This window comes from Megasphaera stantonii, from assembly GCF_025567065.1.
In the GTDB taxonomy this organism is placed as follows: Bacteria; Bacillota; Negativicutes; order Veillonellales; family Megasphaeraceae; genus Megasphaera; species Megasphaera stantonii.
In genome coordinates this window covers 66,376-124,046 of record NZ_JAOQKD010000003.1, presented here as the reverse complement: position 1 = coordinate 124,046, position 57,671 = coordinate 66,376, and the positions used below count along the sequence as shown (strand labels likewise).

Here is a 57,671-nt window from a genome sequence, read left to right as displayed (position 1 = left end):
GGAAGAAGATCTGATGCGGAGCGCCGCTGGAAGGGAAGGACGATAAGGTGCGGTATATTCATGAATTGCCCGGCGAGGCGGCGGTGACGTCGCCCTTGCCGCTGACGGGCAGCCCCTTAGGGAAACAAACGTATAGAGTTCATATTTTAGCCTTGGGAGACGTGGGCATGACCATGCTCATCGGCCTGCGCCTTCTGGGAGCCGGCGTCGTCGAATCCATCGGCATCTGCGATATTAATGAACAAAATATCAGGCGGCTGAAAATGGAAATCAATCAGATTCGATATCCCTTCGCCGATTGGGAGGGAAGCGGCATGCCGTCGCTGCCTCCCGTGTACGCCGTCGGGGAAGAAGCGCTGTTTGACTGCGACGTATTCGTCTTCTGCGCCAGCAAGGGCGTGCCGCCTGTCGGCGCCCAGGGCGACGTGCGCATGGCCCAGCTGGCGGCGAATACAGAATTGGTACGCCATTTTGCCGGGCTGGCCAAGGCGGCGAAATTTGCCGGCCTGGCCTGCATCGTGTCCGACCCGGTAGACCCGTTGTGCAAGGCCTTTTGGATGGCGTCGGGGCTCAGGCCGGCGCAGGTACAGGGCTACGGCTTAGGCGTCATGAACGCCCGGGCCTGCTACTATGCGGAACGCCGCGAAGAATTCCGCTCCTACCTGACCGAAGGGCGGGCCTTCGGGCCTCACGGCGGGGACTTGGTGCTGGCCGACAGCCTGACAGACTACGACGACGGGCGCTCCCGCGCCCTGACCGACTTGGTCATCGGGGCCAACATGGCTGTCCGCGAATTGGGATATAAGCCGTACATTGCTCCGGCCTTGTCGTCGGCGGCCTTATCGATCCTCCTGACGCTGCGGGAGCAGTGGCATTACGGCTCCGTGTATTTGGGCGACGAAGGGGCCGGCGCGTTTTTCGGCATCCGGAATCAGATGACCCGGGACGGCATCGTATATGAAGACGCAGCCGTCTGCGACGCCCTGTACGAGCGGCTGAAAACGGCGTATATCAATCTGTGCCGCCTGGTGTAAAGGGGGAATGAAGCATGTTGACAGTCGTGAAGATCGGCTGGCGCGAATGCGCCGATACGAGCCGGTTAGAAAGCGTACTGACCTATGCTTTGCATGGATTGGAATACCGTGCCGTCGACGGCGCGGCCTTTGCCGAGGTCTGCCGTTCCGCTGCCGCCCTGCCGGCGGGCCGGGCCGTGCTGTTTGCCGTGGCCCTGCCTGCCGGCGGCTTCAGCTGCGAACACGCGCAGCTGATTTCGGCGTTGGCCCTTCAGGCCGACTGTCTGGACGGCTGGGCCGGCGCGGTTCTCGTCGACGGGCCGGGCGAATTATTTACAAAAAAAATAGGCCGCGAGCTGATTTTCATGGCAAATCAGGCTGGCTGTGCCTTTCCGGGGAAGCCCCTCGTCGAAGCGACGGGCTCTCTGTATAATTTTAATACGCAGGCCATGCTGCTGGACGCGACGAACCTGCAGGCCTATAAAGAAAGCGCGGCCTGTCTGGTACGCAAGACGACGGCCTTTGCCGCAGAGCTTTCTCGGGGACGCCGTCCGGCGCGCCGCGTCGTCGTGCTCCACGCCAGCAGCCGCAAGACGTCGAATACGCTGCTGCTGTGGGAAATGATACGGAAGAAGCTGCCTGCAGACGTAGACGTAGAAGAAATTTCCCTGCGCAACGGAGCCGTCGTCGACTGCCGGGGCTGCAGCTACGAGGCGTGCCGCCATTTCGGTGAAAAGGGCGAATGCTTTTACGGCGGCGTCATCGTCGAACGGGTCTATCCGGCCATTCGCGCCGGCGATGTCGTCGTCCTGATTTGCCCCAATTACAACGACGCCGTGAGCGCCAATATTACGGCTTTCTTCAACCGACTTACGGCCTTGTTCCGCAAGGACTTCGCATCCTTTTCACAGAAGAGGGTCTATGCTCTCGTCGTTTCCGGATACAGCGGCGGCGACATCGTAGCCGAGCAGGTCATCGACGCGATGAACTGCAATAAGAATTTTGCCCTGCCGCCGCGCTTTGCCCAGATCGAAACGGCAAACGACCCGAACAGCATTCTGCAGTGTCCCGGCGTGGAAGAACGGGCGGCTGCCATGGCCAGGCGCATTGCCGGCGTATAACTGAAAAATGGCAATAAAAAAAGATGATTCGATAGGGAATCATCTTTTTTTATATGAAATTAAGCATTGCGCTGTACTTTGCCGGAACGAAGGCAGCGAGTGCAGACGTTGATACGTTTTACTTCGCCGTCTACGATAGCGCGTACTCTCTGGATGTTCGGTTTCCAGGTTCTTTTTGTTTTCAAATGGGAATGGCTGACGTTCATGCCGGTCATCATTCCTTTGCCGCAAATTTCGCAATAGTTTGCCATTGGTTACACCTCCCTGCACCATCACAGTACAACATATAAATCCTATCATAAAACATAAGGTAAATCAAGTTTTATTTATAAAAAGTCTACAAGATATGATACAATAAATATGAGAAAAAGACAAGGAGTTTTTTTATGGATGGGACACTTCGTCAGCTGAAGGGCATCGGCGCGCGGAAAGAAGCGCTGTTTGCCCGGCTGGGAATTCAGACGATCAGCGATTTGCTGCAGTATTTTCCGAGGGAGTACGAGGACCGCAGCCGCATATGGCCTATTGTCAGCGCGCCGGCGCCGTCATCGGAGCCCGTGCTGGTCTGCGGCACAGTCCGGAGCGTGCAGGAGCTGCGGCCGCGGCGGGGCATGACTATATTGAAGGTGCTTATCGCCGACGACAGCGGCGCCGTCGAGCTGACCTGGTTCAACCAGCCTTTTAAAAAGAAATTGTTTCACGTCGGTATGGACGTGGCGGCCTTTGGCAAGATCGAATGGGCCTACGGACGGCGGCAGATGAATTCTCCCGACACGGAGCAGGGCGGCCTGTCGCAGGAACAGGGCTTCGTTCCCGTGTACGGCCTGACGGACGGCCTGCGGCAGAACGACGTGCGCAGGGCCGTGCGGGAAGCCCTGGAGGAAGCGGCGCGCTGTCCGTCCCTGCTGCCGGGATGGGACGGCGGCAGAAGTGTCTGCGGCGGCTTTATGCCGGAGCTGCAGGCCTATGAGGCCATGCATTTTCCGCCGTCTATGGAAATGCGCCGCAAGGCACGGGAGCAGCTGGCCTTCGAGGAACTCTTCGACATGCAGCTGGGCCTTCTGCTGCGACGCCGTCAGGAAGGGAAACGGCGGGGAATTAAATGCGGGCCGAACGGCAGCCTGCTGAAGCAGTTTTTAGCCCAGCTTCCCTTTTCCTTGACCAGAGGGCAGACGCAGGCTTTTTTAGACATACAGGCCGATATGGAAAGCGAAGTGCCTATGCAGCGGCTGGTACAGGGCGACGTGGGCTCGGGGAAAACCGTCGTGGCGGCCATGGCCCTGACGAAAATCGTCGAAAACGGATATCAGGGTGCTTTGATGGCACCGACGGAAATTTTGGCAATTCAGCATTACGAGGAATTTCTCAAGCTGTTTCGCGGCCTTCCCGTGCGCGTCGCCGTGTTGACCGGCCGTACGACGGCCAAGGAGCGGGAGACCCTGCTGGAAGACCTGCGCCAGGGAAGCGTCCAGATTCTTATCGGCACGCACGCGCTGATTCAGAAGGACGTCGCGTTCTGTGACTTAGGCCTCGTCGTGACGGACGAGCAGCATCGCTTCGGCGTGCGTGAGCGTGCCGCCCTGCAGGGGAAGGGCCGGGCTCCCCACGCGCTGTTTATGACGGCGACGCCCATTCCGCGGACGCTGGCCCTGTCTGTATACGGCGACTTGGACGTATCGTCCATACGGGAAATGCCTCCAGGCCGCAAGGTCGTCAAAACCTACGCCGTCGGCGAGGCCATGCGCCGCCGCGTATACGCTTTTATGGAAAAGCTCATGGCCCAGGGGCAGCAGTGCTACGTAGTGTGCCCTCTTGTAGAAGAGTCGGAAACGGTAGATTTGCAGGCGGCGACGGCTTTGTATGAAGAGCTGCGTGCGACGGTCTTTAAAAACAGGTCATGCGGCCTCGTCCACGGCCGCATGACCGGTAAGGAAAAGGCCGCCGTCATGGAAGCCTTTCAGGATGGCCGTATATCCCTGCTCGTGGCGACGAGCGTCATCGAGGTCGGCGTCAACGTGCCCAACGCGACGGTCATGCTGATCGACGGGGCCGAGCGGTTCGGCCTGGCCCAGCTCCATCAGCTGCGGGGCCGCGTCGGCCGCGGCAGCCAGCAGGCGTACTGCATCCTGCTGTCCAGGGGCGGAAGCGAAGAGACGCGGCAGCGCCTGCAGTGGATGGAGAAAATACACGACGGCTTCGAGCTGGCGGAAAAGGACTTGCTCCTGCGCGGCGCAGGACGGCTGTTCGGGTATGCCCAGCACGGGCTGCCCGATTTGAAGGCCGCCGATATCGTCCGCGATATTTCGCTGCTGACGGCCGCCAGGGACAAGGCGGCAGACTATTTGAAGGGCCCCGTCGACGAAGAGACGATTTACGCGGCTCTGGAGCGGCGGTTCGGAACGCGTTTTCAAGGTTTGCTAAATAACTAAGAAAATGTCATGAAAATATGTACAGATGACATCTTATCGGCTATAATAAAGGATAAGCTATTTAGGGGTATTTCCCTAGGTTTTTATATTTTTCAAAACAGAGGTGCAAAGATGAGATCTGATAAATTTGGTATGAAAGGTTTAACTTTTGATGATGTTTTGCTGGTACCGGCGAAATCCGACGTGCTGCCGTACCAGGTAGACGTATCGACGAATCTGACGAAAGATATCAAACTGAATATCCCTATGATGAGCGCTGGCATGGATACGGTTACGGAAGCCCCCATGGCGATTGCCATCGCCCGTGAAGGCGGCATCGGCGTTATCCATAAAAATATGTCTATTGCCGCTCAGGCGCGCGAAGTCGACAAGGTAAAGCGCTCCGAACACGGCATTATTATCGACCCCATTTTCCTGCATCCCGATAATTTGCTGGCCGACGCCAATGAATTGATGGGCAAGTACAAAATTTCCGGCGTGCCTATTACGGTTGACGGCAAATTAGTCGGCATTATCACCAACCGCGACATGCGTTTTGAAGAAGACATGAGCCGCCGCATCGGCGATATCATGACGAAGGAAAACCTGGTCACGGCTCCTGTCGGCACGTCCTTGGCTGATGCGAAGGCCATCCTGCGCCAGCATCGCATTGAAAAGCTGCCTTTAGTCGATAAGGACGGCAATCTGCAGGGCCTGATCACGATTAAAGATATTGAAAAAGCTACGAAATACCCGAATTCGGCGAAGGATTCCAACGGCCGCCTGCTGGCCGCCGCAGCTGTCGGCGTTTCCCACGACATGATAGACCGCCTGGACGCCCTCGTAGCCGCGAAGGTCGACGTCGTCGTCATCGATACGGCTCACGGCCATTCGGAAGGCGTATTGAAGACCTTGAAGGAAATTAAAAAAGCCTATCCCCATCTCCCGGTCATTGCCGGCAACGTCGCTACGGGCGCCGCTACGGAAGCCCTCATCGAATGCGGCGTAGACGCCGTTAAGGTAGGCATCGGGCCCGGCTCCATCTGCACGACCCGCATCATCGCCGGCATCGGCGTTCCCCAGATTTCCGCCGTATACGAATGCGCCAAAGTTGCACAGCGCTACGGCATTCCCATCATCGCCGACGGCGGCATCAAATACTCCGGCGACATGGCCAAAGCGATTGCAGCCGGCGGCAACGTCGTCATGCTGGGCAACCTCCTGGCCGGCACGGAAGAAAGCCCGGGCGAAACGGTTATCTATCAGGGCAGAAGCTATAAGGAATACCGCGGCATGGGCTCCCTGGCCGCTATGGAACACGGCAGCAAGGACCGCTACTTCCAGGAAGACGCCAAGAAGCTCGTTCCCGAAGGCATCGAAGGCCGCGTACCCTACAAAGGCGCCGTCGCCGATACGATTTTCCAGATGGTCGGCGGCTTGAGAGCTTCCATGGGCTACTGCGGATGCCACAACATCAAGGAAATGATCGAAAACACGCAGTTCATTCAGATTACCAGCGCCGGTCTCCGCGAAAGCCATCCCCACGACGTCAATATTACGAAGGAAGCGCCGAACTACAGCGTAAACTAAGGGCAAGGTGGAGGATATACGTTGACTAGCACGATACATATCCTGTCCGTCCCCATTGGAAACGTCACGAAGGAAGAAGCCTGCGCCTTTGCCTTTAAATGCATCGAAGAAGGCAGGGCGGCTTCTATCGCGACGGCCAATGCGGAGATGGTCATGAGAGCGCAGTCAGATGAAGAACTGGCAGACATCCTGCGGCACGCGGACTTAGTCGTTCCCGACGGGGCCGGCGTGCTGTGGGCTGCCGAGCAGATAGGAAAGCAGTTTAAAGAGCGTGTCGCCGGCATCGATCTGGCCTGCCGTCTCGTCGGCGAAGCGGCGCTGCGGCAGACGCCGGTATACTTTTTCGGCGGAGCCGAAGGCGTCGCCAGGGATGCGGCGGCCAATCTGGAAAAGCAGGTAGGCAAGCTGCATATCGTAGGCACCCATTCGGGATTTTTTACCGACGAGGAGGAACGGCAGATCATTGAGGAAATCCGTTCAGGCGGCACGCAGCTCCTGTTTGTCGCCCTGGGCGTCCCCAAGCAGGAAAAATGGATACGCGACCACCTGTATGAGCTGGGACCCTGCGTCTGCATGGGCGTCGGCGGTTCCCTGGACGTGCTGTCTGGCCGTCTCGACCGGGCTCCGAAGTGGATGCAGGAGCACCGCCTGGAATGGCTTTACCGGCTGCTGAAGGAGCCGACCAGAATCAAACGCATGATGGCTTTGCCTCAGTTTGTCGCCGCCGTAAAACGGGACAAAGGTGCAAAGTGATTTGAGGTGATGTCTTGAATAAACCGCTTATAATTGAAGATGGCTATATATTCATCGCAGTTCCGGCGCTGCTGGCCGTGTTGGCAGGGTATTTCGTCAACGCCTACGCGGCGGCGGTTCCGGCGCTGCTCGCCTTGTATTTCGCCTATTTTTTCAGGAATCCTCATCGTACGATTCCGGAAGACGATACGGCGCTGTTGTCGCCTGCCGACGGCAAGGTCATGAGCGTCGAAGAAGTATACGAGGATTTGTACCTCGATAAGAAGTGCAGAAAAATCGTCATCTTCTTGTCTGTTTTCGACGTCCACGTCAACCGGGCTCCCTTAGCCGGGACGATCGACTTTCAGCAGTATACGTGCGGCGGCTTCCGGCCGGCCTATAAGGACGGCGTCGGGTATGAAAACGAACGGTATTCCGTAGGGATTGAAAACAATCGGACGCGGATATTAGTAACAGTTATCGCCGGCATATTGGCCCGGCGAATCGTATCCTGGGTAACGCTGGGCGACACCTTGTCTCACGGTCAGCTGTACGGAATGATCAAGTTTGGCTCCTGCGCAGAAGTATACGTCGGCGACGACGTGGAAATTCTGGTCCAAAAGGGCGATCGCGTGCGCGGCGGAGAAACTATCATTGGGAGGATTGTCAAATGAAAAATATAATTCCATGTCTTTTTACGTCGGGAAACCTCGGGTTCGGCGTATTAAGTATGATTATGACGCTGCATGGCATGTTTACCGCCGCCGGCATATGCATCCTGCTGGCCATGGCCTGCGATGCCTGCGACGGCCGTTCGGCCCGCGCCCTGGGCGTTGCCGGCGAGTTCGGCAAAGAATTGGACTCCTTGTCCGACGTAGTTTCCTTCGGCGCGGCGTCGGCGTTTTTGATTTACACCTATTCCTTGCAGGAATTGGGCTGGATCGGCGTCGTGCCGGCTATTATTTACGCGGCCTTGGGCGGTATCCGTCTGGCCCGCTTCAACTTGAATACCGGCGTCATTCACGGCTATTTCCAGGGCATGCCGATTCCTAACGGCGGCTGCCTCATCGCCACGTACGTCATTTCCGGCGTCCATCTGCCGGCGTGGCTGATCGGCATTTTTGTCGTCGCCCTGGGGTATCATCTGGTAAGCAAGATCCATAATCCTGATTTCAAAGGGGCCAGCCCGGATGTCCTCCATAAATCGGCATTGGCGATTTCTCTGATTTTCGGCGCCGTCGTGCTGGTTTTCGTCGACTGGCACCTCGTCTTTACGATGCCCTTCTTGTTGTATATCGTATTTGGATTAGTCAATACGGCCATGAACGCCGCTTCTGCGCGTTGATATATTAGGGAGATCGCGTATGGAACATATATTGGATATCATTATGATACCCATACAAGTTATCATTGTATTTTATACGCTGTATTATGTTACCTTGGCTGTTTTCGGCCTGATGAAGCGAAGAGAGCACGTTACGGCAGCACCTAAGAATACCTTTGCTGCCGTAATTTGCGCGCATAATGAGGAACGCGTCGTCGGGCAGCTGATCGATAACCTGAAAGACCTGAATTATCCGAAGGACATGTACGACGTATACGTCGTGGCCGATAACTGTACGGACAATACGGAAAAGATCTGCCGGGAACACGGCGCGATCGTCAAGGTGCGGACGAACAAGGACGAAGTCGGCAAGGGCTACGCTTTGGACTGGATGTTTGCGCAGATGCTGGCTCAGGAAAAGCAGTACGACGCCTTCGTCGTCTTCGATGCCGACAACCTCGTCCACCCGGAATTTTTGCGGGAAATGAACAACCACTTGTGCAAGGGTGAGCAGGTCATACAAGGGTATATGGACGCTAAAAATCCGACCGATACCTGGGTGGCCGGGACCTTTGCCATCGCCTTCTGGCTCATCAACCACATGTGGCACCTGGCGAAATATAATATTGGTTTGTCTACGGCTCTCGGCGGCACGGGCATGTGCATCGCAACGGATATCGTGCGGAAATACGGCTGGGGATGCGACTGCCTGACGGAAGACATGGAATTTTCCATGAAGGTGCTGCTGGAAGGCGTGCGGACCTGCTGGGCCCACGACGCGATCATTTACGATGAAAAGGCTCTGGGGTTCATGCAGTCGTGCCGGCAGCGCAAGCGGTGGGCTCAGGGGCAGTGCGACTGCGGCGAGCGCTTTATTCCCAAGCTGTTTGTCCGCGGCATCAAGACGGGGAATATCCGCATGCTCGACGGCATCATTACCTTGTCCCAGCCCTTTTTCATGATGATGTCGACGATATACGCCCTGATGGCGTATATCAATTCGTACATTCCCTTGTACACCAACATCTTGTACCAAATCGTGCCGGTACAGATGTGGACGGTCATCGGCGTCGTCCAGTACCTTATTCCGGTTATCGTGCTGCTGCAGATTAAGGTGCCCTTAAAATCATGGGCCTATCTCGTCGTATATCCCCTGTTTATGTACAGCTGGATTCCCGTCAATTTTCTCGGCTTTAAGGACCGCCATAAGATGAAATGGAGCCATACGGAACATACGAGGGCTGTATCCTATGACAGCGCCGTGCTGCTGCGAAAGGAGAATAAAAAATAGATGCATATTCTGTTGACCAATGACGACGGCCTCCGCGCGCCGGGACTGCAGATCCTGAAGCGCGAGCTGGCGGCCTGCGGGTACAGGCTGACTGTCGTTGCGCCTAACGGCCAGCGCAGCGCCGCGTCCCATTCCATGACGATCAATAAGGCCTTGTACTGCCGGGAAGAGACCGACGAAGCGGGGATTCGCGAAATCGCCGTGTCCGGTACGCCTGTAGACTGCGTAAAAATGGCTATGGAATACTTCTTGGCTGAGGACAAGCCGCAGCTCATCATATCGGGCATCAACAACGGCTATAATCTGGGCAGCGACGTCTTGTATTCCGGGACGGTGTCGGCAGCTATGGAAGGGCCGTACTACCAGGTTCCAGCTCTGGCCGTATCGATGTATCCCCTGGAGGAAGAACGGTGCGCCCAGACGGCCCGTCTCGTCCATGGATTAGTGGAAAAGGTCGTCGTAAGGGGCCGTTTCCCCGGCATATTGAACGTCAACGTACCGCCAGCTGGCGATATCAGCCTCGATAACGTCTGCGTCGTGCCGCAGACCGTACAGATTTATCACAACGTCGTAGCAGAAAAACGCGATTTGGACGGCAGCCTGTGCTATCATATCGTAGGCGATATCGACATGGAAGGCGCGCCGGAAAACAGCGACGTGGCCTGCATACGGAGCGGCCGCATCGCCGTGACGCCGCTGCGGTGGCAGCAGACGGCCATGGCGGCTATTGACGACGTAAAGAGCTGTTTATAAAAAAACATAAAAAGTCAAGAATTCTATTGCAGATTCTTGGCTTTTTTTGATAACTTGGAAACACATAATTATACTTTTAAATATTGTGTGGCGTATATTTAAAATATTAAATTTGATACATTGGCGGCAGACAGGTGTATTTTCCTATTTTATCAAATTAGTACTTGCAAAATACATTTGTATGCCGTATAATGACAAGCAAGTCACATAGTGAGTGGATGAAGTTTACGGGAGAAGGTCGCAGACCTACCGAAGGAGTTAAACTCTCAGGTGCCGGGAGGCAGGACCGTGAATGGACACGACTCTGGAGAGTCCCGTATGGGCGCCGAAGGTGCAGGGTATCTTGACGATATCTAATCTCTCAGGCAAAAGGACAGAGAATAGCGCAATTATTTCATTATTTCTTTATGCTGTTTTTGACCTGTCTTCAGAGGTATGCTGACGACAGGTTTTTTGTATTTATTCCTAAAATAACAGTGTAAAGGAGTATGGTATTATGGTAGACATTTTGAACCAAATTGACAGCTTTGTGTGGGGACCGCCTTTATTGGTGCTGCTGATCGGCACGGGCATCATGCTGACGATCCGCCTGCGCCTGCTGCAGATTTTCCGCCTTCCTCATGCGCTGAAGCTGATCTTTACGGCAAAGAATCAGGGCGAAGGCGATATCGACAGCTTTAAGGCGCTGTGCACGGCCTTGGCTGCGACTGTCGGCACCGGCAACATCGTCGGCGTCGCTACGGCCGTCCATGCCGGCGGCCCGGGCGCCGTTTTCTGGATGTGGATGGCAGCGCTCGTCGGCATGGCGACGAAATACGCCGAATGCCTGCTGGCCGTCAAATACCGCACCGTCGATAAAAACGGCGAAATTTCCGGCGGCCCGATGTACTATATCGAAAAGGGCTTGGGACCTAAATTCAAGCCGCTGGCCTGCATTTTCGCCTTCTTCGGCGTTCTCGTCGCCTTCTTTGGCATCGGCACCTTCGCCCAGGTCAATTCGATTGTAGAAATTACGCGCCTTACGGCCGACGTTCCTGTAGAATATACGGCGATTGTCCTGACCATCGTCGTCGCGGCTGTCACCATCGGCGGCCTCCAGTCCATCGCCCGGGCGGCGTCGAAAATCGTTCCGGCTATGGCTGTTATCTACGTCGTTTCGGCGGCTGGCTTCCTCATCATGTTCTACGAACAGATTCCGGCGGCTATCGAACAGATTCTCGTCTGCGCCTTTACGCCGACGGCTGCTTCCGGCGGCTTCCTCGGCGCGACGGTCATGATGGCAATGCGCAACGGGATTGCCCGCGGCGTCTTCTCTAACGAATCGGGCCTCGGCAGCGCGCCTATCGTAGCGGCGGCGGCTAAGACGAAATGGCCTGCCGAACAGGGCTTCGTATCCATGACGGGTACCTTTATCGATACGATTATCATCTGCACGATGACGGGCTTAGTCCTCGTCGTCAGCGGCTTGTGGACGAGCGACCTGAACGGCACGGCTCTGACGAACGCCGCCTTCCTGCAGGCTTATCCGACCTGGGGCAGCTTCATCCTCTGCATCGGCTTGACGCTCTTTGCCTTTACGACGATCCTGGGCTGGAATTATTACGGCGAACGGTGCGTGGAATACTTAGTCGGCGTCAAGGGGATCATGCCGTACCGCATCATCTTCATCGCCCTCGTAGCCTGCGGCGCCTTCATCAAATTGGAAGTTATCTGGATTTTAGCCGATATCGTCAACGGTCTGATGGCTGTGCCGAACCTGATCGCCCTCATCGGCCTCAGCGGCGTCGTCGTAGCCGAAACGAAACGGTACTACGCGCATTTAGCTGCTGAAAAGGAAGCAGAAAAGGCGGCTCTCGTAGACCAGAAGGTAACGGCGGGACACTAAATATAAGATAGGGCTTTTATCATAGGGGTATGATACAACTGCATTAGGAAGTTACGCGCCTCACGGGGAAAGGGGTCCCTGTGGGGCGCTGTTTGTTTGCCTTTCCTTTATCGTAATAGTATGCATATATTTTGTAAGTTTTCTGTAAGTACCGTTTTAGTCATGATGACGATTACTTATATATATGGTATAATACTTTTTATGAAGCAATATTTTCGAAAGGCAGTGAGTACGTATGGCAAAGATTACTTTAAAATCTGGTTTTGTATTTGACGTAGAAAATTTATACGGCCCGGGCAAGGTGACGGAAGAAGACGTCAAGGCCATGGAGCCGGCCTATACGAAAGCCCATGAAGCGGTTATGGAAATGCGCAAGACCGGCATCATGGCAGGTCATTTATCTAAAGACGGCGAACCGGAAGCCGTACTGTTCCCGCAGCTTCCCTACATCGTGGAAGGCAATATCAACAATCCGGAACGGATCATGGCAATGGAAGAATTGGCCCGTCAGGTGCGCAACCGCGTCGACGCAGTCGTATTCTTCGGTATCGGCGGCTCCTATTTAGGCGGCAAGGTCCTCTTCGACGTGCAGTGCGGCGAATTTTGGAACCTCAAGAGCACGGAAGCCCGCAAAGGCTATCCGAAGGCCTTCTTTGCCGGCAACAACGTCGATTCCCATAAAGTCAGCGGCCTCATCGAATTCCTCAAGGCGGACAGCGCTGCGAAGTCCGGGTATACCGTCATGGGCGTCGTCATTTCCAAATCGGGCTCGACTATCGAACCGATGTCCAATTACATGGTCGTCCGCCAGGCGATGGAAGCCGCAGGCATCAAATTTGAAACCGTCGCCGTGACAGATCCCCATGAAGGCGAAAAAGAAACGCTCCTGCACGGATTGGCGAGAAAATCAGGCTGGCCTATTTTCTACGTTCCCGATGGAGTCGGCGGCCGGTTCAGCGTGTTCTCCGAAGTGGGCCTCCTCGTCGGCGCTCTGGTCGGCTTTGATATCCGTCAGTTCTTAGCCGGTGCAAGGGATATGGACAAGGCCTGCCAGAATCCCGATATTTGGCAGAATCCGGCCTTGCTGAACAGCGTGCTGAAATATATTTCCGGCGCAAAATACGGCCGCGACCTGGAAGTTCTCATGCCCTATGCGGACAGCCTGAAATCCCTGTCGGAATGGTATATTCAGCTCCTGGCCGAATCTTTGGGCAAACGCCTCGACAAACAGGGCCACGTCGTCAACTACGGTCGCACGCCTATCGTCGCCGTCGGCACGACGGATATGCACGCCCAGACACAGGAACACCAGGAAGGCCCGAAGGATAAGGTCGTCCAGTTCGTTTCCATCGCCAACTGGAAGGACGACGTCGTCGTTCCCCACATGTACGACGAATATCCGAAGCTGGCCGCCTTCAGCGGCTTGCCCCTGAGCAGTATCCTGGAAGCGGCCCGCAGCTCGAATGCAGAAGCCCTGATCGGCGACGGCCGTCCCAACGCCAACTACATTTTGCCCGAATTGACGCCCTATCATTTGGGCGAAGTCATGTTTATGCTTTGCTTGTCCATTGCGTACGAAGGCGAATTCGCCAACGTCGACGCCTTCAATCAGCCCGGCGTGGAAGTGTACAAGAAATTCCTCGGCGGCCGTTTGAAGAAACTGCAGGAAGGTTAATTATGAACGTATTAGTTACAGGCGGCGCCGGGTATATCGGCAGCCATACCGTACGGGCCTTGCTCGAACGGGGCTGCCGCGTCGTCGTCCTCGATAATTTATCGCGGGGCCATCGCGGCGCCGTGCCCGACGGCGTACGCCTCGTCGTCGAAGATATTCATCACGTCGACGCCGTGAGCGCTCTTTTGACAGAAGAAGGCATTGACGCGGTCATGCATTTCGCCGCTCACAGCCAGGTCGGCGAATCGATGGAAAAACCGACGATTTACTATGACAATAACGTCGTCGGTTCGTACTGCCTGCTGGAAGCCGTACGCCGGGCCGGAGTGAAATATTTTGTATTTTCCTCGACGGCAGCTGTGTACGGCGAGCCGGAGCAGACGCCGATTACGGAAGATATGCCCTATTGCCCGACGAACGTATACGGCCAGACGAAGCTCATGATCGAGCAGATGCTGGCGCAGTTCAGCCGGGCCTACGGCCTGCGGTATGCGGCGCTGCGGTATTTCAACGCCGCCGGCGCGTCCCGCGACGGCAGCATCGGCGAGGACCATACGCCGGAAACGCACCTCATTCCGCTTATTTTGCAGACGGTCCAGGGGATACGGGATCATATCACTATTTTCGGTACGGACTATCCTACGGAAGACGGCACCTGTATCCGCGACTACATTCACGTCGTCGATTTGGCCGACGCCCATTGCCGCGTCCTCCAGTACCTGGCGGAAGGCGGGCAGCCCCAGGCCTTCAACCTGGGCTCGCAGCACGGGTTCAGCGTGCGCGATATGATAAGGGCGGCGAAGGCCGTGACAGGACGAGATTTTGCCGTCGAAGAAGGCCCGCGCCGTGCCGGCGATCCGGCGGCCCTCGTCGCGTCGTCGGAAAAAATCCGCCGACTGACGGGCTGGCAGCCCCAGTACAGCCAAATTGAAACGATTATTGCCGACGCCTGGAAATGGCACAGCGGCCATCCGAACGGATACGATGATAAAGCGTAATCTGTCGGCCCTTCGGCATCTGGTAAGGAACGCAGCAGCTCATCACAGAAACACATGGCTCCCGTATGGAGTCATCCTGCTTTGCTTGGCAGGTATCTGGTGGGGCTGGGATGGCGTTCCGTCAGGGCGGCAGGAAATCATACGGGAGACGAAGAACGATATCAGTTCTTCGCCTCCCGTTTTTTCTTCCTCTGACAGGGATGAAGAAGAGGAGCGTCCTGAAGGCAGGCTGGTCGAAGGTACTGCGCCGTCTCTGCGGCGCAGGCCCCTGCCCGATATATTTGCCGGCAGCGCGCCGAAGAGCGCTGCCGATTCTGCAGAGAAGGCGCGGCCCGTCGCGGCGGCTCCGGCTGCGGAGCTTCCCGTCCTTTGCGGCACGATGGAGCATAACGGAGCCTATCTGGCTTTGTTCCGCCATCGCGGGGAAACGCTGGTCTGCGCCGCAGGGGACAGCTTCGATGGATATACCGTCGTCAGCGTATATCAAGACGGCGCGCAGCTGGAAAAAGACGGAATCTGCGCGGCCGTAAGCATGTAAAGGAGATGACTATGAAAGTTTGCCGATATATCCTCATTATGATGGCTATCGCATGGTACGGGCCGGTTTGGGCCGGCAGTTCCTTGTCCGTTCACGTCCGCGAGGCTCCTATCCGCTCCGTGCTGGAAGGGCTGGCCCGCAGCGGCAATATAAACCTCATCGTCGACGATACGGTGCAGGGGACGATGACCATGCATATAAACGGCGTTACCGTTGAGGACGCGCTGGACGCTATCGCTGCAAGTCAAAACCTGTATTACGAAAAAGAGGGGCCTGTGCGGACCATGACGGCCGGGAAGAAACGGGATGGAGCGAAATCCCTGCGGACGTGGAGGCTCCGCTACGCCGTCCCGACAGACGTGCAGGAGGCCGTCCGGGCTATGGTGCCCGACGGAGACGTCCGCTGCTACGACGATACGAATACGCTCGTCGTCGGGGCGACGCCGCGGGAGCATCGCGCCGTGCAGGACCTGGTCGCGGCGCTGGATACGAAGCCGCGGCAGGTCGACGTCGAGGTGGAGATCGCCTCTATTGATCGGAGTGCCCTGCGCCATGCCGGCGTCGAATGGAATTGGTCCAGCGTGAACGGCGGCGCCGGACATGAGGGATTTTCCTTCGCCGCTCAGATACAGGCGCTGGAAGAAAAGGGCCAGGCCTCCGTACTGGCCAGGCCTCGCATGGCTGCCCTGAACGGCAGGGAGGCGAGCGTCCTTATCGGCGATAAAATTCCCGTCGTGACGGAATACATGAGCGGCGGTGAAAAAACGGCGACGACGGAGTACAAGGACGTCGGCGTGAAGCTCCGCTATGTGCCGCGCATTCACGACGACGGGACGGTGACGGCGGCTATCGAGGCTGAAGTCAGCACGCCTGTATTTGTCAATGAAATGAAGGCCTACCGCATCGCCACGCGTCAGGCCAAGACGGTCGTTCGCATGATGCCCGGAAGGACGCTGGTATTGGGCGGACTCATCCGCAAGGAAGACGTGGAGAGCCTGCGCAAGGTGCCGATATTGGGAGATATTCCGCTGCTGGGGAAATTATTCCGCAGCCATTATACGTCGTCCAAGGAGACGGAAGTGGTCATCCTGCTGCGTTCCTTCGTCCGGGAGGAGATTCCTTGACAGCCGGCGGCGGGGAGGAATATGATAAAGGCAGAAAAACGGCCTGTCTTGCTATGGACAGCAGCAGGCGGACGGAGAAAAGAGTGAAAGAGCATATGCGTGATGGAAAGCGGAGAGACCAAGTTCTTTTGTTGGCGGCGGGATTCTTTTATTTTTCCAGCCCCATGGCAGTTACGCCGATCATTACCGGATTTTCCGGCTCGTTGGGGGCGAGCGCGGCCCTGATGGGCCTTATCGGCGGCCTGATGAATCTTTGCTCCCTGTGCTGCCGGCCCTTTGTAGGAGCTTTTTCCGACAGGGTGAGGAAATACATATTATCCTGTATCGGCGCAGTGTGCCTGATCGCGTCCTGCCTTGGATACGTCTTCGCCTGGAGCCCGCAGGTCGTCATGGCGGCCCGCGTTATCAACGGCTTTGGCTTTGCCCTGTGCTCTATCAGCCTGTCGACATGGTTTTCCCTGCTGCTGCCGAAAGAGCATATGGGCGCCGGCATGGGCGTGTACGGCACGATGAACGCCCTGGCCATGGCCCTGGCGCCGGCCATTGGGATTTACTGCTATCATCATCTCGGTTACCGGGCGGCGTTCTGCGTCGCCACGGCCTTTGCCGCAGCGATCATCGTCCTTATCCAGTTCGTATCGTATAAAAACGAACCGTTGCCGTCGGCCGGCAAGGGCTTCCTGCCCGATCAGTTTGTCGATACAGGCGTCCTGCCCGTATCGTTCCTCATCATGGTATTTACCATTCCGTACTGCGCTACCCAGTCCTTTCTGGTACAGTACGTGCAGGCGAAGGGGCTGCCCTTTTCTGCCGGCATGTTTTTTCCGGCCTATGCCGTAGCCCTATTGCTGCTGCGGACGGCGATGCGCGACCTGTTCGACCGCTTATCCTTTCAGTTTTTCTTCATTATGGCCTGCCTCTGCACGGCGGGCAGCATCCTCCTGCTGGCTGTCATGGACAGCTTTTGGGAAATGATCGCGGCGGCGGTGCTCATGGCCGGCAGCTACGGCGTAATGTGTTCCGTGTGCCAGGCCTTGGCTATCGTCGTGGCCGTCGGAGGGAAGCGGGGTTTGGCGAACAGCACCTATTATATCGGCATCGATTTGGGCATGGCCTTAGGGCCCTTGTTCGGCGGTCTGCTGTTCGGCACGCTGCCGATTTCCTTCTTTTATCCCGTCCTCCTGGCGTCGCTGCCGGCGGCAGCGGCCATTTATTGGTATGGCCGGCGGCGCGTATTTTCCGCCCGGTCTTCCGCTCATGCAAAGTAAAACCTTTAACGTTTGAGAGATAAGAAAAATTACAGAAAAGCATATTGACAATTCTCTTATTTTTCGTATAATGAAATCACGACACAATATACGTTCCCGATAAAGGTATAGACGGAAAAAAGTAGGGCTGCAAATACCCTCGCAGAGAGCCGGTGGGCGGTGTAAACCGGCAGGTGATGCAGCGTGAAGTTCTTTCCTGAACTGTGAGGCTGAACAGAAATCAGTAGGCCGATCCGGTATGGCGACCGTTACATTGCTATGAGTTGATCTGATTCGAGATTATTAGGGTGGTACCGCGGAGATGTTCGTCCCTTGGGTATCACCCTTTTTGTATTCTGGAATGCAGGTAAGCAGGGTGGTACCGCGAGTTCATCGTCCCTCATGGAGGGGCGATTTTTTTATATCAAACGGGAATCTAGCTATTATATTTCTTCATATCATCCATTAGGAGGCAACCCAAATGAACAGTTCAGTTATTGTCGTAGGTTTGTACATTTGTACGATTTTCTTAATCAGCTGGTACACGAAGCACCGCGCTGCCGGGAAGGCGGAAAACTATATCCTGGCCGGCCGTCAGCTCACGACGCCGCTCATCATGGTTTCTATCGTCGGCCTGGCCGTCGGCGGCGCGTCGACTATCGGCGTTGCCGAACAGGCCTATAAAGCCGGTCTTTCCGCCGGCTGGTACACGACGGCCTGGGGCATCGGTGCGATCGTCATGGGCATGACCGTCGCTAAAAAATACCGCAGCCTCAACATCACGACGATTCCCGAAATGCTGGAACGGTATTACGATAAGAAGAGCATGATTATCGGCATCATTTGCCAGATCATCGTACAGCTCGTCGTCATGAGCATGCAGTACGTTGCCGGCGGCATGATTCTCGCAGCCCTTATGCCGGAAATCTTCACGCCGACGACAGGGATGCTCATGAGCGCTGTCGTCTTCATCGGTGTAACCCTGATCGGCGGCATGTGGTCGGCCAGCATTACGAACCTCATGAACGTGTCCCTGAAATACGCCGGCATCCTCATGGCCGTCGTACTGGCAGTGCGCATGGCCGGCGGCATGGATCAAATCCAGATGAACCTGCCCATGCCTCACGGCCTCGATTTCATCGACGGCGTAGGCCCCATGACCATCGTTACGTGGATTATCGTCCTCATTACGGTCAACCTGTCCCTTCAGAGCATCATCCAGATTTCCCTCGGTGCAAAAGACGTGCACACGGCCCGCAAAGGCTTCATCATCGGCGGACTGCTCATGCTGCCGATTGGTTTCGTCAGCGCCCTCCTCGGCGTCATCGCTTCGGAATTATATCCCAACATTTCGGCTACGGCTGCATTGCCCCAGGTCATCATGTCCCTCGACCCGTGGCTGGCCGGCATTACCTTGGCGGCTCTTTGGGCAGCCGACGTCAGCTGCGCCTGCAACCTCCTTCTCAGCTCGGCGACGCTGTATTCCCATGACATTCACAAACGCTTCGTCGACCCGAATATGTCCGACAGCAAGTATCTCAACGTCACCCGTATTTCCGTATTCCTCCTCGGCCTGCTTACGCTGAGCTTTGCCTTGACCATCAGCGGCATCATCTCCACGCTCATGGCCGGCCTCAGCCTCATGACGGCGTTCAGCGTCATCGTTCTCATGACGATGTATGCGCCGAAATACTGCTCCCGCGCAGCCGCCTTCTATACGATTCTGGCTTCGGTCGTCGTTCTCGTAGCCTGGATGTTCGTACCGGCCGTCCGCGTTCTGCCGCATGTCATTTATGCCGAATGGATTGTCTGCGGCGTCCTCTTCGTCGGCATCAGCGCCGTGACGCGCAGCAACGCCATCCACATGGAAGGCGTCGAACCGGCTGCCGTACAGGAAGGCAAGACGAAGGCCGTACCGGCTCAGCATTGACGGTAGGCTTCGCGAGTTTCCCTGCGGCAGATCCTATGGTATAATTAAATAACCTGCATATGAAAAATCCCTGTAAAGTAAATTTCTTTACAGGGATTTTGTGCAGCTGATTGTATGCTGGTTCCGGCAGGATAAAGCTGCCGGGCGCAGCGGAGATAAAGAGGTGACGGCGATGGAGAAAGGAACGGCGATTTCGCTGTACGAAGGGGAACGGATTTTGTGGCAGGGCAAGCCGGGCTGCTCGTGGCGCAAACTGGTTAAACCATCGGATATACTGAAGGTTCCCATAGGGCTATTGCTTTTTCTGTTTGCCCTGGGTTGGGAAGGCGCAGCCTTGTCTGTTCCGGGCCTGTGGGGTCTCGTCGCGCCCTTATTCGGCCTGCCTTTTATAGCAGCAGGAGCGTATTGCAGCGTCGGCCGCTTTGTCCATCGCCGCTGGCAGCGGCGGCAGATTGCCTACGTGCTGACGAGCGAGCGGATTCTTACGGTGTACCGCAGCTGCCTGGTCTGCCGGTTTTATCACACCCTGCGGTATTTGGAGAAGAGGGAGAATGGCGACGGGTCGGGGACGATTCTTTTCGACAAGAGGCCTGTGGATTGGCATGATTTTCATTTTGCTTTTTTTAATGAACTCATACGGGAACGGGAATATGAATACGCCGCTATCGACGATGTCGACGCCGTTTGGGCCCTCATTGAAGCGCAGCGGCGCCGATGGATGAAGCCCGGCGCCAAATAATAAAACGCGCCGGCAGACAGTCGTTTTCTGTCTGCCGGCGCGTCTTCTATTTCAGGCTTTGATATATCTGTTCGATGTTGCTGCGCATGCGGTCTATATAGGTTGCCTTTCCTTCGGCGCTTTCAATGGTGTGGATCGTTTTGACCGACGCGCCTACTTCCTTGGCCAGGGTTTCCGAAATCTTGGGGCTGACCATGGTTTCGGAGAAAATCGTTTTCACCTTATGCTGCTTGCAGAAATCAGCCAGGCTGGCCAGCTGCTGAGGACTCGGCTCGCCGCTGGCAAAGACCGACTCGACGCTGCGCTGCGTCAGGCCGAAATCGCGGCACAAGTAGGCGAAGGCGGCGTGGCCTGTGACGAACTGCCGGTTCGGGACGGATTGGAATTTTTCCTGATATTCCGCCAGCACCTGCTGGAGCTGTTCGTTATAAGCGGCGGCGTTTTCGTGGTAAAATTCGGCGTTGGCCGGGTCGGCTTCGGCCAGGGCGGCGGCGATGTTCTGCACTTCCGTCTGAGCGGCCTGCAGGCTGAGCCAGCAGTGGGGGTCGTCGCGGCCGTGTTCGTGTATGTCGTGCTTGTCTGTGTTGGCGATTACCTGGACGCCTTTCGAAGCGTCGACGGCGACGAGGTTTTTATTGTCTACGACTTCCAGCGTTTTATCCGCCCAGGGCTCCATGCCCAGGCCGTTGTACACGAATAAACGGGCATGGCTCAATTCCTTGAGATTTTTCGTCGTCGGCTGAAAATCGTGGGGCTCCGTGCCGTCGGGAATCAAGGTGACGACGTCGACCTTATCCTTGCCGACGGCCTGGGTAAATTCTTTCATCGCGTTGAAAGAGGCGACGATTTTCAGTTTGCCGTCGGACTGGACGGAGCCGTCGGATTGGGCGCCGCAGCTCGCAAGGAGCACGGCTGCTGCTATCATTGTGATACATGCTGTAAGCCATGATTTCATAACATATCCTCCTCTGAAATAGGAATATATACGTATAGTATAAACTGTATCATAGCACTAACCGTTGTCCCTTGTCAATAAATGCAAATGCCTTGCATTTTCCTTTTCGCGACTATATAATAGAGCAGGTATTTTATATGATAAGAAGGAGCTGCTATGATTTCATTAGAAAAGGTGTCCTTTGCCTATGAGCACGGGCCCTATTTACTGCAGGACGTTACGATGACCGTGCAGGACGGCGATTATATTTCCGTCGTCGGGGAAAACGGCAGCGGCAAGAGCACCCTCATCAAGCTGATATTGGGGCTGCTGTCGCCGAGCCGCGGCACGATTTCCAATACCTTCCGCCGCTGCGCCTACGTGCCCCAGCGGTTTGAAACGCTGAACAGCCAGTTTCCCATTACGGTCTACGAAGTGCTGAACTGCCAGCGCAGGATATTGGGATATAAGGATAAGGATATTATCCGCCGCTCGCTGGAGCAAATGAACGTATATGAGTTAAAGGACCAGCTCATAGGTAACTTGTCGGGCGGCCAATGCCAGAAGGTGCTCATTGCCCGGGCCCTCATGGGCGAGCCTGATCTGCTCATTTTTGACGAGCCGTCGACGGGCATCGACGTCAAGAGCCAGATGGAGCTGTATCCTTTTATCCGCCATTTGAATCAGGATCGGGGCGTAACGGTCCTGACGGTAGAGCATAACCTGAAATTCGCCGCTAAGAATTCGACGAAGATGTTTCACGTCGTCAACGGCGGCGGCCATTTCTGCTCGCCTGAAGACTATATCCGCGAATACGTATCGGACAACATGGGGAGGGACGGCAATGTTTGAGTACGCTTTTATGCAGAACGCCTTTATCGTGGCCGTGCTGATTTCCATCGTATGCCCTCTCATCGGCATATTCCTCGTGCTGCGCCGCTATTCCATGATCGGCGACGCCTTATCCCATGCGTCTCTGGCCGGCGTAGCTATCGGCCTTTTGCTGGACGCCAATCCCATCCTCAGCGCCTTCGGCCTTACGTCGGTCTTCGGCATTCTCATCGAAGTGCTGCGCCAGCGGTTCCGCCAGTACGCCGAGCTGATACTGGTGATTATCCTGTCCTTATCCGTCGGCATCGCTATTACGATTATCAGTTCCGGCATGGTGCATACCAACGTGGAATCCTTTTTATTCGGCAGTATCCTGACGGTGACGCGGGAAGACGTATGGTCAGTCCTGCTGCTCAGCATCGTGTCGATTTTGACGATTATTAAGCTGTACCCCCAGCTGGTCATGCTGACCTTTGACGAAGACGGGGCGAAGATCGCCGGCGTAAAGAGCCGTCTGATCAACTACGTCTTTGCCGTCCTCGTCGCGGCGACGATTTCCGTGTCCATCCGCATCGTCGGCATCCTGGTCATCAGTTCGCTCATTGCACTGCCGGTAGCTACGGCGCTGCAGCTGCGGAAGGGATTTCGCCGGACTATGGTATGGTCCGTCCTGTTCAGCTTTTTAGATATTATTCTGGGCCTGGGCATCGCTTACGGAATCGACGCTGCGCCAGGCGGCGTGACGGCGATTGTTTCCGTACTCATGCTGCTGGCCGTCATTGCATATAAAGAAACGGCGCAGGCCCGGCGGCTGTAAGGAGGTACAGCTATGGACGACATGATACAGAACGAGGCCCGTGCAGAATGCCTCCACCGCTGCGGATTAAAGAGCACGCGGACCCGCAAGCTGGTCCTGGATGCGCTGTACCGGCACGGCGGCGTGTTGACGGCGGAAGATATTTATCAGGAGCTCATCGGCCAAGGACAGGGCATCAACTTTTCCACGGTGTACCGCATACTGGAAATGTTTACGGCCAAGGAGCTGACGGAAAAGCATTATCTGCCTGATTCCCGGAAATACGGCTTTTCCCTGCGGGCAATGGGCCATCGGCACCGCTTGATTTGCCTGAAATGCCGCCGCATCGTGGAAATCGACCACTGTCCCTTGGCGGGATTTGAAGCGGAATTAGCTGAGAAGACCCAGTTCGATATTGTCGGGCACAATTTGGAATGGTACGGGTATTGCCCGGAATGCCGCGGCCTTGCGCCTTGCGGAGAAGACAAAACGATAAAGACGGCGAAGGAGGAGTAGATGTGGCCTTATGCAAAGAACGGCTGGATGACTATATAGAAACGCATTGGCAGGACAAGGCCGCTGTGTCCCTGTACTGCCGTCCTCTGGATGGCGGCGACGACTTTTTCTATCGCGACCGGGTCATGCCGTCGGCCAGCTTGATCAAGGTGCCCATCATGGCCTGCGTCTTCCGTCAGGAAAAAGAGGGACAGTTGTCCTTTGATGCGGCCTATCCCGTTTACGGTAACGTCGAAGGCGGTTCGTTTTACGACCTGCCGGAGGGGACGGAAGTATCTCTTCGTACGCTGGTGTTTCACATGATTGTCGAAAGCGACAACACGTGTACGAATATGCTCATCGATGTGCTGGGCTTCGACGCCGTCAACGAGGAAATCCGGCGGCAGGGCATGGAGCATACACTGCTGCGGCGCAAGATGATGGATTTCGAAGCGGCCCGCCAGGGGAAAGAAAACGTGACGTCTCCCGGCGATATGGGGCGCTTGTTTCTGCGCCTGGCCTCCGGGACCTGCGTCGACGGGCGGCGCGACGAGGCGATGCGGGCTATCCTGGCCCAGCAGGAGGATAACTGCATTTTGCCGGCGCAGATTCCCAATACCGTGGCGGTAGAGCATAAGACGGGCGAGCTGGACGGCATATATCACGACTGCGGCCTCGTCTGGAAACAGGGCCGGCCCTACGTGTGCTGCCTCATGGCCGACGGGATAGTCCATGAAGCCCAGGCCATTTACGATATGTCGTATTTGGCGCGCTTCCTATATGATGAAATATAAAAACTGCAGCAGTGCCGGTGCATAGGGCATTGCTGCAGTTTTTTTGACGGTATGAAATTAGCGGACGTAAGTTATGAAGTCGGCCTTGCGCGGTTTTGCTGCCGGCACGGGGCCGTCGGCGTAGCCGAGGATGCAGTGGCCGACGCCTACGAGGTGTTCCGGCAGGTTCCACTGACGGAGTAGCGCTTTGCCTTCGGCCGATTCAAATTCTTCTTTGGCCCGGTTGATCCAGCACGAACCGATGCCTAAGGAAGCGGCGGCGTTCATGAGGTTGCCCATGACCAGGCAGCCGTCGGACCAGGCGTTGGCCGATTTTTCCATGTCGGCCAACACGACGACGATGGTCGGCGCACCGTACATGGGGTCGCTGTCCGTTCCCATGATCTTAGCGTTCATGGCGGTTAATTTAGCAATCGTTTCCTTGTCCTGTACGACGACCATCGTGACGGGCTGGATGCCCATGCCGCTGGCGGCGTACATGCCTGCTTCCAGGATTTGCTGCAAGTCGCTTTCGGGAATTTGTTCCGCTTTGTATTTGCGGATGCTGCGGCGGGAAATTAAGGTTTGTATCGTTTCGTTCATGCGTATCGCTCCTTTTAATAGAAATATAACTATACTTGTCTGTATGTATTATACCACATCTGTTTTTGGCGGGACGGGACGGAGCCATCTTTTTTCTTGCCATTTGCAGGATAAAATGCTATTATCTTATTTATAAGAAAACTCAAAAGGTTTTTTCAGTTTTCTAACAATTTTTTAACAATTCTCGTTTCTCGTTTTACAGCGGCCCATTATTGATGGTATAGTAAAATAGACGGAGAAATCAAAGCCGGAGAGGAGTGGTTGTCGGTGCAGGAGGCATTGGAGAGAGTAGGGCGCTTTACCCTTCATATCTTTGAACAGGTCGGCGTTCTAGCTATTTTATTCATCCAAACCCTGAGACAGCTTCCCAAAATTCAGCGCGGCCTGACGGTCGCGCAGATGGCTCATCTGGGGGTCAATTCCCTGCCCATCGTCAGCCTGACCCTTCTCTTTGCCGGCATGGTTATGACCCTGCAGATCGTGGATATCCTGCTGCGGTACGGCGCCCAGTCTACCTTGGGCGGCGTCATGTCTATCGCCATGGGCCGCGAGCTGGGGCCGATTCTGACCGGCGTCGTCGTCGCCGGCCGCGTAGGTGCGGCCATGACGGCCGAATTGGGCACGATGAAGGTTACGGAGCAAATCGACGCCCTGCGCTGCATGGCCGTCAATCCGATTGCCTACCTCGTCGTACCCCGTTTCGTCGCCTGCGTCATCATGGTGCCGATCCTGTCGTTTTACGGGTATGTCATCGGTACGGCCGGAGGCTACGCCGTAGCGACCTTTGGCGCCGGCCTGACTCATTTTACGTATATGAATTCCGTCGAGCTGTTTACCGAGGTAGGAGACATCGTGTACGGCCTGATCAAGGCCATGTTTTTCGGCGGCATTATCGCCCTGATTGCCTGCTATGAAGGCATGCACGCCAAGAGCGGCGCAGAGGGCGTAGGCCAGGCGACGACTAAGTCTGTCGTCACGTCCATTATTTTTATCTTTATATGCAATTACCTATTGTCTGTCATTTTGTATTAGGAGAGCCTATGATTAGTTTGCGCGATGTAACCGTAGCCTATGGAAGCCAGGTTGTCCTGGACGGCGTCGACCTCGACATTTACGACGGGGAGACGCTGGCCATTTTAGGGGCCAGCGGTTCGGGGAAAAGTACGATCCTGCGGCTGATCATCGGCCTGCAGAAGCCGACAAGGGGCCGCATTTTTGTGGACGGCGCGGACATTACGCCGTACGACGAAGAGCAGCTCAATGAAATGCGCCGGAATATGGGCATGGTGTTTCAATACTCGGCGTTGTTCGACTCTATGACCGTAGGGGAGAACGTGGCTTTCGGCCCGCGGCAGCGTACGCGCTGCAGCGAGGAGGAAATACAGGCAATCGTCAGGGAAAAGCTCAGCCTCGTCGGATTGGAGGGCATTGAGGACATGATGCCCAACGATTTGTCCGGCGGCATGAAAAAGCGCGTCAGCCTGGCCAGGGCGATTGCCCTGGACCCGAAGACTATTTTATACGACGAACCGACGGCCGGGCTCGACCCGCTGCGGAGCATGGATATTAACCGCCTTATTGTCGGCATGCAGCGGCATTTGAAAGCCACGTCGATTCTCGTTACCCACGATATGCGGTCGGCCTTTTATGCCGCAGACAGGATAGCCTTCCTGCAGGGCGGCAGGTTCAGGCTGATCGCGCCGAAGGAAGAATTTAAACATACAGAAGATCGGGAAGTACTGCAGTTTATTTACGGCGGCGAGCTGCCCGAGGAAAGGGAGACGATGCTATGAGATGGAGTGCGGAAGCCAAGGTCGGCCTCGTAACCATTGTCGGCGTCCTGGTATTTACATATGTCATCATCACCTTGGCCCACGCCGAGATATTCGGCAATCCCGGCTTCGAGGTTCACACCGTATTTCATGACGCCAACGGCTTGCAGCAGGGGAATTCCGTACGCTACGTAGGCGTCCATGTCGGCAAGGTAGAAAAGGTCACGCCCCTTCGGAACGGCGTGGATATCGTGCTGCGGATTGATGAAGGGACGGAAATTCCCAAGGATTCGCGGGTGGCAATTACGACGGACGGCCTGCTGGGCGAAAAAATCGTAGCGATTACGCCTGGCAATGATAAAAACAATATCCTGGCCGACGGCGATACCCTGAACAGCAACCAGGGCAAAACCATGGACGACATGATGAACAGCGCCGGCACGCTGATCAACGGCGCCAATGATATGATAAAAAATATCAACGCCATCCTCGGCGACGCCAAGACCCAGGCGGCGATGCGCGGCTCTATTCAAAATGTAGAAGCCATTACGGGACAGACCAGCGCCATGATGGAGGCCAACGCCGCGAATATTCAGCAGATTACGGCCAATATGGCGGCGATGACGGCGCAGATGAACGCGTCGCTGCAGCAGCTGGACGGAGACGGGGCCACGTCGGCCAACGTTCGGGAAATGGCCGCCAATATGAAAAATATTACGGAACGCTTCGATACGATTGCCCGCTCTATGGAAACGATGACGACCAATCCGCAGAGCCAGGCAGACATTCAGACGACGCTGCACAATACGGCCGAGATCACGACGAAGGTCAACAATATCCTCGGCGGCAGCGGCGACGTGAAGTTTGAAGGAGAAGCGGGCTTCTTGTATAATGATACGCAAAGTGAAAGCGGGGCCCATGCAAATTTTAGGTTGTACCGGAACAATTCCTTCGCTTTGGTCGGAGCTGAAAGTATTGGCAACGGTACGAATCTAAACTTGCAGTTTGGACGCCGCAGTTCCTGGTTTGACAGCCGCTTCGGCCTGATCAACGGCGATTTGGGCGTCGGCGTCGATTTATTCGCCGACGGGCCGTTCCGCCTGAGTCTGGAGGGGTACGACCCCAACGACTGGCGGTACCGCGTGAAGGCCCAGTACCGCATCTTGCCGGATATTTATTTATTCGGCCAGTTTACCCGTCCCATGGACAGGAGCGACGGCGGCAATTATTACGGCATCAACTATGCGTTTTAGCATATTTCCAGTTTTATGATAAAGGATAGAAAATAATTGACGGGGGTACCCAAGATGAATAAGAATTTGTACAGAAAGATAATCATCGCCATGATGGTAACGACTTTGGGAGGCGCGTCGGCCTTTGCGGAAGACACTGCCCAGGCATCGGCTGAAGCGGCGCCGAAAGCGCCGGTAAGCGTCGCGAAAGTGCGTCCTGTCGACGTGACGCCGGCCCTGCGGGAAGAATTAGCCCGCCAGATCGCAGCGGAATCGGAAAAGAAAGCGCAGAAGCGCGCCGCTAAAAAAGAGCAGGACCCGGTTATCGTCATCGGCCGGGTAGCTCCGGATCAGGCCGTCGAGCTGACGCTGCCCAAGACTGTGCAGATGGCCTTGGATTATAACCGCGATATCAAGGTCGCCCATTATGACCTGAAGAGCGCCGAATACTACATCGATGAAGCGCGGGCCGGCAAAATGCCTCAGTTCAGCTACACCTTCGACGCGTCGCGCCGTGAAAACAGCGGCAGCTCCGGCATGAATAACCGGGACAGCATTACCAACTCCTTCGGTCACGGCCTGAGCGTCAATATTCCCCTCTATACGGGCGGCCGCGTAGAAGGACAGATTGCCGTGGCTAAGCTGGGCAAGACCAGCGCCCAGGAAGAAATCCTGCGGGTAGAACAGGCGACAAAGCTTTCAGCCGTTCAGGGCTATTTCGGCCTGCTGGCATATGAAGAGCTGCGCGACGTATACCATGAAGCGGTCACGAATATGCAGGGCCACGTCGACAACGTCACGGCCCAGTACAATGTCGGCACCGTCGCCAAGCTCGACGTCCTCACGTCGAACGTCTCCCTGGCCGACGCCAAGACGAACGCCGTCACGGCAGACAACAACGTGGCCGTTGCCGAAGCGAACCTGAACAACATCCTCGGCTTGCCGCTGCAGACGAAGCTGGAGCTCGTAGACCATCATCTCCCCTTCGAATCGTACGATATTTCCCTTCAGGAAGCCTTGGACTACGCTATGAAATACCGGCCGGAAGTCCTGCAGGCTGCGCTGAGCGTCCGTCAGGCTGAAGAAAATATCGGCATCGCTAACGCCGGCAATATGCCAAGCGTATCTATCGGAGCCGGCAACGACTGGAGCGACGAAGATTTCCCCGGCTCGGGCAACAGTGCATGGCGCGTAACGGGCGGCATTACGTTCAGCTTCTTTGACGGCGGTGCGACGAACGCCCGCGTTAAACAAGCCAAGCAGGCCCTGCTGGCTGCCCGCGAAACGGAACAGCAGACCCGTGAAGCCGTTCAGCTGGCCGTTAAGCAGGCTTACCTGAACATCCGCAGCGCCGCGCAGCGCGTAGAAGCCAGCCAGTCTGCCGTCGCTGAAGCCGAAGAAAGCTTCAAGATTGCCCGCGTCCGCTATCAGGCCGGCGTCGGCATCAACCTGGACGTTCTCGACGCGCAGTTAAACCTGAATCAGGCGCAGACGAACTACATTCAGGCGCTGTACGACTATAACGTCGGCATTGCCCAGCTGGAACAGGCGATGGGCGTAGACGTTCGGTCCGGCGTCGTCATCCCGTCCATGACGGAATAAATTATATACAGGCGTATTGCAAGGTCATAAGCGCTGTCCATCGGGACGGCGGCTTATGACCTTCTTTGCAATACAGACGGCGTGTCACAAGTTTTAAACAATTTTTGAAGGACGCCATATATTTCTTGATTTTATGTACCGGCCTAGGTAGAATAAAAAGAGATTCATACACTTTTGTTTTTTATATGTACATGCGGGAGACTCGGCGTGAAGAAAAAATGGATAGCCGGCTGCGCTGCGTCGGCCTTTTTTCTGTCGGCCACGGCGGCTTTTTGGATGGAAAAACCGGCTTTAACGCAGCAGCTGAGCGAAATCGTAACGACAACAGCAAATAGCAAGCTAAACGGAACCTTATCCTTCGCGTCGATGGATATTTCCCTGACGGGGAAGGTGACCATATCCCGTCCGGTTATCCGCGACGCGAAGGGGCGGATCGTGCTGGAAAGCGAAGATATCGACGTGTATGTCAATCCCGTCAAAATACTGCCTTCTCTATGGGATGGGAACGTATTGGCGTCGCTGGATACAGTAGCCGTTGACAAGCCCGTAGTGCATCTCTGGGAAAATGAAGACGGCTCGTGGAATGTTGCTGCCCTTATTAAACCGAGTGATACGGAAAGGGGCGCAGATTTTTACGGCGTCGTGCGCCTGAGCGACGGCGTCGTGCGCGTGCTGCTGCCTGATGGAAGCGGCAGGACGGTGGCTTTGGAAGACGTAGATGGCTCTGTGTCCTTTGCCGAATACCCCAAGGCCATCGCCTTGACAGCCGATGCCTTGCTGGACGGCTACGACCTGATTCTTTCGGGAACGTATACGTCGGCGCGGCAATATGATATGACGATACAGGCCGAACGCATCGACGCGTCGTATGCCGCTCCCTTTATTCCAAAGGACGTAGACGTGACGATTCTCGGCGGCGCTGCCGAGAATGTAAAAGCGCGGGTAGCCGACGGCAAAGACGGCCTCTTCGTATCGGGGCAGGCCGACATTGCAGACGGCGCAGCCGCCGCGTACGGCCTCAGCGTAGACGGGCTTACGGGCCATGTTTCCCTGGGGACGGACGATGTGCTGCTGAAAGGTGTATCGGGGACAATCAACGGCCAGGAATTTCAGGCCGACGGCATTGTGAAGACCAACGGCGCGTCTCCTGTATTCAATATAGACGTCGACGTGCCGGGTGCGGCGCTGGACGCTTTTTCTGAATTTATACCGGCTCCCGTTTCCGGTACAGTCGGATTTAAGGGAACCCTGTGGGGGACGGCCGACGACGTAAGCGGCAAGGGCAAGCTCACCGCTTCGAACGTCGCTTACGACGGCTGGCTTCTCGACGACGGCGCGGCGGATATTTCCTACGCAGACCATGTGGCGCAGATAGAAAATCTAACGGCCCATGCCGCCGGAGGCGAGATTACGGGCCGCGGCGCTTATCATGCCGATACGGGCGATTTCACTGCCGAGGCGAAGGCTGCATCTGTCGACTTGTCGCAGATTCCTGCGGTCCCCGTTTCCGTATTGGGGTCTGTTTCGGCAGAAGTCCAGGCGGCCGGCAATCTCCAGAGCGGTACGGTACAGGCTTTGGGCCGGGCGGAAGCCTACGGCCTTTCATACGACGGCATAGAATCGGATCGCAGTTCTGCCGATTTTTCCTACACCGACGGAGTTATTACCCTGTCGAATTTGGACATGGCTGTCGGCGGCGGCACGATTCGGGGCGGCGGCACCTATGATATGTATACGGGCGCGCCGAACATTGCCTTTACGGCAGAAAACGTGTCCCTCGACGTGCTGGGTTCTGCCGCTTCCGTGCCTATGAGCGGCTCTGTGTCGGCTGCAGGCCATGTATACGGCCCCGACCTGCAGTGGGAACTGTCTGTCAGCGGGCGGAACGGCTCGATTCAGCACTTGGCCTTTGATTCTATCGACGGAACCCTTCGCGGTGTCGGCCGTCAAATTGAAATCCCCGCTGCATACTGGCGATATAAAGACGGCGTTCATACACTGTCGGGAACGGTAGATTTAGATACGCGAGCCGTCAGCGGGACGATGACTACGGAGCACATGCGCCTGGAAAAACTCCTGCCGGCGATTGGGCAGGGCGATTTGCCCATGACGGGCTGGGCGGATAATACCGTGTCGATTCGCGGAACCATAGACGACCCGGTCGCAGAGGGAACCTTCCACTTGACCAGCGGTTCTTACGCCGGGTACTTATATAAAAATATCAGCGCCGACTATCGCCTGGATCAGGGCGTCCTTTATATTTCGAACGGCGATATTTCGTCGTACAACGCGTCTGTATCCGTACAGGGCTCTGTCGGCCAGTCCTTGAACCTGGATATTGAAGGAAAGGAACTGGATATTTCCCGCATGATGCCGCGCAGCCGCCTGCCGCGGAGCGGCGTGTTCAACGTCAGCGCCCATATTGGCGGCACGCCGGACAACCCGACGGCCGGAGGCTCTCTGCGGGCTGATACGCTTACGATCAACGGCATGGAGCTGACGAACGTACGTGGTGATTTTGCGTATTATGACAAGCTGGTGCGCCTGACGGATCTGCACTTTGACCAAAGCGGCGGCTCGTACGATGCGAACCTGCTGTACCGTACGGAAGACGGTTGGATGCGCGGACAGGCCGGCGTTCGCAACGGCGATATTGCCAGCATCCTGAAGCTGGCCGCCGTGCCTGTACAGAAGGTAGAAGGCCATATAAACGGCCAAATTGATTTGGAAGGGACGGCGTCTGATCCGAAAGCGTCTATTATAGGGCAGATTACGGACGCGTCGCTGGCCGGACAAGCTGTCGAACCGGCAGATATAGATATTCGCCTGGAAAAGGGAACGGTACAGGTCAATAAGCTGTCCCTGAAGACCGGCGACAGCCTGCTGGCCGCGAAGGGGACTTATGCCTTCCACGGTCCCGTCGATATGCAGGTGGCGGCCCGCAATTTCCCGTCCCGGGCCTTGCTGGATATTTTGGGGCAGACTGACGTAGACGTCGATACGCCCATTGATTTTGCCGCGGCCCTGGGCGGTACGGGCGACGATTTGGAAGCCGACGTGTCGGCGCAGCTGAACGGCGGCGCTATTAACGGCGTAGACTTCACCAACGGCTTTGCCTTATTGAACATCCGCGATGGAAATATACATATCGATCAGGCCTATTTAGCCCGCGATCCCTATAAAGTCGCGGCCTACGGCGACATACCTGTCAGCGCGCTTCACGGCGGGCGGGGCGCCGAGCCGATGAATGTGACGCTCAAGCTCGACAACACGGGGCTGGATATTTTAGCGGTCCTGACGCCTGCCGTCGAGTCGGCTCAGGGCGGCGTCGAAGGGGAGCTGCAGCTGGGAGGCACGCTGGCAGAGCCGCAGATAAACGGCAGCGTGAGCGTGCAGGACGGTTCCATCCAGTTCAGCGATGTCACCTATCCGCTGGAACACATTACGGGCAATATCGTATTTGGCGGCCAGAACGTCTCTGTAACCGCCTCGGCGACGATGGACAAAGAAGGCGCCAAGGATCCGGGCAGCGTTTTCGTCCAAGGCCAGGCCGCCTGGGACGGCTGGCATTTGACGAAGTATGAAGGCAATCTGTTTTTGAATCGCCTGGCCTTGGACTGCGATTACTTTAAAGGCCCGCTGAACGGGACCTTTACCTTAGGCGAAGGTCGGCGAGGTCCTAAGCTGAGCGGTTCTATCGATATAGCGAATACGACCCTGGATATACCCCTGAGCTTTTCCGATAGTTCCAGCGCTCCCGAGTTGGAATTGGACGTTTCTGTAAACTTAGGGGAAAAAGTAAGGTTGTATAATCCGGCATTATATGATTTAATGGTAAATGGCTCTGCTCGTTTCAGAGGATCGACGACATGGCCCATGCCGTCGGGCCGGTTCGAAGCGTCGCGCGGGACGGTCTATTACTTAAATACGACGTTCCGCCTGTCTAAAGCCCGGGCTGACTTTAATCAGTTCGGCTCGTTCCTGCCGTCTGTCGACATCGAAGGGAACACGCGCGTCGGCCAGTACGGCGTCTTGCTGACGCTCCGAGGTCCTGTAGAAAATATGGACCTGGTGCTGCGGTCGGACCCGCCGCTTACGAAGCAGCAGATCATTTCCTTGATTACGCTGCGCAACAGCAGCAGTAAGCAGCAGAGCTCCCTGAACAGCGAGGACATGAGTACCCTCGTCGGTTCGGGTATCCGCATGACCCTGAACAGCCTGGGTATTACGCAGGAGCTGGAAAAGGCGCTGTATCTGGACATGCTGACCGTTACCAACGGGTCTTTGGATTTCAGCGACGAGCACAGCGATGTAAGCAACAACTATTACAACATCGAAATGGGCAAATATCTGTTTGATAACTTCATGCTTACGGCGGCTTTCGGGTTAAATCACGACGACAACCGTTTCGGCGCCCAGTATGATTTGGGCAGCCGGTTCAGCGTCAACGCCTGGACGTCCGACGACGACAGTTTTGTCGGCGGCATGTACCGCTATTCATTCTATTAGGAACAGGAGGGGACAGCGTGCTGGAACGATATTTAGAAGAATTAAAGCGCATTTCCCTCTTGACGCCGGAGGAAGAGCGGGCCTTATGGAAGGCGTACAAGGACGACGGCGATATGGCCAGCCGCAGAAAGCTCATCGAGCAATATCAGCCTCTCGTATTCAAAGAGGCGATGCGCTGGCATATCCGGGCGGATTTGCTGCCTGACGCCGTGCAGGAAGGGACGGTCGGCCTCATCGAAGCCGTCGAGCGCTTTGACTACCGGCGCAATGTGGCCTTTCCTTTGTTTGCCGTACACCGTATCCGGGGAGAAATCGTTGACTACCTGAATAAGGAAGGCAGTATGGCATCCTTGTCCATCGACGAGCCTGATGAAAACGGACTGACGCTGCGGGAAATGCTTCCTGACGACGACGTAGATATTGCGGAGCAGACGGGGCGCCGATTGCTGTTTGAACACGTAGCCAAGACGCTGCAGCGTCTGCCGCAGAAGGAGCAGGCCGTCCTCGAGGGCGTGTATTTGCAGGATAAGCAGCAGAAATATCTGGCCCGCGACATGGACGTGAGCCTGCCTTATGTCTACCGCCTGCAGAAACGGGGGATTCGCCGCGTTCGCGGCATGCTCAGTCAGTTTATTCACGACTGCAAAAAGAAGTAACCGAGGTGTTTTCCTTAGAAAAATAAAGATTTAGTGAGTATTTTTCGTGTAATATAGGAATTTTGCTGATTTTTTTCTGTTACAAACGAGGCCCTGTGCCAGGATACTATAGGTATGTTCAGAAAGGAGTCAGCAGCATATGGGAAAATCAGGCAATAATATAGCTGAACATGTCCGGTCGGCTAAGATGTGGCTGGAAAAAGCGGAGCAATCCTTTGACCGCCAGTCTGAAATCCAGGGAGAACTGAATCTCATGCTGGCGGAGGCCGAGATGAAAAATCTGCGGAAACGCCACGGCTTGAAGGTGCGCGCTAAACTTCGTGTCGCAGCTGCTATGGGGATTGCCGTCATGGCCGCTGGATTGTGGTATGCCGCGACCAGGGAAAGTCCCGCGACGGCGCTGCCGGTACGGGATGCCGCACCGGCAGTACAGCAGTCTCCTGAGAAATTGCCGGCTGCACCGGCCAAGGCGTCGGCGCAGCCTGAACCATATGCAGGGCAGCAGGTTCATGCAGAGTCTGCTGCCGCGGCGAGGCCGACAGCCTCGCATGAACAACGCGATGACGCAGCGGCGCCTGCTTCGGCATCAGAAGCTGCCGCGCCGATTCAACGCAGCGCGCCTGAGCCGAAAGAGGTGCTGACAGACGCGCAGATACAGCAGGCCGTACGAGATGCGCGCCATAGCCTGCGCGGTACGGACGTAAAGAATAACTAAATGGAGGTTTTGTATGAATACGCGGAAGAAGAAGCTTCTTGTCTTGATGATGACCAGCGCAATGATGACCTGCCCGGTGTGGGCAAGCGACGAAACGGCGGCGCAGCCGGCTCCGGCTGCCGGCGCGACGGGATACGAACCGGTAGGCAAGGACGTCGTCGCCGCCGATATAGTTTCGGCGGCCGGAATGTCGGGTACTGAAAAGATGGCCGTCAATGCGACGATAACGGCGCGGGCCGATAAGGCGACGCAGGATACGATGGCGGCGGCCCAATCGGGGCTGACTGGGTATGAAACGGAAGAAGAGTTGGCGGCGATTGCTGAAGGCAAGACGCCGGAAGAAATTCATAAGGCCGCCGAAGCTTCTTCCCAGGAAAGCGCTGCTCCTGTTGCTGTTCCAGGTACTGGATATGAAGCTGCGCCTCAGGCCGCGGAAACAGCGGCTTCTGCTGAAACGGCTCCGGCTGCAGCATCTGACGCTGCATCGCAGCCTGCAGCAGCTCCGGCTGCGCCTGCTCCCAAACTGCCGGGCACGCCGGTACAGTTCCCGGCTAGAATCGGCGACTTCGTCGTAGATTCCAGCGTTCCCAACTATCCTATGGCTGTCATTCCGCCGGAAGGCGGGGTCAACCTGCCCTACGGCAGCCTTGTATCGGACAGCGACGTCGCGCCGTACCTCAACAAGACGGCTACGTCTGTTACGGTCAGCCCGGTACCGGATGAAAAAATCGAGGAAAACATTCTTCCGCGATTGGCTATGCGCGTCGGTGACGCCGTCAATATGGCCTATATCCGCCATGACTTGAACGTCATCGGCTCGACGGGCATCTTTTCTACGGTTAAACCGTCCTTTACCAACGTACCCGAAGGGGTTCAGCTGAACTACACCGTTCAGATGAACCCTGTCGTCAACGGCATAGAGATTACAGGGAATAAGTCCCTTTCGGACGGCGATATCAAAAAGCTCATTACGATTACGCCGGGCTCGGTGCTCAATACGTCGATTGTCAGCCGCGACATTGCCGCCATCAATACGACGTACAATAACGCCGGCTACATGCTGAACCGCGTATCGGAAGTCAGCCTCGACGAAGAGGGGATTCTCCACATCGGCATTTCTGAAGTCCATGTAGAAGATATTTCCCTGCGGGGCAATACGAAGACGCGGGATAAGGTTATTCTCCGGGAACTGCGTTTCAAGAAGGGCGACGTATTTAACCGCGAAGTTGCCAGCCGAAGCATTCAGCGCGTCTATAATACGGGCTACTTTGAAGACGTCAACGTCCGCCTGCTGCCGGGCCAGAAAAATCCCCAGGACGTCATCGTTGAAATCGACGTCGTAGAACAAAAGACTGGTACCGTTACTATCGGCGCCGGCTATTCCGATTCGGACGGCCTGGTAGGTATCCTGGGCCTGAGCGAAACAAACCTGCGCGGCACAGGCGATAAGGTCAGCATCCAGTGGGAATTCGGCGGCGACTCCGATTCCAATAAGAACTACATTTTCTCTTATACCCATCCGTGGCTTAACGATCATGGCGATTCCATAGGCTTCAGCTTGTTTGACCGCGAAAATGATTATGAAGATTATAATGAAGACGGCGATTCCGTTGCCGATTACGACCGCCAGACACGGGGCTTCAATATCACCTACGGCCGCGTCCGCAGCGAATACGTCAGCGATTTCATTACTTTGGAAACGAAGGAAACGAAATACAAAGACTATAACGGCGGCTTGAACTATCCGGAATTGGAAGCATCGGGAAATCCTGAATATCAGGGATATATGGATAATAACTTTGGCCGTACGAATAGCCTACGCTGGTCCCATGTATTCGATAACCGCGACAACGTCTTCGATCCGACGCGGGGCAAACGCCTGTCCTTTACGGGTATTTGGGCCGGCAACGGTCTGGGCGGCGACTTCGATTACTTTAAGTTCATTGTCGAAAATCGCCTGTATTACAAGGTCGGCCATGCCCACGTCATTGCCGTCCGCCTCATGGGCGGTATTGCCGATGGCGACATGCCGTACAATGACTTGTTCACGCTGGGCGGCGCCGATAACCTCCGCGGGTATGAAGACGATGAATTCCGCGGTAATAAGATGTACTTGGGTACGATTGAATACCGCTATCCTATCGCTAAAAAAGTACAGGGCGTATTCTTCGTCGATGCCGGTAACGCCTGGGGCGGCACGGATAAGGTGCCCTGGTACCATGACAACGACGAACTGCACTATGCCGGCGGCTTGGGCTTCCGCGTCACGACGCCTATCGGGCCGATTCGCCTCGATTACGGCGTAGGCGATGAAGGCGGCAAGTTCCACTTCAGCTTCGGCGGCAAGTTCTAATGCTGTCGGACCAATGAAATCGACTATACTTCGAGCGGGCTTGGGAGCAGCCGTATGCGCCTGCTGCAGCGTTGGCAGCGCATGGGCGGCTCCCATCGCTCATGTCAGCGTCAGCGTCTCTTCCGTGCAGGAGAAGATGCCGCCCTTGGTGCAGAAGCGCATAGCGGCCAGCATTCAAACCGTAGGAAACCACGTGCTGCTGACCCATGACAGCGGCGAGGTGCTGGCAAACGGCGAGGAATATAACCGGATTATTAACGATATTGTCAATCGGGTCCTAATTGGCTACACTGTGGAATCGATTCAGATTCAGCCGGGCGAGGACACGACGTTGGCCGTGCAGATCCGTCCGTGGGGAGAGACGATTCAATCCGTCGCCATGCATGTGGATTACGGCGCCCTTCCCGATATGGGCCGACGCCTGGCCGACGGCGATTTGCGCAATGCTTCGTCTATCGTGGAAAATCTCCTCGTCGGCCTGCCTGTCGATGCCCTGGACTGGGCAGACGGTACGATAAAAGCCGTGATGGAAAGCGAACTGGAAAGCCAGCTGCCGGAATTTTATCCCCATATCGCCATTACGCCGGGGCGCAGGGCAGAGGTAGAAATTTACTTGCTGCCGAAGCTGCCTGTAGTGCGCAATGTGGACGTAGCGATCGAGGCGGAACATCTGCCGAGAGTGATTTTCCTCAGCGCCCGCAAGAACATAGAAGAACGCTACGCTGGGCTGGAAGGCCTGCCCGTGGCGTTTGTTCACCGCCATGAACGAGATATACAGGCTGACCTGCGCCGGAGCGTAGACAGCCAATGGGTTATCCGCAAGTACAAGCTGAAAGTTGACCCTGTCGTGGAAATCGGGGAAAATATGAAGATCCAGCTGCGTTCCCGAACTGATTTTTACGATATTCAGGCCGGGGCCTACGTCGACGTCGGCCGCGATGACAACAGCGGCGACGACACGGTTTTAAAAGCCCATTTTGGCCGCAAAATCGGCGGCCATCACGAGGTGTATACGCAGGTGGAATTCATGCCCAGCTCCGTCGATTGGAATATCATTCCCGGCTACTTCTACCGCTGGGGAAAATATACCCGTCTGGGTTATCAGTACGAGACGGACGACGACAGCAGCCACGTATGGGTGCGCCAGTACCTGGGCAAAAAATGGATGCTTCGCTTCGACAGGGATTTGACAAATCATGAGGACGAAATCGGCCTGACCTACCGCGTCCACGAATACATCGGGTTAGAATATATCATATCCGACCATGACAATTGGCTCAGGGTCATCGGATATTTGTAAACATAAAGGAGTACATGCCGTTATGATGTCAGAAATGGGTAAAAAACGAAATATTAAAATTTTTTCCGGCGTAATCGCCGTCGTCTTCGTTCTTAGTATTGCCGGCTTAGCCGTCATGCAGATGGGCAATCCCGTCAACGCCGCGCCGTCGAGCAATATCGGCGTCGTCGATATGAGCAAGGTCATCACGCCGGATAATCAGGACGCCGTCGAAGCACAGAAACAGCTTCAGCAGGCCGGCGAAGACATGCAGAAACAGTTTGACGAACAGTCTGCGAACATGACGGACGAACAAAAACAGGCGCTGTTCCAGAAAATGCAGGAAGAAATGAACCAGAAGCAGGAAGAAATCTTCAAGGGCATGAAGGATAAAGTCGATACGGCTATCGGTTCCGTCGCCAGCACGAAGGGCCTCAGCCTCGTCGTAGATAAGCGCGTCGTCCTGTACGGCGGTACGGACATTACCGATCAAGTAGCGAAGCAGCTGAACGATTCTCAGTCCAAATAAGGAGATCTCATGAAGCGGATATATGCGGCAGTTATCGGCGCCGTCGTCATAGCCGCCTGCATAGTCGTAGGCTGGCGTGCGATGGAACAACGAAATCAGGTATCGGAGGCAGGGCCGTCGTATGCCTATGTCGACCTGGAGCACGTGGTTATGAGTCATCCCAGATACAGCGAATATCATCGGCTGGAGCTGGAATACAACGCCATGGTTGCCCAATATCAGTTTGAGCAGTGGAACTACTCCCATAAGGCGGCGGCAGAAGGCATTGCGTCGCAGCAGTTTGCTGCTGTGGATGCTGCCGGGACGGCGGCGCTGAATCAGGAGCTGCAGGCCAAGGTGCTGCTGAAGGAACAGGAGTTAAATAACGGACTGAAGCAGCAGTACGACCGGATACTGCAGGAAAAGAGGAAATCACAGCCTATGATTTCGAATGCCGATTCGCTAAAAATCGTCAATTTGCAGCTGAAGTTGCAAAATCTGGTCTTGAGCCAGGAAGAACGGCAGGCCGCTGAAGCGGAGCTGGCGCAGCTGCTGAAATCGGCGGAACCTAGCGTAGTAATCAGCGGCGAAACGGCGGCGGAAATCGATAAGGAAATGGCTCCGTATCGGGAAAAGGCGCAGAAAGAGCTGGAAGAATACGCCAAGACCGTAAAAGGCGATTTGGAAAAACGCCGCGACGACAGCCGCAGCGCCTTCCAGTCACAGCTGAGCGCGCTGCAGGACCGGCCGGAGCCGGAAGAGTGGAACCGGCAGTGGAAAGAGAAACTGCAGGCTAAAGAAAAGAAAATGAAAGATGTCAAAGAGGCCATCCTGGCAGATATCAGGACAAGAGCCGCCGACGTCGCGCACGAGCAGGGCATAGAGATGATTTTCTGCGAATATGCCGGCGTGGGAACGGCGCGGGATGTTACCGACGATATTATTGCCAGATTAGGCTGATAGTAGGAGGATTTGTACGATGAAAACAATGTGGAAGCGGCTGACGGCTGCCGCGCTGTTAACCCTGTGCGTCGGCATGCTTGCCGGATGCGGCGGCGAAGACCGGGTCGGCGTCGTCGACTTGGAACGGGTGCGGAAGGAAGCGCCGCTCGTACAGAAATATAAAGAAAAAACGGAAGAAAAGCAAAAGTCCGTAACGGAGGAATTGCAGAAGGCGCAGAGCACGATGTCGGCTGAAGACTTCCAAAAGAAACAGCAGCAGTCGCAGCAGGAATTGAATATTTTTGCCGCCAGCATGCAGCGGCAGTTTATGTCGGATATTCAGACGAACTTGGGCGAAATAGCTAAAGAAAAAGAAGTGGGCATCGTCATGGTGAAAGAAGCCGTGCCTAACGGCGGCATCGACGTGACCGATGAGTTAATTGCAAAGCTGCAGTAAAAAGGAGTGTACATTGTGGAAAAAACAGTGCAAGAATTAGCAGAATTTTTGGGCGGAACTGTGATTGGCGACGGCAGCGCCGTGATTTCGGATATTAAAGGGTTGGCGGAAGCGGGGAAGCAGGATATTACCTTCGCCGTCGACCCCTATACGGAATATCTTCCTCAGGTCCACGCCGGCGCCGTTATGGTTGAAAAAGAAGTGCCTGCCGGCGACAATACCCTGGTGATCGTAGAAAATCCTCGCTTGGCTTTTTCCAAGCTCCTTGTGCTGTTTCATCCTCGCCAGTCTGTACAATCGGGCGTCCATCCTACGGCGATTGTCGATGAAAGCGCGTCTGTAGGGGCAAATGCCGCCATTATGGCGTACGCCGTTATCGGAAAGAACGTCAAGATCGGCGAAGACTGCATCATCTATCCCTACGTGTTCATTGGCGACAACGTTTCCATTGGTAACGGTACGACGATTTTCCCCGGCGCCGTTATCCATGAAAACTGCGTTCTGGGAGAACGCGACGTTATCCGGGCCCACGCCGTCATCGGCGGCGAAGGATTCGGCTTCGCCACGAAAGACGGCAAGCATACGCGCATTCCCCAAATCGGCAACGTCGAAATCGGAGACGACGTCGAAATCGGCGCCTGCACGTGTATTGACAACGCGACGCTTGGTTCGACAAAGGTAGCGGCGGGAACTAAAATCGACAACCTCGTCCACCTGGGCCATAACGTAGAAATCGGCGAAGATTGCTTTATTATCGCTCAGACGGGGATTGCCGGCAGCACGAAGGTCGGCCACCACGTTATTTTTGCCGGGCAAACGGGCTGCACGGGGCACGTTACGATTGGCGACAATGCTGTATTTGCCGGAAAATCAGGGATTACAGGAAATATGGAAGGCAATAAGGTTTACGCCGGATTCCCCGTCCGTCCCCACATCGAATGGAGCCGTACGCAGGCTTACATCAAACGTCTGCCTGAAATGGCCAAGACGATCAAGGCTCTGGAAAAGAAAATTGCCGAATTAGAAAAAAAGGCGGGAATGTAAGAGGCTGCCTATGTATACATTCATGAAATGTCTCAGCTTTCTGATTTGCCATATTCCTTTTTTCATGCGCCGCGGTTTGGGGGCGTTTTTCGGCGCCTTTTTCTGGACCTTTGTGCCGAAGAAGCGCAAAATCTTGGCGCGGGATCAAATCCTTGAATGCGGCCTTACGGCAGATGCCGGCGAAGCGATGGCGATCGCCAAAGCCAGTACGACGCGCTTCGGCCGTATGATCATCGAGGTGCTGTCCTATCCTGTGTATGACAAAGAGATTCTCGATAAAAAAATCGTGTTTCATGGCAAAGAATATCTCGACGAGCTCAAGGCGAGCGGTGAGGGCGCGATTTTTATGGCTTCCCATGCAGGGAACTGGGAGCTTCTCGGCGCGTATTTGGCGATGAGCGGCTATCCTCTCATATCGGTGGCGCAGCAGCAGGACAATAAGGGCTCGGATACGTTTATCAACGAATACCGGGCGATGATGAAGCAGCACGTTACGTATAAGACGGGCATCCGCGACATGGTACGTTTTTTGGCCAAGGGCCATTATATCGGCCTGCTCATGGACCAGGACCCGGGATATGCCGGCATCATGGTCAAGCTGTTCGGCCGGGATACACTGACGGCCGACGGCCCGGCGAAGCTGGCCGGCATACAAAACTATCCGATATTGTCTATTTTCATTCACGAAGACAGACCTTATCATTACGTCGTAGAAGCGCTGCCGCCGATTCGGCCTTATACGTCCGACACGCCGTTGTCGAAGGAAGAAAAGAAGCGGATCGTATATGACGTTACGCAGCAGCTGAACGATCGTCTGGAAGCACATATCCGCAAGTATCCCGACGAATGGTTCTGGCTTCACAATCGCTGGAAATGGACGAAACGGTATAAAGAGAAACAAAAGCTGAAAGAACAACAGAACTAGCTCATCCATTGGCGCTGCCGAAATGTAGGCGGCGCCAATTTTTACAGCTTTTTAACAATTTTGTCAGGGCAATATATATGCGTGCTGAATTATGGTATAATAAATAAAAATTAGGCGAGCCGCAGGAGCTCAAAGAAGCCGCGTAAAACAATGTACAGTGAAATACGCGGGAGCAAAGGAGAATTGACGAATCATGTATGTTTGTTTGATGCGTCATGGCAAAGCCGAGCCGTACCATGACGGAATGGACGATAAAAAGCGGGAACTGATTGAAAAGGGCAAGAAGCAGGCTGCGGCAATGCTCGACGCCGCCCGGCTGTGGTGGCCCGAAGGGACTACCGTCCTGTGGGCCAGCCCGTATATCCGCACGTGTCAAACGGCGGCGTTTTTTGATACGCGCATTCCCTATACTGCCTTTCATACCCATCCGGCCATTGCAGCCGGTGATCTGGACGCCGTCTATAAGGATATTCTGTGCGGGAGCGACGGGGATGTCGTGTGCATTGTCGGCCATTCGCCCTATTTAGAGCAATGGACTAAGGCATGGACCGGTCTGGATATACAGTTCAAAACGGGAAGCATGGCCTTGTTTGATTATGATCCCTTTGACAGCAACGGGGGCACGGCGTCGCTGCTCATGTATATGAGCCCGAAGGCAGCAAAGCTGATAAAGAAATAATAGATAGTAATTAGGAGGTATAGCCTATGAAACACGTAGTATCGATTGCCGGGACGGACCCGTCCGGCGGGGCCGGAGCGGCGGCGGACTGCAAGACCTTTTGCGCCCATGGTTGTTATGCCATGAACGTCATAACGGCTGTCGTATCGCAGAACACGCAGGGCGTGCGGGGATATATGGACGTGACGCCGGAGATGATCGCATCGCAGATCGACGCCGTATTTGAAGATATAGAGGTAGACGCCGTGAAAATCGGTATGGTCAGCGTTCCCGAGACGATACGCATTATCGCCGGCAAGCTGCGCCAGTACAAGCCTCCCTTCGTCGTTGTCGACCCGGTCATGGTGGCGACGAGCGGCCATCGGCTACTGGCCGAAGAAGCAGAACAGACGCTGAAGGAGGAGTTGATTCCCCTGGCAGACGTACTGACGCCGAATATTCCCGAAGCCGAAGTGCTGACGGGACGTCATATTGATGATTTTACGTCTATGGAACAGGCGGCCAAAGACATCGCAGCCTTAGGAGCGAAGGCCGTGCTGGTCAAAGGCGGCCACCGCGTAGAAGATGCGACGGACATCTTATACGATGGCGAAGGCTTCCATTATTTCAAAGGCCGCCGCGTCGAAAGCACGAGCACTCACGGCACGGGCTGCTCCCTGTCTAGTGCCATCGCCTCCAATCTGGCGAACGGCATGAACCTGGCCGACGCCGTCGCGGCGGCCAAGCAGTACGTCTTCGACGGCATCAGCCACGCCGAACCGATTGGCAAAGGCCACGGGCCTATCCATCATTTCTACAGCCTGTACCGCAAGGCGGGCATGTAGCTTCTGTGTTCAGGTTATTCCCCGGCAGTCCCTCGGCTTTTCCGGGAATAGTTATTATTGCGCAAGGAGGAATGAAATATGAATTTAAGAATGCGTGTAAAAAAGGCTCTTTGTACGGTCGCGGCCCTGGCTATGGCCAGCGGCGCGGCATTCGCGGCGTCTCCGTCGCAGGTATACGAAGAAGCGGCCCGCAATATGATGGCTGAACCGACAGGCGAATACGTCCTGCAGGTCAATATGGAAATGCCTTTTTTGGGCAATGTGTCCCTGACCAACACCATCGATATGCAGGCTGAACCCTTCCAGATGAAGAGCGAAGCTGTAGCGAAGGTCCTGAACAACACGAAGACCGTCCACAGTTATGTGGAACAGGACGGCGACGTACTGCACATCTACTATGAAGATTCGAAGGCCGACAACGCGTGGAAAAAGGCAACCCGCAAATTGAAGAGCGCCGATCCCATTTCCAAGCGCTTCCATGGCGACCACAACGTACTGGCCGGCGTGAAATCCGTAACGGCAGCCGGCAAGAATTCGTACGATGTCGTATATGACGCGAGCCGCCTGTACCGCGAAGGCGACAAGGAAAAATGGGCTGCCGACGGCTATAAGAAAGAACAGGCCGAAGGCTTTGCAAAGGTCCTTCAGGCCCTGCAGAAAACGGGCGACGTAACGGTCAATGTAATCGTCGATCCGAAGACCAAGCGGATTTCCAAGGTGACGATGCCTTTGACGCCGCAGATGCGCGCCGTTGCGCAGGAAGTGTTGGCTGAAAGCGACGCGTCCGACGCGAATAAAGCCGTTATGGAACAGTTTATCAAGTACAGCGAAATATCCATGACTATCGACTGTGCTCCCCTTCCGAAAGACGCTGATTTGACGGCTCCGAAAGAAGTTAAGGAAGCGGCCGTTCCGGGAACGATTCCGGGCTCCGACGACGCGGAGGAATCCGATAAAGACGGCGCTGCGGCAAAAGCGGCCTAAGGGCGGCAAGGAGACATCTACATATGTTTTGGCATCAGGGCCGCATGCGGTATCGTCGCTGCGGTCCTGATGTTTTTTATAAGCACATGTGCCGTGCGGCATGGATATACCGCGGCAACTGGACAAATATATGAACCGGCGGCTGCGGCACTCTAAATTTTTCCTTAAATTGTAGAATTTTACAGTCATATTATTGACATAGGAAGAGAAATAACGGAAAATATGATAGAAGGGTAAGTCCATTATTGTTCGTTATATCTGAACGCAAGCATCTTTGATAAGACAGTTGGCATCGATTGCCTGCACGGGAGAATAGGTCGGCACAGGCCGACGGGCAATCCAATATACACAGTTAGAACGGATAAAATTTCATAGTACAGGAGGTAAAAAAATTGGCTAAGAAAGAAAAGCTGATGGTCATTCCATTGGGCGGCTTGGGCGAAATCGGCAAGAATATGACCGTAATCCAATACGGAAACGACATCATCGTAATTGACGCCGGACTGTCTTTCCCTGACGACGATATGTTTGGCATTGACCTCGTCATCCCTGACATGAGCTATTTGATTGAAAACAGGGATAAGGTGAGGGCCGTCGTCATTACGCATGGTCACGAAGACCATATCGGCAGTTTGGCATATTTGCTCAACGAAGTAAATGTGCCCGTTTACGCGACGAAATTAGTATGCGGCCTCATCGAAGGCAAATTGAAGGAAAATCACATTACGAATTACAAATTGAACGAGGTGCAGCACGGCGACGAAGTGCAGATCGGCTGCATGAAAGTGGGCTTTATCCGAACCAATCACTCTATTCCCGATGCCAGCGCGCTGTATTTTAAGACGCCTGTAGGCACGATCGTCCATACAGGCGACTTTAAGATCGACCTGACCCCGGTGGACGGCCAGCCTATGGACATCCACAAGTTTGCAGACCTGGGCCGCCGCGGCGTACTGCTGCTCATGTCGGACAGCACGAACGCAGAACGGCCGGGCTACACCGAATCGGAAACGACCGTAGGCCACGCCTTCCGCAAGGCCTTCCGGGCTGCGACGGGACGCATTATTTTGGCGACCTTCGCTTCGAATATTTCCCGTATTCAGCAGGCGATCAATACGGCCGTGCAGTTTAAGCGCAAAGTGACCGTATTGGGCCGCAGCATGGTAAATAACGTGCAGATTGCCATCGAATTGGGCTATCTGAGCGTGCCTGACGGCGTGCTCATCGAGCCCGACGAATTGGGACGCTATCCCGACGACCAGGTCCTGATCCTGACGACGGGCAGCCAGGGCGAGCCCATGGCCGGCTTATCCCGCATGGCCTCCAACAATCACCGCAGCGTCAGCATCATGCCGGGCGATACGGTCATCATTTCGGCGACGCCGATTCCGGGCAACGAAATGGGCGTCAGCCGGACCATCGACAACCTCATGAAGCTGGGCGCCAACGTCGTTGCCGGCCGGGATAAGAAGATTCACGTGTCGGGCCACGCCAGCCAGGAAGAATTGAAGCTCATGCTGGATTTGATCCGGCCGAAGTATTTTATTCCCGTGCACGGCGAATACCGCATGCTGAAGCAGCACGGCGATTTGGCGGTGCAGATGGGCGTCGAAAAGGATCACGTCCTCATCGGCGACAACGGTCAGATTTTCGAATTTTCCAACCGTTCCGGCAATAAAGCCGGCCGGGTCAACGCCGGCCGCGTATTCGTCGACGGCCTCGGCGTCGGCGACGTCGGCAACATCGTCATCCGCGACCGCCAGCAATTAGCTATGGAAGGCGTCGTCATCGTCGTCATGACCTTGGCGAAGGGGACGAGCCACGCCCTGGCCGGACCGGATATCGTGTCGAGAGGCTTTGTCTACGTCCGCGATTCGGAAGAGCTGATCAGCGAAGCTCACGACCGCGTCGCCGCCGTCCTCGAACGGTGCGAAGCCGGCAACATCCGCGAATGGGCGGTCATTAAGTCGCAGGTTCGCGATACGCTGAGCCGGTACTTGTATGAAAAGACGAAACGCCGGCCTATGATTTTGCCGATTATTATGGAAGTATAATGCAATACTGCGGAGACAGCGGAGGCCAGCGCGCCTCCGCTGTTTACCATGCAGGTAGAGATGCCTTTCTTGAAAGGAGATGATTCAGTGGAACAAAAGCGCATTACGCCTCTCACGACTGCCGGCTGTTTTGCCGCTGTCATGCTTATCCTGGCCCTTCTCAGCACCTTTATGCCCTTCTTTTCCTTTGTGGGGTACTTTATCATGCCTATTCCCATGACGATTATCTATATGAAATACGGCATGCGCCAGGCGCTGCTCCTCGGCGTCGTCGTAGGCATTCTCATGGGCATTTTCATCGATCCCCTGACGGCGGTCGCCCAGCTTATTACCTTTGCCTCTGTTGGCCTGGCTATCGGCGCCGGATTCCGCTACGAGTGGGCGCCGGCCAAGATGCTGGCCTGCGTAGCGGCGGCCCTCATTGCCGCCACGGGCGTTCTTCTCGCACTTATGTATATCGTTCTCGACATCAATTTGCTGGCGGCGATTTACAGCGCCTTCGATACGGTCGTCGCCGATACGATCGCCCAGTATAAAACCAGCGGTATGTCCGATATCCAGCTGGCCGAGGCGCGGACGCAGCTGGAAGAAGTGCGGCGTCTTCTGCCGTCTATGCTTCCCATGTTTTTATGCCTGGCCATGGCGGTTATCGCCTATATCAACGTTAAGATTTCCCAGCTGGTGCTCGTCCGCTTAGGCTTTTCCATCAAGCCCTTTTTGCCGATTCGTTATTGGGAAATTTCGCGCAGTGTGATATACTTATATGTATTGGCATTGGTCATGAAATATTGGGGGACGACGCGGGATATCGAGTGGCTCAGCATCATCGGCGTCAACTTGAATCAAGTCGCCTTTTTCTTTATATGCATTCAGGGCCTGGCCTTCCTGTTTTATTTCCTCGACCGCCGCTTTCATATCAGCACGGGGTTGCAGGTGCTCATTATCATTTTGTTTTTTGTCATGCCCGTGTTTTCCTATGCGGCCTTCGCCGCCGGATTGATGGACATGCTTTTGAATTATCGCAAGAAACGCAATACGATGTGATGCCCAGGGGGAAGTCATATGCTGAAGGAAATGCTGTCAAGACGAAACGAGGAGCCCTTTTTCCTCATTACGGTCTTGCTGCTGATTATTATCGCCGTATATAATTGGGTCATAGCGCTGCTGGCGCTGATACTGATCGTCGGAGCCTATGTGCTGACGCGGAAAAATACGAACGAGCGCAACCGGGAAATCAGTCAGTTTTTCGACGCCGTCTCTCAAAGCGTCGACCAGGCGTCGACCTACGCCGTGCAGAACCTGCCCATCGGCATAGCCATTGTCGACATGCAGTCCAGCCTGTGCTGGGCCAACAGCGTGTTCCGCGACTGGATCGGCGATATCGACAACGACCAGAAGCTGGATCATATTATGCCCAATTTAAATATCGATAAATTTTGGGGAAAATTCGGCTATTTTTTCGAACATATCGATAAGCGGTATTACCGCGTCGTCTACAAGTATTTGCAGACGGAAGCGGCGGAAGACGACAACTACCTCATCTTGTATTTTGAAGATATTACGGACACGGAAACGCAGAAGATGAACTGCATTGCCTCCGTGCCGGTATTGTGCGATATTGAAATCGACAACATGGAAGAAGTCGCCAAGGGCATGACGTCGGTCCAGCAGACGACGCTGTGGACGAACGTCAATAACTGCCTGATCGACGAGTTGACGTCGCTGGGAGCCTTCGTCCGCTCGTACGGCAACGAAAAGTACTTCGCCTGCCTGAGCCGCGAAGCCCTCGACGAACTGAAGAAGGACAACTTTTCTTTTCTCGAAAAAATCCGCATGATCCATACGGTCAACCGCATTCCCGTTACGCTCAGCATGGGTGTGGCGGCCTGCCCGAAGGATGTCGTGACCCAGGGCATGGTCAACTTCAACGAGCTGGCCGACAAGGCCCAGGCCGGGCTGGATCTGGCCTTGGGACGGGGCGGCGACCAGGTCGTCGTATACGAAGAAGACGGCTCGCCTCATTTTTACGGCGGCAAGACCCGGTCTGTCGAAAAGAATACCCGCGTCCGGGCCCGCGTCGTCGCCCAGGCGATACGCGAACTCATCGACACGAGCGATCTCGTCCTGGTCATGGGGCATGAACGGGAAGATTACGACAGCATCGGCGCGGCCGTCGGCGTGGCCCACATGGCCCGCATCATCGGCAAGCCCGTCCACATCGTCATCAGCAAGCAGACCGACGCCATCCGCCGTCTGGAAACGCAGATACTCAACGTGCCGGCCTTTAAGGACTTGCTCATTTCGGCGGAAACGGCGGAAGAGCTGTGCAACAGCCAGACCCTGCTGTTCATCGTTGATACCCACCGGACGGACATGACCGTCGCGCCGGCCTTGATTGAACAGACGGAACGGCGCGTCGTCATCGACCATCACCGCCGCAGCTCCGACTTTATCAAGAAGCCTCTCCTGACGTATACGGAGCCGTCCAGCTCTTCGACGAGCGAACTCGTCACGGAGCTGCTCCAGTATTACCAGGAAGACGTAGAGCTGGAAAAAATCGAAGCGACGGCCTTGTACGCCGGCATTATCGTCGATACGAAAAACTTCGCCGTCCAGACCGGCGTCCGTACCTTTGACGCCGCGGCCTACCTGCGCCGCAGCGGCGCTGACCCGGAAATCGTGCGGGAGCTGTTCAGCTCCGATTTTACGACAGTCCGGGAAAAGGCGGCCATCTTGTCGGAGGCGCGCATCGTAGACGGCGTGGCCATGGCTTCCTGCCCGAAGGGGACGAAGAACACGACGATCGTAGCGGCGCAAATCGCCGATATGCTTATCAATATAGACAACGTAAACGCCAGCTTTACGTTCTGCGAGCTTCCTGACGGCAATATCGGCGTCAGCGCCCGCTCCAAGGGAGATATTAACGTACAGCTCGTCATGGAGGCCCTGGGCGGCGGCGGCCATCGCACCGTTGCCGGCGCGCAGCTCAAAGAGCGTACCGTAGAAGAAGCGCAGCAGGACGTCATGGCGGCCCTGCGGGACGTAATCAATAAAAATAAGGAGACTGAAAAAGAATGAAAGTAATATTATTGCAAGACGTAAAAAAATTGGGTAAAAAAGGCGAAATCATAGAAGTATCGGAAGGCTACGGCCGCAATTTCCTGCTGCCCCGCAAATTAGCTGCGCCGGGCACGTCGGAAAACATCAACGACGCGAAGCAGAAGCAGGCGGCGGCTAAGCATAAGGCCCAGGTAGCGTCCGATGAAGCCGTCGTGCTGGCCAGCCAGCTGAAGAAGGTAGAGCTGACGATTCCCGTAAAGGTCGGCGAAGGCGGAAAGGTATTCGGTGCGATTACGGGCAAAAATATCAGCGAAGCGGCGAAGGCTCAGTACGACGTCGACATCGACAAAAAGAAAGTCGAAATCAAGGACCCGATTAAATCGCTGGGAACGTACGACGTCGTCATCCGCGTGCATCCGACCATTACGAGCGTCATCAAGGTTCATGTCGTAGAAGGATAAGCTGCGGCAAAACTGTAAGGGGATACTATGAAAGAATTGCTTGATAAACTGTTACAGCGCCATAAGTATCTGGAACCGACGGCGGAGGAAGAGCTCCGCCGTCAGGTTAACGTGCTTTACGGCGCTTTTACTGGTCTTATAGGGGCGGAAAAGATGGTGCTCAGAGCCAGTAAATACGCCGCCCTGTCCTATGTCCATTCGGAAGACCCGCGGCAGCGGCTGGTCGGCCTGCAGCGCCTCGTATATGAAAACGCGTCGTACGACCGCATTCCGAAGGACGACGAGGTCATCGACGTATTGAACGAGCTGGAAATCGTACTGGCTGAAATGCTGGCCCGCCAGGCTGTGGAAGAGCGGCTGGAAAAGAAGATTTCCCAGCGGATGGAGGAAAAGCAGCAGGAATACGTGCAGGAAATCAAGATGCAGATTATCAAGGAAGAACTGCACGATGTAGAGACGCCGCAGACGAAGCGCAAGCTGGCCGAGCTGCAGAAGCTCGATACGATACAGCTGTCCGAATCGATTATGGAGCAAGTCCGTCCGAAAAAGCTCAGCGCCGTCGTCGGCCAGGAACGGGCCGTGGAAGCGATGCAGAGCAAGCTGGCTTCCGTGTATCCGCAGCATCTTCTGTTGTACGGACCTCCCGGCGTAGGCAAGACGACGGCGGCCCGCATCGTCCTGCAGGAGGCGAAAGGCCTTCCCTTTACGCCCTTCGGACCTGACGCGCCCTTTGTCGAAACGGACGGGACGACGTTGCGCTGGGATTCGCGCGATATGACCAATCCCCTCATCGGCTCGGTCCACGACCCCATTTATCAAGGCGCGCGCCGCGATTTGGCCGATACGGGGATTCCCGAGCCCAAGCCGGGTCTGGTGACGGAGGCCCATGGCGGCATCTTGTTCATCGACGAAATCGGCGAGATGGACCCCATGCTGCTGAATAAGCTGCTAAAGGTATTGGAAGATAAGCGGGTGAAGTTCGAGTCGGCCTATTATGACGAAGAAGACCCGAATGTGCCCCAATATATTAAAAAACTGTTCGCCGAAGGCGCGCCGGCCGATTTCATCCTCATCGGAGCGACGACGCGGAGCCCTTGGGAAATCAATCCGGCTATCCGCTCGCGCTGCGCCGAAATCTTTTTCGAGCCCCTCGTGCCGTCGGATATACAGACTATCGTAGAAAATGCGGCCAGGGAGCTGGGCGCGGTCTTGGAAGACGGTGCGGCGGCCCTTATCAGCACCTTTACGATCGAAGGGCGCAAGGCTGTCAATATCCTGGCTGACGCTTACGGCCTGGCCGTATATCGGGCCGGCCGCAAGGACGGCGTAGTCATTACGAAGGATCACATTCACCGCGTGTCCCAGATCAGCCGCCTTACGCCGTACGCCATGGAAAAGGCGAGCGACGTGCCGGCTGTGGGGAAAATATTCGGCCTCGGCGTTTCGGGGTATTTAGGCTCGGCGATCGAAATCGAAGCCGTAGCCTTTCCCGCCCGCGAGGCCGGCAAGGGCTATTACCGCTTCAACGATACGGCCGGTTCGATGGCCAAGGATTCCATGTTCAACGCCGCTGCCGTGGTGCGCAGCGTGACGGGCAAGGAATTGTCCGATTACGACGTCAATATCAACTTTGTCGGCGGCGGAAACATCGACGGCCCGTCGGCAGGCTGCGCGATTACGACGGCTCTCATCTCGGCGATTACGCAGACGCCGATCCGACAGGATGTGGCCGTTACGGGCGAAATTTCCGTGCGGGGGCAGGTAAAGCCCGTCGGCGGCGTATTTGAAAAGGCCTACGGCGCCTGCCAGGCCGGCATGAAGGCCATCGTCATTCCTAAGGACAATGGGCAGGATATTCCGGAACATCATCTGGATTTGGATATACGCTGCGCCGAAACGATTCAGGATGTGTTGGACATTATGTTTGTAAAGTAGGAGTGTGCATATACTATGGAGCAGCGGATTCCGCCGCAGAACGTAGAAGCGGAGCAGGCCGTGCTCGGCGCGATGATGCTGGAGCACAACGCCGTCGTAGCCGCTATGGAAAAGCTGCGGCCCGGCGATTTTTACAGGGAAGTGCACCGGACGATTTTCGAAGCCATGGAGCACCTGCATCACGACAACAAGGAAGTCGACGTCATTACCCTGCCGGAAGAACTGCGGCGCATGAAAAAGCTCGACGACGTCGGTGGTCTGGAGTACATCCTCAGCCTGCCGAACCTGGTCGCGACGGCCGCTAATATCGAATATCACGCCAATATCGTGGCGGAAAAGGCCCTGGCCCGCAATATTATTACGACGTGCACCGAATTGACCTCGGAGGCTTACGACGGCGAGAAAGAGCCGGAGGATTTGCTGGACGACGCCGAACGGCGTATCCTGCAGATTTCCGAGAGCAAGCGGCGGGGAGACTTCGCGCCTGTCGGCGTCGTCGTCGAAGAAACGCTGGACAAGATTACCAAGCTGTATGAAAATAAAGCGGGCATTACGGGCTTGCCTACGGGATTTCGCGATTTAGACCGCCTGACGTCGGGGCTGCAGCCGTCGGATTTAATCCTCGTCGCGGCTCGTCCGAGTATGGGGAAGACGGCCTTTACCCTGAATATCGCGCAGAACGTAGGCGTAAAGCAGCATAAGACCGTGGCCTTCTTTTCCCTGGAAATGTCTCAGGAGCAGCTCGTACAGCGTCTGCTGTGCCAAATCGCCCATATCGATTCGCAGAAGCTGCGCACGGGCCAGCTCAACAGCGACGACGAATGGACGAAGCTGACCGACGCCTGCGATAAATTGTATCAGGCGCCTATTTACATCGACGATACGCCGGGTATTTCCGTAACGGAGATGCGCTCCAAGGCCCGCCGTCTCAAGGCGGAGCACGGCCTGGATTTGATCATCGTCGACTACCTGCAGCTCATGCAGGGGCGCAGCTCCGAAAGCCGACAGCAGGAAATCTCCGAAATTTCCCGTTCGCTGAAGGCCCTGGCCCGGGAGCTCAAAGTGCCCCTCATCGCTCTGTCGCAGCTCAGCCGAAGCGTAGAAAGCCGGCAGGATAAGCGGCCGATGCTGAGCGACCTGCGCGAATCGGGCGCGCTGGAACAGGACGCCGATATCGTGTCGTTCTTATATCGCGAAGATTATTATGATAAGGAAACGGAAAATCAGCACATTACAGAAATCATACTGGCCAAGCACCGCAACGGCCCCGTCGGTTCTGTAAAGCTGTATTTCAAGGGCGAGTATACCTTATTCTTGAATTTGGATACGACCCATGAAGACCGTTTGTAATGCGTAAGGGATAGAGAGCCGTCGCTCTTGCGTCCCTTATTTTTGTATAGAGGAGGCCCTATGGAAAAGCAGAAAAAGATCCGCATTGCCGGCGTCGTTGCGGCAGTGCTGTTTATTGTCGTTGCCGCAGCCGGGTCCCTGTCCCGCTCGGACAGCGTGCGGAAGCTGTATCAGGAGCCGCGCGTAGCGGTTATCCGCGTCAATGGCCCGATTGTCGGCGGCGACGACGCCGACATGGCTTGGGGAAGCCCGTCTTCGACGACGTCGGGCGCGCTGATGCGCCAGTTCCGCAAGGCCAGGCAGGACGACAGCGTACAAGCTGTGCTGCTGCGCGTCAACAGCCCCGGCGGCAGCGCGGCGGCGACGCAGGAAGCGGCGGCAGAGCTACAGAAGCTGAAGGATTCGGGCAAGCCCGTCGTCGTATCCATGGGCGATACGGCTGCGTCGGGGGCTTACTGGCTGGCGGCCTATGGAGATAAAATATACGCCAATCCTTCGACGATTACGGGAAGCATTGGCGTGTATATGTCGTATTATGATGTGCAGGGCCTGAGCGAAAAGCTGGGCGTACGAGAAGAAAAAATCAAATCGGGGCCCCATAAAGATATTTTCTCACCCTTCCGTCCGATGACTGAGGAAGAACGGAGGCTGACCCAGAATATGGTCGACGATATGTACGAACAGTTTGTCGCCGTCGTGGCCGAGCAGCGCCATATGGACGGCGAAACGGTGCGTTCCCTGGCCGACGGCCGGGTGTTTACAGGCGTGCAGGCAAAGGAGGCGGGCCTCGTCGACGAGCTGGGGAATTACTACGACGCCTTGGGCTATGCCGGGACGCTGATCCACGCCGATCCGGACAAGGTGGCGACGGTGACGTACGACGACGCCTTCTCCTGGGATCAGCTGCTGTCCGGCCGGATAGCGGCGCCTTCTCTGGCCGAAGGGCTGTATGAAGCCGGGCAGAGGATTCCCTTCCCCCTCATGATATGGAAAGGAGGGCGGCAGCAATGAGATATTACATTGAAGAAGCCTTAGCATTGGCCTACGGCATCGTCGTATCGCCTAAAGAAACGCTGGCCGTCATCGTGCCGGAGCAGCGCCTTCGCGAAGGAATCGTCATCTGGTCCCTTTCCGTGATGCTTTCTGTCGTGTCCGTATGGGTGCAGTGGCAGGATACGGCAGTATGGACGGCCATAGCCATGTACGGCGGAGCGGCCTTCTGTTTTGCCGCGCGCATCTTGCTGTATCATGGAGCCGCCCGCCTTCTCGGGCGAAACGGGTCTATGAAAAGCCTGGCGGCGGCCCTCTGCTTCACGGAACTCCCCCTCAACCTGGCGACCTTAGCCGGCAGCTTCGTATTCGTCGCGCCGGAGCTGCTGGTGCAGGCCGTGTCGCTGGCGGCAGGGGTCTGGGCTTTGGTATTGGACGTATGGGCCGTCAAAGAAACGTACGCCATGGGAACGGGACGAAGTATTGCCGTCTTGCTGCTGCCCCTGGCCGCCGTGGCCGTCTTGGCTGTCGTCGTCTTGTTATACGTCGTCTTTGCCGTCGTTTCGATTTTCAGCTGACGCGGCGGCCGGGTTAGCCGCGTATTCCAGATTGCGGAGCAGCACCTTTTTGCCGCGCCAGGCGAAGGCACGGTCGCCGAAGGCCTGTTGGAACTGTTTGTTGGACAGCGACTCGATATCCGAAGGGCAGAGCTGTGACAGGCGGCTCCGATAAAATTCCGGAAGGGGCGTTGCCTTGGCGCCGGCGTTGTGGGGACACGATTCCTGACATACGTCGCAGCCGAAGATGAGCGGCGTTTTTTCCATACATTGTATTTCAGGCAGCATAAAGCTGCCTTTTTTTTGCGTAATATACGATTTGCAGCGGCTGTAATCGTAAGCGCCGCCGGAAAAACATTGTCCCGGACAGGCTGACTGACAAGCGCCGCAGTGGGAGCATTCCTGTTGCAGGGGCTGGTCCGGCGCGAAGGGCAGGGACGTGAGGACGCTGCCGATAAAGACGTAGGAGCCGTACGTATCGTTGATGAGGCAGCGATTGTCTCCGAAAAAGCCCAGGCCGGCCTGATAGGCCAGCCAGCGGTCCGACAGCGGGGACGTATCGACGACACAGCGCTGCTCGCTGCCGGGATATTGCCGCTGCAGATACGCGGCGATTTGCTCTAAATACGCGCGGACGACGGCGTGATAGTCTGCGCTCCGGCAATAGAGGGATAGATTGGCCTGTTCTGTCTGGGCCGTGTAATACGGAACTAAGACGACGATGACGGAACGGCACGACGGGAGAATGCGGCGCGGCTCGTATCGTTCGTCTCCTACGCCGGCGGCCAGCGGGCACGGCGGTTCTTCGGCATAGGGCGGCCGGGGCAAATCGGCTGGGGCGACGCCGGCGCAGTCCAGGCCGAGGGCAGCGGCAAACCGTTTCATATCTGTGCTGTCTATCATATAGAAGTATCCTCCAAAAAATTTGAATTTATCTCTTGCTTTTTTCTATAGAGTATAGTATACTATCCAAGTCAGCAGTTTTAAAGACTTCTTTAAAAGAAATGCTTTTGAAGAGAGTAAAAAAACTTCTGAAAAATGTCTTGACAGAATCGAGATTATCAAGTATAATCAATTACGTTCTGTGAGACAGGACACGCCGACATAGCTCAATTGGCAGAGCAACTGACTTGTAATCAGTAGGTTGTAGGTTCAAGTCCTATTGTCGGCTCCAGGTATGGTGGGGTTCCCGAGTGGCTAAAGGGAGCAGACTGTAAATCTGCCGGCGACTGCCTTCGAAGGTTCGAATCCTTCCCCCACCACCATATCATCGCGGGGTGGAGCAGTTGGTAGCTCGTCGGGCTCATAACCCGAAGGTCGTAGGTTCAAGTCCTGCCCCCGCTACCAAATTTTTGCTGCAAGGCAGTAAAGAAAAACTGTATATGTGCTTTGAACGGTGTAAGCTGTTGTAGCTCAGTCGGTAGAGCGTATCCTTGGTAAGGATAAGGTCACCGGTTCAATCCCGGTCAATAGCTCCAAACATGGCGGCTTAGCTCAGTTGGCTAGAGCATGCGGTTCATACCCGCAGTGTCCAGAGTTCGAATCTCCGAGCCGCCACCACATTTATAACCTCGTTTTACGAGGTTATTTCTATATGCAATACTATTTTTTTCTGAAAACAGAGCAAAAATAGGTATTGTGTGATAGAATACAATATAGATGGTAAATTTTTTCCTAAAGGAGGAAATCAGTAAAATGGCAAAAGAACATTACGAAAGAACCAAACCCCATGTTAACATCGGTACGATTGGTCACGTTGACCATGGCAAAACGACGTTGACGGCTGCTATTACGAAAGTATTGTCCGAAAAAGGCTATGCTAAATTCGAAGACTATGCTGATATCGATAAGGCTCCGGAAGAACGCGAACGCGGCATTACGATCAACACGGCTCACGTTGAATATGAAACGGACAACCGTCACTATGCTCACGTTGACTGCCCGGGCCACGCCGACTATGTTAAGAACATGATCACCGGCGCT

The 57,671-nt window shown here is 55.5% G+C and carries 52 protein-coding genes, 5 tRNA genes, 1 riboswitch and 1 other annotated feature (1 of these 59 running past the window's edge); of the genes, 53 read left to right on the top strand and 4 right to left on the bottom strand.

The window, feature by feature from the left end; genetic code table 11:
* The 3 genes in view from OCV58_RS03435 to OCV58_RS03425 are tightly spaced (at most 14 nt apart) and all read left to right on the top strand, a layout consistent with a single transcriptional unit that may run on beyond the window.
* Positions 1-46, top strand: partial view of a nucleotidyl transferase family protein gene (locus OCV58_RS03435; RefSeq protein ID WP_154876951.1) — the end only. 4,832 nt of this gene lie to the left of the window's left edge; only the last 46 of its 4,878 coding nucleotides appear in the window; its start codon lies beyond the left edge, outside the window; the stop codon is at positions 44-46.
* 1 nt (position 47) lies between these two features.
* A complete protein-coding gene (locus OCV58_RS03430) occupies positions 48-1,034 on the top strand; it encodes a Rossmann-fold NAD(P)-binding domain-containing protein (protein WP_154876950.1) in 987 nt (328 codons plus the stop codon).
* Between the two features lie 14 nt (positions 1,035-1,048).
* On the top strand, positions 1,049-2,134 hold the full coding sequence (locus OCV58_RS03425; protein WP_154876949.1) for a flavodoxin family protein: 1,086 nt from the start codon (positions 1,049-1,051) through the stop codon (positions 2,132-2,134).
* A 59-nt stretch (positions 2,135-2,193) separates the two neighbouring features.
* Here the strand turns inward: OCV58_RS03425 and rpmB are convergent, their stop codons facing one another.
* Positions 2,194-2,385: a 50S ribosomal protein L28 gene (gene rpmB / locus OCV58_RS03420; protein ID WP_087477868.1), complete on the bottom strand. Its 192-nt coding sequence runs from the start codon at positions 2,383-2,385 to the stop codon at positions 2,194-2,196.
* Between the two features lie 135 nt (positions 2,386-2,520).
* Between rpmB and recG the strand changes: the two genes are divergently transcribed.
* From recG to OCV58_RS03345, 15 genes are all read left to right on the top strand, one after another.
* Positions 2,521-4,563, top strand: a complete 2,043-nt coding sequence (gene recG / locus OCV58_RS03415; RefSeq protein WP_154876948.1) for an ATP-dependent DNA helicase RecG — start codon at positions 2,521-2,523, stop codon at positions 4,561-4,563.
* Between the two features lie 111 nt (positions 4,564-4,674).
* Positions 4,675-6,132 carry an IMP dehydrogenase gene (gene guaB, locus OCV58_RS03410; protein WP_087477866.1) on the top strand — a complete coding sequence of 486 codons (1,458 nt, stop codon included), beginning with the start codon at positions 4,675-4,677 and terminating at the stop codon, positions 6,130-6,132.
* A 21-nt stretch (positions 6,133-6,153) separates the two neighbouring features.
* The gene (locus OCV58_RS03405) at positions 6,154-6,885 is read left to right on the top strand and encodes a WecB/TagA/CpsF family glycosyltransferase (RefSeq protein ID WP_154876947.1); all 732 of its coding nucleotides are present in this window, start codon (positions 6,154-6,156) and stop codon (positions 6,883-6,885) included.
* 14 nt (positions 6,886-6,899) lie between these two features.
* Positions 6,900-7,538, top strand: a complete 639-nt coding sequence (locus OCV58_RS03400; RefSeq protein WP_087477865.1) for a phosphatidylserine decarboxylase — start codon at positions 6,900-6,902, stop codon at positions 7,536-7,538.
* Complete coding sequence (locus tag OCV58_RS03395) at positions 7,535-8,209, top strand: CDP-alcohol phosphatidyltransferase family protein (RefSeq protein ID WP_095629784.1); 675 nt, start codon at positions 7,535-7,537, stop codon at positions 8,207-8,209. Before OCV58_RS03400 ends, OCV58_RS03395 begins: the two co-directional genes overlap by 4 nt.
* 19 nt (positions 8,210-8,228) lie before the next feature.
* Positions 8,229-9,479: a glycosyltransferase family 2 protein gene (locus tag OCV58_RS03390; protein WP_087477863.1), complete on the top strand. Its 1,251-nt coding sequence runs from the start codon at positions 8,229-8,231 to the stop codon at positions 9,477-9,479.
* The gene (gene surE / locus OCV58_RS03385; protein ID WP_154876946.1) at positions 9,480-10,232 is read left to right on the top strand and encodes a 5'/3'-nucleotidase SurE; all 753 of its coding nucleotides are present in this window, start codon (positions 9,480-9,482) and stop codon (positions 10,230-10,232) included.
* Between the two features lie 294 nt (positions 10,233-10,526).
* Positions 10,527-10,619, top strand: a riboswitch (glycine riboswitch).
* 109 nt (positions 10,620-10,728) lie between these two features.
* Positions 10,729-12,117 carry an alanine/glycine:cation symporter family protein gene (locus OCV58_RS03380; protein ID WP_087477861.1) on the top strand — a complete coding sequence of 463 codons (1,389 nt, stop codon included), beginning with the start codon at positions 10,729-10,731 and terminating at the stop codon, positions 12,115-12,117.
* 235 nt (positions 12,118-12,352) lie between these two features.
* On the top strand, positions 12,353-13,792 hold the full coding sequence (locus OCV58_RS03375; RefSeq protein WP_154876945.1) for a phosphoglucose isomerase-related protein: 1,440 nt from the start codon (positions 12,353-12,355) through the stop codon (positions 13,790-13,792).
* Between the two features lie 2 nt (positions 13,793-13,794).
* Positions 13,795-14,790 carry a UDP-glucose 4-epimerase GalE gene (gene galE / locus OCV58_RS03370; RefSeq protein WP_154876944.1) on the top strand — a complete coding sequence of 332 codons (996 nt, stop codon included), beginning with the start codon at positions 13,795-13,797 and terminating at the stop codon, positions 14,788-14,790.
* A gap of 85 nt (positions 14,791-14,875) precedes the next feature.
* Positions 14,876-15,328 (top strand): hypothetical protein, encoded by a 453-nt coding sequence (locus tag OCV58_RS03365; protein ID WP_107195819.1) that lies wholly within the window; start codon positions 14,876-14,878, stop codon positions 15,326-15,328.
* 11 nt (positions 15,329-15,339) lie between these two features.
* The gene (locus OCV58_RS03360) at positions 15,340-16,452 is read left to right on the top strand and encodes a type II secretion system protein GspD (RefSeq protein WP_267312775.1); all 1,113 of its coding nucleotides are present in this window, start codon (positions 15,340-15,342) and stop codon (positions 16,450-16,452) included.
* Positions 16,453-16,535: 83 nt separating this feature from the next.
* On the top strand, positions 16,536-17,720 hold the full coding sequence (locus tag OCV58_RS03355; protein ID WP_267312774.1) for an MFS transporter: 1,185 nt from the start codon (positions 16,536-16,538) through the stop codon (positions 17,718-17,720).
* Between the two features lie 99 nt (positions 17,721-17,819).
* Positions 17,820-18,036 (top strand) — a binding site (T-box leader).
* 144 nt (positions 18,037-18,180) lie between these two features.
* Positions 18,181-19,629 (top strand): sodium:solute symporter family protein, encoded by a 1,449-nt coding sequence (locus OCV58_RS03350; protein WP_107195816.1) that lies wholly within the window; start codon positions 18,181-18,183, stop codon positions 19,627-19,629.
* A gap of 100 nt (positions 19,630-19,729) precedes the next feature.
* Complete coding sequence (locus OCV58_RS03345; protein WP_154876942.1) at positions 19,730-20,368, top strand: hypothetical protein; 639 nt, start codon at positions 19,730-19,732, stop codon at positions 20,366-20,368.
* A 46-nt stretch (positions 20,369-20,414) separates the two neighbouring features.
* Here OCV58_RS03345 and OCV58_RS03340 read toward each other — a convergent pair whose 3' ends face one another.
* Complete coding sequence (locus tag OCV58_RS03340) at positions 20,415-21,323, bottom strand: metal ABC transporter substrate-binding protein (protein WP_154876941.1); 909 nt, start codon at positions 21,321-21,323, stop codon at positions 20,415-20,417.
* Positions 21,324-21,479: 156 nt separating this feature from the next.
* Between OCV58_RS03340 and OCV58_RS03335 the strand changes: the two genes are divergently transcribed.
* Genes OCV58_RS03335 through OCV58_RS03320 form a run of 4 tightly spaced genes read left to right on the top strand, consistent with a single transcriptional unit; the run spans position 21,480 to position 24,218 of the window.
* On the top strand, positions 21,480-22,154 hold the full coding sequence (locus OCV58_RS03335; protein ID WP_087477852.1) for a metal ABC transporter ATP-binding protein: 675 nt from the start codon (positions 21,480-21,482) through the stop codon (positions 22,152-22,154).
* On the top strand, positions 22,147-22,950 hold the full coding sequence (locus tag OCV58_RS03330) for a metal ABC transporter permease (protein ID WP_095629773.1): 804 nt from the start codon (positions 22,147-22,149) through the stop codon (positions 22,948-22,950). Before OCV58_RS03335 ends, OCV58_RS03330 begins: the two co-directional genes overlap by 8 nt.
* Positions 22,951-22,962: 12 nt before the next feature.
* Positions 22,963-23,445 carry a Fur family transcriptional regulator gene (locus tag OCV58_RS03325; RefSeq protein ID WP_154876940.1) on the top strand — a complete coding sequence of 161 codons (483 nt, stop codon included), beginning with the start codon at positions 22,963-22,965 and terminating at the stop codon, positions 23,443-23,445.
* Between the two features lie 2 nt (positions 23,446-23,447).
* Positions 23,448-24,218, top strand: a complete 771-nt coding sequence (locus OCV58_RS03320; RefSeq protein ID WP_267312773.1) for a serine hydrolase — start codon at positions 23,448-23,450, stop codon at positions 24,216-24,218.
* Positions 24,219-24,275: 57 nt separating this feature from the next.
* Here OCV58_RS03320 and OCV58_RS03315 read toward each other — a convergent pair whose 3' ends face one another.
* Positions 24,276-24,800, bottom strand: a complete 525-nt coding sequence (locus OCV58_RS03315) for a nitroreductase family protein (RefSeq protein ID WP_154876938.1) — start codon at positions 24,798-24,800, stop codon at positions 24,276-24,278.
* Positions 24,801-25,067: 267 nt separating this feature from the next.
* Here OCV58_RS03315 and OCV58_RS03310 point away from each other — a divergent pair, with 267 nt between their 5' ends.
* From OCV58_RS03310 to OCV58_RS03190, 25 genes are all read left to right on the top strand, one after another.
* Entirely contained in the window at positions 25,068-25,832 is a 765-nt protein-coding gene (locus OCV58_RS03310; RefSeq protein WP_087477847.1) for an MlaE family ABC transporter permease, read from the top strand.
* A gap of 8 nt (positions 25,833-25,840) precedes the next feature.
* The gene (locus OCV58_RS03305; RefSeq protein WP_154876937.1) at positions 25,841-26,593 is read left to right on the top strand and encodes an ABC transporter ATP-binding protein; all 753 of its coding nucleotides are present in this window, start codon (positions 25,841-25,843) and stop codon (positions 26,591-26,593) included.
* The gene (locus OCV58_RS03300; RefSeq protein WP_095630205.1) at positions 26,590-27,825 is read left to right on the top strand and encodes an MlaD family protein; all 1,236 of its coding nucleotides are present in this window, start codon (positions 26,590-26,592) and stop codon (positions 27,823-27,825) included. Before OCV58_RS03305 ends, OCV58_RS03300 begins: the two co-directional genes overlap by 4 nt.
* A gap of 54 nt (positions 27,826-27,879) precedes the next feature.
* The gene (locus OCV58_RS03295; RefSeq protein WP_087477844.1) at positions 27,880-29,406 is read left to right on the top strand and encodes a TolC family protein; all 1,527 of its coding nucleotides are present in this window, start codon (positions 27,880-27,882) and stop codon (positions 29,404-29,406) included.
* Between the two features lie 207 nt (positions 29,407-29,613).
* Complete coding sequence (locus OCV58_RS03290) at positions 29,614-33,915, top strand: translocation/assembly module TamB domain-containing protein (protein WP_154876936.1); 4,302 nt, start codon at positions 29,614-29,616, stop codon at positions 33,913-33,915.
* A 17-nt stretch (positions 33,916-33,932) separates the two neighbouring features.
* Positions 33,933-34,571: a sigma-70 family RNA polymerase sigma factor gene (locus OCV58_RS03285; protein WP_154876935.1), complete on the top strand. Its 639-nt coding sequence runs from the start codon at positions 33,933-33,935 to the stop codon at positions 34,569-34,571.
* 139 nt (positions 34,572-34,710) lie between these two features.
* Entirely contained in the window at positions 34,711-35,286 is a 576-nt protein-coding gene (locus OCV58_RS03280) for a hypothetical protein (protein WP_154876934.1), read from the top strand.
* 13 nt (positions 35,287-35,299) lie between these two features.
* Positions 35,300-37,639, top strand: a complete 2,340-nt coding sequence (locus OCV58_RS03275; RefSeq protein WP_154876933.1) for a BamA/OMP85 family outer membrane protein — start codon at positions 35,300-35,302, stop codon at positions 37,637-37,639.
* Positions 37,640-37,652: 13 nt separating this feature from the next.
* Positions 37,653-38,939 carry a hypothetical protein gene (locus OCV58_RS03270; RefSeq protein ID WP_267312772.1) on the top strand — a complete coding sequence of 429 codons (1,287 nt, stop codon included), beginning with the start codon at positions 37,653-37,655 and terminating at the stop codon, positions 38,937-38,939.
* Between the two features lie 22 nt (positions 38,940-38,961).
* A complete protein-coding gene (locus OCV58_RS03265; protein ID WP_087477838.1) occupies positions 38,962-39,447 on the top strand; it encodes an OmpH/Skp family outer membrane protein in 486 nt (161 codons plus the stop codon).
* Positions 39,448-39,456: 9 nt separating this feature from the next.
* Positions 39,457-40,386: a conserved oligomeric Golgi complex subunit 6 gene (locus OCV58_RS03260; RefSeq protein ID WP_154876932.1), complete on the top strand. Its 930-nt coding sequence runs from the start codon at positions 39,457-39,459 to the stop codon at positions 40,384-40,386.
* Between the two features lie 19 nt (positions 40,387-40,405).
* Positions 40,406-40,825 carry an OmpH/Skp family outer membrane protein gene (locus tag OCV58_RS03255; protein ID WP_087477836.1) on the top strand — a complete coding sequence of 140 codons (420 nt, stop codon included), beginning with the start codon at positions 40,406-40,408 and terminating at the stop codon, positions 40,823-40,825.
* A gap of 15 nt (positions 40,826-40,840) precedes the next feature.
* Positions 40,841-41,869, top strand: coding sequence for a UDP-3-O-(3-hydroxymyristoyl)glucosamine N-acyltransferase (gene lpxD, locus OCV58_RS03250; protein ID WP_087477835.1), 1,029 nt, complete (start codon positions 40,841-40,843; stop codon positions 41,867-41,869).
* Positions 41,870-41,879: 10 nt separating this feature from the next.
* Positions 41,880-42,794, top strand: coding sequence for a lysophospholipid acyltransferase family protein (locus OCV58_RS03245; RefSeq protein ID WP_087477834.1), 915 nt, complete (start codon positions 41,880-41,882; stop codon positions 42,792-42,794).
* 193 nt (positions 42,795-42,987) lie between these two features.
* The gene (locus OCV58_RS03240) at positions 42,988-43,473 is read left to right on the top strand and encodes a SixA phosphatase family protein (protein ID WP_240924637.1); all 486 of its coding nucleotides are present in this window, start codon (positions 42,988-42,990) and stop codon (positions 43,471-43,473) included.
* 26 nt (positions 43,474-43,499) lie between these two features.
* The gene (gene thiD, locus OCV58_RS03235; protein ID WP_095630198.1) at positions 43,500-44,297 is read left to right on the top strand and encodes a bifunctional hydroxymethylpyrimidine kinase/phosphomethylpyrimidine kinase; all 798 of its coding nucleotides are present in this window, start codon (positions 43,500-43,502) and stop codon (positions 44,295-44,297) included.
* Positions 44,298-44,375: 78 nt separating this feature from the next.
* Positions 44,376-45,281: a hypothetical protein gene (locus OCV58_RS03230; RefSeq protein WP_154876931.1), complete on the top strand. Its 906-nt coding sequence runs from the start codon at positions 44,376-44,378 to the stop codon at positions 45,279-45,281.
* Positions 45,282-45,673: 392 nt separating this feature from the next.
* Positions 45,674-47,335, top strand: coding sequence for a ribonuclease J (locus OCV58_RS03225; RefSeq protein WP_154876930.1), 1,662 nt, complete (start codon positions 45,674-45,676; stop codon positions 47,333-47,335).
* 87 nt (positions 47,336-47,422) lie between these two features.
* A complete protein-coding gene (locus tag OCV58_RS03220) occupies positions 47,423-48,379 on the top strand; it encodes a YybS family protein (RefSeq protein ID WP_154876929.1) in 957 nt (318 codons plus the stop codon).
* A gap of 18 nt (positions 48,380-48,397) precedes the next feature.
* Entirely contained in the window at positions 48,398-50,413 is a 2,016-nt protein-coding gene (locus OCV58_RS03215; protein ID WP_095630194.1) for a DHH family phosphoesterase, read from the top strand.
* Complete coding sequence (gene rplI / locus OCV58_RS03210) at positions 50,410-50,856, top strand: 50S ribosomal protein L9 (RefSeq protein WP_095630193.1); 447 nt, start codon at positions 50,410-50,412, stop codon at positions 50,854-50,856. Before OCV58_RS03215 ends, rplI begins: the two co-directional genes overlap by 4 nt.
* A gap of 27 nt (positions 50,857-50,883) precedes the next feature.
* Positions 50,884-52,791, top strand: a complete 1,908-nt coding sequence (gene lonC, locus OCV58_RS03205; protein ID WP_154876928.1) for a Lon family ATP-dependent protease — start codon at positions 50,884-50,886, stop codon at positions 52,789-52,791.
* Between the two features lie 15 nt (positions 52,792-52,806).
* Positions 52,807-54,141 (top strand): replicative DNA helicase, encoded by a 1,335-nt coding sequence (gene dnaB, locus OCV58_RS03200; protein WP_154876927.1) that lies wholly within the window; start codon positions 52,807-52,809, stop codon positions 54,139-54,141.
* A gap of 60 nt (positions 54,142-54,201) precedes the next feature.
* Positions 54,202-55,152, top strand: a complete 951-nt coding sequence (gene sppA, locus OCV58_RS03195; RefSeq protein ID WP_154876926.1) for a signal peptide peptidase SppA — start codon at positions 54,202-54,204, stop codon at positions 55,150-55,152.
* A complete protein-coding gene (locus tag OCV58_RS03190; protein ID WP_204967663.1) occupies positions 55,149-55,709 on the top strand; it encodes a YIP1 family protein in 561 nt (186 codons plus the stop codon). Before sppA ends, OCV58_RS03190 begins: the two co-directional genes overlap by 4 nt.
* Here OCV58_RS03190 and queG read toward each other — a convergent pair.
* Entirely contained in the window at positions 55,671-56,591 is a 921-nt protein-coding gene (queG, locus tag OCV58_RS03185) for a tRNA epoxyqueuosine(34) reductase QueG (protein WP_267312771.1), read from the bottom strand. The two genes, OCV58_RS03190 and queG, sit on opposite strands and share 39 nt — an antisense overlap.
* 195 nt (positions 56,592-56,786) lie before the next feature.
* Between queG and OCV58_RS03180 the strand changes: the two genes are divergently transcribed.
* From OCV58_RS03180 to OCV58_RS03155, 6 genes are all read left to right on the top strand, one after another.
* Positions 56,787-56,862 (top strand) — tRNA-Thr (locus OCV58_RS03180).
* Between the two features lie 5 nt (positions 56,863-56,867).
* Positions 56,868-56,953: transfer RNA gene (locus OCV58_RS03175), tRNA-Tyr, on the top strand.
* A gap of 6 nt (positions 56,954-56,959) precedes the next feature.
* A tRNA-Met gene (locus OCV58_RS03170) sits at positions 56,960-57,035 on the top strand.
* 55 nt (positions 57,036-57,090) lie between these two features.
* Positions 57,091-57,166 (top strand) — tRNA-Thr (locus tag OCV58_RS03165).
* A 5-nt stretch (positions 57,167-57,171) separates the two neighbouring features.
* A tRNA-Met gene (locus tag OCV58_RS03160) sits at positions 57,172-57,248 on the top strand.
* Between the two features lie 135 nt (positions 57,249-57,383).
* A partial coding sequence (locus OCV58_RS03155) for a GTP-binding protein (RefSeq protein WP_267312770.1) occupies positions 57,384-57,671 on the top strand: 288 nt, incomplete at its 3' end.

Coding starts and splice junctions, on each gene's coding strand:
- OCV58_RS03425 (WP_154876949.1), top strand. CDS start 1,049: ATGTTGACAGTCGTGAAGATCGGCTGGCGCGAATGCGCCGATACGAGC.
- rpmB (WP_087477868.1), bottom strand. CDS start 2,385: ATGGCAAACTATTGCGAAATTTGCGGCAAAGGAATGATGACCGGCATG.
- recG (WP_154876948.1), top strand. CDS start 2,521: ATGGATGGGACACTTCGTCAGCTGAAGGGCATCGGCGCGCGGAAAGAA.
- guaB (WP_087477866.1), top strand. CDS start 4,675: ATGAGATCTGATAAATTTGGTATGAAAGGTTTAACTTTTGATGATGTT.
- OCV58_RS03395 (WP_095629784.1), top strand. CDS start 7,535: ATGAAAAATATAATTCCATGTCTTTTTACGTCGGGAAACCTCGGGTTC.
- OCV58_RS03390 (WP_087477863.1), top strand. CDS start 8,229: ATGGAACATATATTGGATATCATTATGATACCCATACAAGTTATCATT.
- surE (WP_154876946.1), top strand. CDS start 9,480: ATGCATATTCTGTTGACCAATGACGACGGCCTCCGCGCGCCGGGACTG.
- OCV58_RS03380 (WP_087477861.1), top strand. CDS start 10,729: ATGGTAGACATTTTGAACCAAATTGACAGCTTTGTGTGGGGACCGCCT.
- OCV58_RS03375 (WP_154876945.1), top strand. CDS start 12,353: ATGGCAAAGATTACTTTAAAATCTGGTTTTGTATTTGACGTAGAAAAT.
- galE (WP_154876944.1), top strand. CDS start 13,795: ATGAACGTATTAGTTACAGGCGGCGCCGGGTATATCGGCAGCCATACC.
- OCV58_RS03360 (WP_267312775.1), top strand. CDS start 15,340: ATGAAAGTTTGCCGATATATCCTCATTATGATGGCTATCGCATGGTAC.
- OCV58_RS03350 (WP_107195816.1), top strand. CDS start 18,181: ATGAACAGTTCAGTTATTGTCGTAGGTTTGTACATTTGTACGATTTTC.
- OCV58_RS03340 (WP_154876941.1), bottom strand. CDS start 21,323: ATGAAATCATGGCTTACAGCATGTATCACAATGATAGCAGCAGCCGTG.
- OCV58_RS03335 (WP_087477852.1), top strand. CDS start 21,480: ATGATTTCATTAGAAAAGGTGTCCTTTGCCTATGAGCACGGGCCCTAT.
- OCV58_RS03330 (WP_095629773.1), top strand. CDS start 22,147: ATGTTTGAGTACGCTTTTATGCAGAACGCCTTTATCGTGGCCGTGCTG.
- OCV58_RS03325 (WP_154876940.1), top strand. CDS start 22,963: ATGGACGACATGATACAGAACGAGGCCCGTGCAGAATGCCTCCACCGC.
- OCV58_RS03315 (WP_154876938.1), bottom strand. CDS start 24,800: ATGAACGAAACGATACAAACCTTAATTTCCCGCCGCAGCATCCGCAAA.
- OCV58_RS03305 (WP_154876937.1), top strand. CDS start 25,841: ATGATTAGTTTGCGCGATGTAACCGTAGCCTATGGAAGCCAGGTTGTC.
- OCV58_RS03300 (WP_095630205.1), top strand. CDS start 26,590: ATGAGATGGAGTGCGGAAGCCAAGGTCGGCCTCGTAACCATTGTCGGC.
- OCV58_RS03295 (WP_087477844.1), top strand. CDS start 27,880: ATGAATAAGAATTTGTACAGAAAGATAATCATCGCCATGATGGTAACG.
- OCV58_RS03280 (WP_154876934.1), top strand. CDS start 34,711: ATGGGAAAATCAGGCAATAATATAGCTGAACATGTCCGGTCGGCTAAG.
- OCV58_RS03275 (WP_154876933.1), top strand. CDS start 35,300: ATGAATACGCGGAAGAAGAAGCTTCTTGTCTTGATGATGACCAGCGCA.
- OCV58_RS03270 (WP_267312772.1), top strand. CDS start 37,653: ATGAAATCGACTATACTTCGAGCGGGCTTGGGAGCAGCCGTATGCGCC.
- OCV58_RS03265 (WP_087477838.1), top strand. CDS start 38,962: ATGATGTCAGAAATGGGTAAAAAACGAAATATTAAAATTTTTTCCGGC.
- OCV58_RS03260 (WP_154876932.1), top strand. CDS start 39,457: ATGAAGCGGATATATGCGGCAGTTATCGGCGCCGTCGTCATAGCCGCC.
- OCV58_RS03255 (WP_087477836.1), top strand. CDS start 40,406: ATGAAAACAATGTGGAAGCGGCTGACGGCTGCCGCGCTGTTAACCCTG.
- OCV58_RS03245 (WP_087477834.1), top strand. CDS start 41,880: ATGTATACATTCATGAAATGTCTCAGCTTTCTGATTTGCCATATTCCT.
- OCV58_RS03240 (WP_240924637.1), top strand. CDS start 42,988: ATGTATGTTTGTTTGATGCGTCATGGCAAAGCCGAGCCGTACCATGAC.
- thiD (WP_095630198.1), top strand. CDS start 43,500: ATGAAACACGTAGTATCGATTGCCGGGACGGACCCGTCCGGCGGGGCC.
- OCV58_RS03230 (WP_154876931.1), top strand. CDS start 44,376: ATGAATTTAAGAATGCGTGTAAAAAAGGCTCTTTGTACGGTCGCGGCC.
- OCV58_RS03215 (WP_095630194.1), top strand. CDS start 48,398: ATGCTGAAGGAAATGCTGTCAAGACGAAACGAGGAGCCCTTTTTCCTC.
- rplI (WP_095630193.1), top strand. CDS start 50,410: ATGAAAGTAATATTATTGCAAGACGTAAAAAAATTGGGTAAAAAAGGC.
- lonC (WP_154876928.1), top strand. CDS start 50,884: ATGAAAGAATTGCTTGATAAACTGTTACAGCGCCATAAGTATCTGGAA.
- dnaB (WP_154876927.1), top strand. CDS start 52,807: ATGGAGCAGCGGATTCCGCCGCAGAACGTAGAAGCGGAGCAGGCCGTG.
- sppA (WP_154876926.1), top strand. CDS start 54,202: ATGGAAAAGCAGAAAAAGATCCGCATTGCCGGCGTCGTTGCGGCAGTG.
- OCV58_RS03190 (WP_204967663.1), top strand. CDS start 55,149: ATGAGATATTACATTGAAGAAGCCTTAGCATTGGCCTACGGCATCGTC.
- queG (WP_267312771.1), bottom strand. CDS start 56,591: ATGATAGACAGCACAGATATGAAACGGTTTGCCGCTGCCCTCGGCCTG.